General features: G+C 72.7%; 36 protein-coding genes and 1 riboswitch. Of the genes, 15 read left to right on the forward strand and 21 right to left on the reverse strand.

The genetic code is table 11. From position 1 onward, the window contains the following. Window positions 1–37: 37 nt before the first annotated feature. Complete coding sequence (locus tag ACFVHI_RS29120) at window positions 38–730, reverse strand: response regulator (protein ID WP_380344328.1); 693 nt, start codon at window positions 728–730, stop codon at window positions 38–40. Continuing rightward, window positions 727–1968 carry a sensor histidine kinase gene (locus tag ACFVHI_RS29125; protein ID WP_380344331.1) on the reverse strand — a complete coding sequence of 414 codons (1242 nt, stop codon included), beginning with the start codon at window positions 1966–1968 and terminating at the stop codon, window positions 727–729. The genes ACFVHI_RS29120 and ACFVHI_RS29125 overlap by 4 nt, the downstream gene beginning before the upstream one ends. Window positions 1969–2174: 206 nt before the next feature. On the opposite strand from ACFVHI_RS29125, the gene ACFVHI_RS29130 reads away from it, so the two are divergent. Both ACFVHI_RS29130 and ACFVHI_RS29135 read left to right on the forward strand, forming a co-directional pair. Next, window positions 2175–2864: an ABC transporter ATP-binding protein gene (locus ACFVHI_RS29130; protein WP_380344334.1), complete on the forward strand. Its 690-nt coding sequence runs from the start codon at window positions 2175–2177 to the stop codon at window positions 2862–2864. Further along, entirely contained in the window at window positions 2861–5278 is a 2418-nt protein-coding gene (locus tag ACFVHI_RS29135) for an FtsX-like permease family protein (RefSeq protein ID WP_380344337.1), read from the forward strand. The genes ACFVHI_RS29130 and ACFVHI_RS29135 overlap by 4 nt, the downstream gene beginning before the upstream one ends. 40 nt (window positions 5279–5318) lie before the next feature. Here the strand turns inward: ACFVHI_RS29135 and ACFVHI_RS29140 are convergent, their stop codons facing one another. Continuing rightward, window positions 5319–5903 carry a hypothetical protein gene (locus tag ACFVHI_RS29140; protein ID WP_380344340.1) on the reverse strand — a complete coding sequence of 195 codons (585 nt, stop codon included), beginning with the start codon at window positions 5901–5903 and terminating at the stop codon, window positions 5319–5321. Window positions 5904–6271: 368 nt separating this feature from the next. Between ACFVHI_RS29140 and ACFVHI_RS29145 the strand changes: the two genes are divergently transcribed. The 3 genes from ACFVHI_RS29145 (at window position 6272) to ACFVHI_RS29155 (ending at window position 12214) form a co-directional block, all read left to right on the forward strand. Further along, window positions 6272–6451 (forward strand): hypothetical protein, encoded by a 180-nt coding sequence (locus ACFVHI_RS29145; protein WP_063346527.1) that lies wholly within the window; start codon window positions 6272–6274, stop codon window positions 6449–6451. Window positions 6452–6602: 151 nt separating this feature from the next. After that, complete coding sequence (locus tag ACFVHI_RS29150) at window positions 6603–9815, forward strand: type 2 lanthipeptide synthetase LanM family protein (RefSeq protein WP_380344343.1); 3213 nt, start codon at window positions 6603–6605, stop codon at window positions 9813–9815. 386 nt (window positions 9816–10201) lie between these two features. Next, window positions 10202–12214, forward strand: a complete 2013-nt coding sequence (locus ACFVHI_RS29155; RefSeq protein ID WP_380344346.1) for an ATP-binding cassette domain-containing protein — start codon at window positions 10202–10204, stop codon at window positions 12212–12214. Between the two features lie 138 nt (window positions 12215–12352). On the opposite strand, the gene ACFVHI_RS29160 is transcribed toward ACFVHI_RS29155, so the two are convergent. Both ACFVHI_RS29160 and ACFVHI_RS29165 read right to left on the reverse strand, forming a co-directional pair. After that, a complete protein-coding gene (locus ACFVHI_RS29160; RefSeq protein ID WP_380344349.1) occupies window positions 12353–13378 on the reverse strand; it encodes a JmjC domain-containing protein in 1026 nt (341 codons plus the stop codon). A gap of 39 nt (window positions 13379–13417) precedes the next feature. Next, window positions 13418–14464: a cytochrome P450 gene (locus ACFVHI_RS29165; protein ID WP_380344352.1), complete on the reverse strand. Its 1047-nt coding sequence runs from the start codon at window positions 14462–14464 to the stop codon at window positions 13418–13420. Window positions 14465–14971: 507 nt separating this feature from the next. Here ACFVHI_RS29165 and ACFVHI_RS29170 point away from each other — a divergent pair. After that, on the forward strand, window positions 14972–15460 hold the full coding sequence (locus ACFVHI_RS29170) for a DUF5990 family protein (RefSeq protein WP_380344355.1): 489 nt from the start codon (window positions 14972–14974) through the stop codon (window positions 15458–15460). Between the two features lie 107 nt (window positions 15461–15567). Here ACFVHI_RS29170 and ACFVHI_RS29175 read toward each other — a convergent pair whose 3' ends face one another. Then, complete coding sequence (locus ACFVHI_RS29175; protein WP_380344358.1) at window positions 15568–17853, reverse strand: M9 family metallopeptidase; 2286 nt, start codon at window positions 17851–17853, stop codon at window positions 15568–15570. A 211-nt stretch (window positions 17854–18064) separates the two neighbouring features. Then, window positions 18065–19117, reverse strand: coding sequence for a tRNA (adenosine(37)-N6)-threonylcarbamoyltransferase complex transferase subunit TsaD (gene tsaD, locus ACFVHI_RS29180; protein ID WP_380344412.1), 1053 nt, complete (start codon window positions 19115–19117; stop codon window positions 18065–18067). 175 nt (window positions 19118–19292) lie between these two features. Here tsaD and ACFVHI_RS29185 point away from each other — a divergent pair, with 175 nt between their 5' ends. After that, window positions 19293–19895 (forward strand): superoxide dismutase, encoded by a 603-nt coding sequence (locus ACFVHI_RS29185; RefSeq protein ID WP_380344361.1) that lies wholly within the window; start codon window positions 19293–19295, stop codon window positions 19893–19895. A gap of 55 nt (window positions 19896–19950) precedes the next feature. Here ACFVHI_RS29185 and ACFVHI_RS29190 read toward each other — a convergent pair whose 3' ends face one another. The 4 genes from ACFVHI_RS29190 to ACFVHI_RS29205 all read right to left on the reverse strand — a co-directional run bounded on the left by ACFVHI_RS29190 (window position 19951) and on the right by ACFVHI_RS29205 (window position 22892). Continuing rightward, on the reverse strand, window positions 19951–21111 hold the full coding sequence (locus ACFVHI_RS29190; RefSeq protein ID WP_380344364.1) for an XRE family transcriptional regulator: 1161 nt from the start codon (window positions 21109–21111) through the stop codon (window positions 19951–19953). An 8-nt stretch (window positions 21112–21119) separates the two neighbouring features. Next, window positions 21120–21344 (reverse strand): hypothetical protein, encoded by a 225-nt coding sequence (locus ACFVHI_RS29195; protein ID WP_380344367.1) that lies wholly within the window; start codon window positions 21342–21344, stop codon window positions 21120–21122. 187 nt (window positions 21345–21531) lie between these two features. Then, window positions 21532–22719, reverse strand: a complete 1188-nt coding sequence (locus ACFVHI_RS29200) for a methyltransferase domain-containing protein (protein WP_380344369.1) — start codon at window positions 22717–22719, stop codon at window positions 21532–21534. Next, window positions 22716–22892, reverse strand: a complete 177-nt coding sequence (locus tag ACFVHI_RS29205) for a hypothetical protein (protein ID WP_244293278.1) — start codon at window positions 22890–22892, stop codon at window positions 22716–22718. Before ACFVHI_RS29205 ends, ACFVHI_RS29200 begins: the two co-directional genes overlap by 4 nt. Before the next feature lie 266 nt (window positions 22893–23158). Here ACFVHI_RS29205 and ACFVHI_RS29210 point away from each other — a divergent pair, with 266 nt between their 5' ends. From ACFVHI_RS29210 to cyaB, 3 genes are all read left to right on the forward strand, one after another. Continuing rightward, complete coding sequence (locus tag ACFVHI_RS29210) at window positions 23159–24271, forward strand: helix-turn-helix domain-containing protein (protein WP_380344372.1); 1113 nt, start codon at window positions 23159–23161, stop codon at window positions 24269–24271. Between the two features lie 13 nt (window positions 24272–24284). Beyond that, the gene (locus ACFVHI_RS29215) at window positions 24285–24866 is read left to right on the forward strand and encodes an HD family hydrolase (protein WP_063346518.1); all 582 of its coding nucleotides are present in this window, start codon (window positions 24285–24287) and stop codon (window positions 24864–24866) included. A gap of 112 nt (window positions 24867–24978) precedes the next feature. Further along, a complete protein-coding gene (gene cyaB / locus ACFVHI_RS29220) occupies window positions 24979–25548 on the forward strand; it encodes a class IV adenylate cyclase (RefSeq protein WP_380344375.1) in 570 nt (189 codons plus the stop codon). Between the two features lie 21 nt (window positions 25549–25569). Here the strand turns inward: cyaB and ACFVHI_RS29225 are convergent, their stop codons facing one another. From ACFVHI_RS29225 to ACFVHI_RS29235, 3 genes are all read right to left on the reverse strand, one after another. Further along, on the reverse strand, window positions 25570–26043 hold the full coding sequence (locus tag ACFVHI_RS29225) for a hypothetical protein (protein WP_380344378.1): 474 nt from the start codon (window positions 26041–26043) through the stop codon (window positions 25570–25572). Window positions 26044–26055: 12 nt separating this feature from the next. Beyond that, window positions 26056–27300, reverse strand: a complete 1245-nt coding sequence (locus ACFVHI_RS29230; RefSeq protein WP_380344381.1) for a helix-turn-helix domain-containing protein — start codon at window positions 27298–27300, stop codon at window positions 26056–26058. A gap of 306 nt (window positions 27301–27606) precedes the next feature. Then, a complete protein-coding gene (locus tag ACFVHI_RS29235) occupies window positions 27607–27738 on the reverse strand; it encodes a hypothetical protein (RefSeq protein ID WP_363376953.1) in 132 nt (43 codons plus the stop codon). A 633-nt stretch (window positions 27739–28371) separates the two neighbouring features. Between ACFVHI_RS29235 and ACFVHI_RS29240 the strand changes: the two genes are divergently transcribed. Both ACFVHI_RS29240 and ACFVHI_RS29245 read left to right on the forward strand, forming a co-directional pair. Further along, complete coding sequence (locus ACFVHI_RS29240; protein WP_380344384.1) at window positions 28372–29199, forward strand: hypothetical protein; 828 nt, start codon at window positions 28372–28374, stop codon at window positions 29197–29199. Between the two features lie 114 nt (window positions 29200–29313). Continuing rightward, a complete protein-coding gene (locus tag ACFVHI_RS29245; RefSeq protein ID WP_380344386.1) occupies window positions 29314–29787 on the forward strand; it encodes a DIP1984 family protein in 474 nt (157 codons plus the stop codon). 298 nt (window positions 29788–30085) lie between these two features. Here the strand turns inward: ACFVHI_RS29245 and meaB are convergent, their stop codons facing one another. Genes meaB through ACFVHI_RS29260 form a run of 3 tightly spaced genes read right to left on the reverse strand, consistent with a single transcriptional unit; the run spans window position 30086 to window position 35169 of the window. Continuing rightward, window positions 30086–31087 carry a methylmalonyl Co-A mutase-associated GTPase MeaB gene (gene meaB / locus ACFVHI_RS29250; protein WP_380344389.1) on the reverse strand — a complete coding sequence of 334 codons (1002 nt, stop codon included), beginning with the start codon at window positions 31085–31087 and terminating at the stop codon, window positions 30086–30088. Between the two features lie 12 nt (window positions 31088–31099). Next, window positions 31100–33304 (reverse strand): methylmalonyl-CoA mutase, encoded by a 2205-nt coding sequence (gene scpA, locus ACFVHI_RS29255; RefSeq protein WP_380344392.1) that lies wholly within the window; start codon window positions 33302–33304, stop codon window positions 31100–31102. Next, window positions 33301–35169: a methylmalonyl-CoA mutase family protein gene (locus ACFVHI_RS29260; RefSeq protein ID WP_380344395.1), complete on the reverse strand. Its 1869-nt coding sequence runs from the start codon at window positions 35167–35169 to the stop codon at window positions 33301–33303. Before ACFVHI_RS29260 ends, scpA begins: the two co-directional genes overlap by 4 nt. 302 nt (window positions 35170–35471) lie before the next feature. On the opposite strand from ACFVHI_RS29260, the gene ACFVHI_RS29265 reads away from it, so the two are divergent. Together ACFVHI_RS29265 and ACFVHI_RS29270 are read left to right on the forward strand one after the other, a co-directional pair. Continuing rightward, the gene (locus ACFVHI_RS29265; protein WP_380344398.1) at window positions 35472–36542 is read left to right on the forward strand and encodes an NlpC/P60 family protein; all 1071 of its coding nucleotides are present in this window, start codon (window positions 35472–35474) and stop codon (window positions 36540–36542) included. A gap of 241 nt (window positions 36543–36783) precedes the next feature. Further along, window positions 36784–37803: an acetamidase/formamidase family protein gene (locus ACFVHI_RS29270; protein ID WP_380344401.1), complete on the forward strand. Its 1020-nt coding sequence runs from the start codon at window positions 36784–36786 to the stop codon at window positions 37801–37803. Between the two features lie 38 nt (window positions 37804–37841). Here ACFVHI_RS29270 and ACFVHI_RS29275 read toward each other — a convergent pair whose 3' ends face one another. The 4 genes from ACFVHI_RS29275 to ACFVHI_RS29290 form a co-directional block, all read right to left on the reverse strand. Continuing rightward, a complete protein-coding gene (locus tag ACFVHI_RS29275) occupies window positions 37842–38741 on the reverse strand; it encodes a M56 family metallopeptidase (RefSeq protein ID WP_380344404.1) in 900 nt (299 codons plus the stop codon). Then, window positions 38738–39106 (reverse strand): BlaI/MecI/CopY family transcriptional regulator, encoded by a 369-nt coding sequence (locus tag ACFVHI_RS29280; protein WP_380344415.1) that lies wholly within the window; start codon window positions 39104–39106, stop codon window positions 38738–38740. The genes ACFVHI_RS29275 and ACFVHI_RS29280 overlap by 4 nt, the downstream gene beginning before the upstream one ends. Window positions 39107–39252: 146 nt before the next feature. Continuing rightward, window positions 39253–42003 carry an FtsX-like permease family protein gene (locus ACFVHI_RS29285; protein WP_380344406.1) on the reverse strand — a complete coding sequence of 917 codons (2751 nt, stop codon included), beginning with the start codon at window positions 42001–42003 and terminating at the stop codon, window positions 39253–39255. Next, window positions 42000–42896 (reverse strand): ABC transporter ATP-binding protein, encoded by an 897-nt coding sequence (locus tag ACFVHI_RS29290; protein WP_063346503.1) that lies wholly within the window; start codon window positions 42894–42896, stop codon window positions 42000–42002. Before ACFVHI_RS29290 ends, ACFVHI_RS29285 begins: the two co-directional genes overlap by 4 nt. Window positions 42897–43035: 139 nt before the next feature. Then, a riboswitch (M-box (ykoK) riboswitch) is annotated at window positions 43036–43213 on the forward strand. Between the two features lie 356 nt (window positions 43214–43569). Between ACFVHI_RS29290 and ACFVHI_RS29295 the strand changes: the two genes are divergently transcribed. Further along, on the forward strand, window positions 43570–44345 hold a 776-nt coding region (locus ACFVHI_RS29295), incomplete at its 3' end, for an NRAMP family divalent metal transporter (RefSeq protein ID WP_380344409.1).

Below are 44345 nucleotides of genomic sequence, written 5' to 3' on the forward strand. Positions count from 1 at the left end.
GCCCGGAGGTGCACGCCTCCGGGCCGATGGCGGACCGCTACCGGGGTTGCGCCGCAGTGCCGACGCTGACCAGCCCGGTCTCGTAGGCGGCGACCACCGCCTGGGCCCGGTCCCGCAGGTTCAGCTTGCCGAGGATCCGGGCCACGTGCGTCTTGACGGTCGCCTCGGAGAGCTGGAGCCGGGCGGCGAGTTCGGCGTTGCTGAGGCCGCGGGCGAGCAGGCCCATCACCTCCCGCTCGCGCGGGGTGAGCGCGGCCAGTTCGCGGTGCGGGGCGGCGGCGGGGGCGTCCGGGCGGGCGAAGCGTTCGACCAGGCGGCGGGTGATCGCCGGGGCCAGCAGCGCGTCGCCGGTGCGGACCAGCCGGACGGCGGCGGCCAGGTGCTCCGGGGTGACGTCCTTGAGCAGGAAGCCGCTCGCCCCGGCCGCCATCGCGGCGTAGACGTACTGGTCGAGGTCGAAGGTGGTCAGCATGATCACCCGCGGCGGGTGGTCCGCCGGGCCGGTGTCGGCGAGGATCCGGCGGGTGGCCTCCAGCCCGTCCAGGCCGGGCATCCGGATGTCCATCAGGACGACGTCCGGGCGGCTGCGGCGGACGGCGGCGACGGCCTGCTCGCCGCCCTCGGCCTCGGCGACCACCTCGATCCCCTCCGATTCGAGGATCAGCCGGAACCCGGTGCGGACCAGGGCCTGGTCGTCGGCCACCACCACGCGCAGCGCCTGCTCGCTCATGAACTCTCCAGGGGGATCAGGGCCTTGACGCGGTAGCCGCCGCGCGGCCGGGGGCCGGTGTGCAGGGTGCCGCCGTAGACGGCGAGGCGTTCGCGCAGGCCGATCAGGCCGCGTCCGTTGCCGGTCGCGGCGGCGCCGGTGGTCCGGCCGCCGGTGTCGGTGACCTCCACCCGCAGGTGGCCGGGGGCGTACTCGACGGTCACCGCGGCATCCGCGCCGCCCGCGTGCTTGACGGTGTTGGTGAGCGCCTCCTGGACCACGCGGTAGGCGGCGAGTTCGACCCCGGGCGGGACGGCCCGGCGCTCCCCGGTGACGGTCAGCTCGACCGGCAGTCCGGCCCGCCGGACGCCGTCGACCAGCGCGTCCAGTCGGCCCAGGCCCGGCTGCGGGCTGAGATCGGCGGTCGCGGCCGGGTCGTCGCCGGTCTCCGAGTCGATCGTCAACAGGCCCATGACCTGGCGCAGTTCGGTCATCGCGGCGCGACCGCCGGCCTCCACCGCGGCCATCGCCTCGCGGGCCTTGTCCGGGGCGGTGTCCAGGATCTTGCGGGCGGCCCCGGCCTGGATCGTCATCATGCTCACGTTGTGCGTCACCACGTCGTGCAACTCCCGGGCGATCCGCGCCCGTTCGTGCTCCACCGCGTGCTCCAGCGCGGCCAGCCGCCCGCGCTCCAGGGCGGACAGCCGTTCGCGCTCCTCGTCCACCCGGCGGCGCCACATCCGCAGTTCGTAGGCGACCGCGAACACCGGCACCAGGACCAGCAGCGCGATCACCGCGTTGGGGAAGTGCGGCAGCTTGGCGTCGTCGAAGAGCACCACCAGCGTCACGGCGGCCGCCGGCAGGCTCGGCAGCAGCGCCGCCGGGCGGCGCCCGTACGCGGCGGCGCTGTAGGCGGCGACGATGACGGCCACGCCGGCCGCGTACGCGATGTCCTCCGACTGGTGACGCACCAGCAGCGCGGCCGGCAGCACCGCCCACAGCACCGTCAGCGGGAGGCGGCGGCGCAGCACCAGCGGCAGCGGCACGAGCGGCACCAGCAGCATCGGCCCGTACCAGCCGGTGCCGTGACCCCTGCTCGCGGTGGTGGCGTAGCGGGCGCAGGCGAAGGCGAGGAACAGGGCCAGGGCCAGGTCGAAGGCCTGGCCGCGCCGGGTCGGCCGGGGCGGCGGCGCGGCGCCCGGGGGTTCGGCCAGGCGGGCCGCCGCGCGTAGCCGCGCCGCTGTCGGGAGGTTGATCACCGGGACATTGTGGGGGCCGGGAGCCGTCGGGGACAGCCCCTCGGGCGGCGGTGGCCGCTACACCCGGCGACTACCTCGCAAGGATGACGCCGCGCCGGGTCGCCCGGACGGGGTAGCGAAGTTGCCCCGGGCGACGGACGCGGGTGCGCGCCGCCCGTCCGTACCTTCGTGTCGTCCACCAGGCGGGAACGTACGAGGAGCGGGGAATGAGCAGCGATCCGGTGATCGAACTGAGCGGTGTGAGCCGCCACTACGAGGGCGCGCGGGCGGCGCTGGACGAGGTCACGCTGAGCGTGCGGGCGGGGGAGTCGGTGGCGGTGCTCGGCCCGTCCGGCAGCGGGAAGTCCACCCTGCTCAACCTGGTGGCCGGGCTGGACCGGCCGAGCGCCGGGACGGTCACCGTGGCCGGGGTCCGGGTCGACCGGCTGGGCGAGGCGGGCTCGGCCCGCTACCGGCGCGGCACGATCGGCATGGTGTTCCAGTTCTTCAACCTGCTGGACGACCTCACCGTGGCCGACAACGTGGTGCTCGCCGGCGAACTCGCGGGCGTCCCGCGCGCCGAGGCCCGGCGCCGGGCCGCAGAGCTGCTGGAGTCGCTCGGCATCGACCGGCACGCCCGCGCCCACCCGGCCCGGCTCTCCGGTGGTGAGCGCCAACGCGTCGCGGTGGCAAGGGCGTTGATGAACAGGCCGACGCTGCTGCTGGCCGACGAGCCGACCGGCGCGCTGGACTCGGCCTCCGGCGAGGACGTCAAGGAGCTGTTCCGGGAGCTGCACGAGGACGGCCAGACCATCCTGATCGTCACCCACGACCTGGCCCTCGCCGAGGACTGCGCCACCCGCACGGTCCGGATGCGGGACGGCCGGATCGCCTCGGACTCGGCGGTGGCGGCATGACCGCGCTGGGCAGGGTGGTGCGCGCGGGTGTCCGCCGGCGCCGCACGCAGTCCGTCGTGATCGGGCTGGCCGCTCTGGTGGCCACCACCTGCTCCGTCCTCGGCGGCTCGCTGCTGGTCGCCTCGCAGCAGCCCTTCGACCAGGCCTTCGGCGGCCAGCACGGCGCCCACCTCACCGCGCGCTTCGACGGCGCCCGGGCCACCGCCGCCCAACTCGCCGACACCGCGCACGCCCCCGGGGTGACGGCCGCCGCCGGGCCGTTCCGCACCGTCACCGTCGATCCCGAACCGGGCCCAGGCGCGCCCGGCGTGGACGGCGTGACCGGCGCGGGCGGTGCGACCGGCGCGGACGGGGAGGGGATGGAGCCGATGACCGTCGCGGGCCGCGCCGACGCCGCCGGCGGTGTGGACAACATCGAGCTACTGCACGGAAGTTGGCCCAAAAAGCCAGGGGAGGTGGTGCTCGACGCGAGCTACGGCAGCCCCGTCCGGGAGGTCGGCGGCACACTGCGCCTGCCCGGCCTGCCGGGCGCGCCGACCCTCACCGTCGTCGGCTTCGGCCGGTCCGTCAGCCGCACCGCCGACGCCTGGGTGACGCCGGACGGCCTCGCCGCGCTCACCGCGCCCGGCAGCACCCCCGGCTACGAGATGCTCTACCGCTTCACGCAGGCGGCCACCGCCGAGGCGCTCGCCGCCGACCGGGCCGCCGTCGCCGCCGCCGCGCCCGCCGGTGCGCTGACCGGCGCCCAGTCCTGGCTCACCGCCAAGCAGGGCTCCGACCGCAACACCGCGATGTTCCTGCCGTTCATGGTCGCCTTCGGCCTGCTCGGCATGGCGATGTCGGTCCTGGTGGCGGGGAACGTGGTGGCCGGAGCCGTCGGCACCGCCACCCGGCGGATCGGCGTGCTCAAGGCGCTCGGCTGCACGCCCGCCCAGGTGGTCCGCGCGTACGTCGCCCAGGCACTGATCCCGGCCACCGTCGGCACGCTGCTCGGCGTGGTCGCGGGCAACCTGCTGACCCTCCCGGTGCTCGCCACCACCGGGCGGATCTACGGCACCAGCACCTCCGGCATCGCCCCCTGGGTGGACGTCGCGGTGGCCGGCGGCACCCTGGCGGCCGTCGCCCTGGTCGCCTGGGCCGCCGCCGTCCGCGCCGGACGGCTGCGCACGGTGGACGTGCTCGCCGTCGGCCGTACGGCGGGCGGCACCCGGCGGGACCGGGCGGCGGCCCGCGCCGCCGAGCTGGCCGCCCGGCTGCCGCTGCCCCGGCCGCTGAGCCTCGGCCTCGCCCAGCCCTTCGCCCGCCCGGCCCGGGCCGCCGGGATGCTCGCGGCCGTGCTGTTCGGCACGGCGGCCGCGGTCTTCGCGGTGGGCATGGGCGGGACGATGACCTGGGTGCAGGCGGCGAAGGACCACGACACCGCGGATGTCGTCGTGCACCCGCAGCGGCCCGTCGGCCCGCCCGGGGCGACGCCTCCCGCCAGGCCGGCCGCCGCCGACCCGGCCGCCGTCACCGCCGCCCTGGACGCCCAGCCGGGCACGGCCGGCTACTTCGGCGACGGCACCGAGGACGTGACGGTCCCCGGCGTCGCGGGGAGCACCAGGGTGACCGCGTTCGACGGCGACGCGACCGGGGCCGGCTACCGGATGGTCTCCGGGCGCTGGTTCCGGGCCCCGGGCGAGGCCGTCGCCCCGGCCACCTTCCTCACCGAGGCCTCGGTGGCGCTCGGCGACCAGGTCACCTTCACCTCCCACGGCAGGGCGGTCACCGTCCGGATCGTCGGCGAGGTCTTCGACCCGCACATGCAGACCAACGAACTGTTCACCGACGCCGCCGGCTACCCGCCCGGCGCCGCCCCGCACCCGGACTCCTGGTCCGTCGCGCTGAAGCCCGGCACCGACCGCGCCGCCTACGCCACCGCCCTCGGTGCCGCCCTCGCCCCGGTGCGGATGACGGCCGAGGCAGGCGGGTCGCACGGCTCCAGCGGCTCCATCGCCGCCCTGAACTCCCTCACCGCCACGCTCACCGCGCTGCTCGTCGTGGTCGCCGGGCTCGGGGTGTTCAACACCGTCGTCCTGGAGATCCGGGAGCGGAAGCGGGACACGGGCGTCGCCAAGGCGCTCGGCATGACCCCGGCGCAGACCGTGGGCGGGGCGCTCGCCCCGGTCGTCCTGGTCGGCGCGCTCGGCGGCGCGAGCGGCCTCCCGGTCGGGCTGCTGCTGCACCGGCTGACGGTGCCCGCCATGGGGCGCAGCGCCGGGCTCCGCTTCCCCGCCTCGGCCCTCGACGTGTTCGGCACGCCGGTGCTGGCGCTGCTCGGGCTCGGCGGCGTGCTGATCGCGGTGCTCGGGGCGCTGCTGCCCGCCGTCCGGGCGGCCCGGGCGCGGACGGTCGAGGCGCTGCGGGCCGAGTGAGGGTTCGGGTGAGGGGTCGAGTGAGGGGTCGGGCGGCGGGTCAGGCGCCCTTGTCGGGCCGGTGACCCTCCGCCTTGGGCTCCTCCGCCGTGTCCTGCTCTGCTGCGTTCTGCTCCGCCGGGTCCTGTTCCGCCGTGTCCTGCTCCGCCTTGTGCTCGGCGGCCCGGACCTGCTCGGCGAAGGCCTGCGCGTCGATCCGCTCGACCGTGGCCCCGTGCCGGGAGGCCAGGTCGTCGGCCCGGTCGGGAGAGGACTCCCGGAGCTCCAGGACGAGCAGCGCGCCGCCGTCCGGGACGCGGGGCGAGAGCATGATCAGCCCGGCGCCGCCCTCCGTCGCCCGGCCCTCCTCGGCCGCGTTGCCGAGCGCCGCACCCGCCGCGAAGCCGAGCAGGACGCCGATCGGCCCGCCGACCAGTCCCACCAGGCCGCCGAGGACGCCGGAGCTGACGGTGGTCACGCCCGCGCCCCGGGTGAAGGTGTCCTGGATCTCCAACAGGCCGTCGGCGCTGCGCTCCAGGGCCGCCAGCTGCCGCAGGCCCGGCAGGTGCTGCGCCTCGTCGAAGGTCGCCCGCCACGCGGTGGCGTCCGGGAAGGTCAGCAGGACGACGTTGTGCTGCTCGCTCATCGCGCTCCGATCGGGCCGGGGGCGGGGGTCGCCGGATTCCATCGTGACCTTCAGTGCCCGGCCCGGCCACAGGAGCGACGGGCGGCGCGGACTGCCCGGGGCCCGGCCGTTCAAACGTGGGGCCCGGTTCAGTCCCCCGTCGTGGTCTGGATTCCGGACAGGTGTAGGGCGATGCGAGGTCCGACGGGCGAGCCGGGGCACGGGCGCGGCCTGCGGGAGCGGGACGGGCGGGGGAGGCCTCGTCCCTATTTCGACCCTGGCCAAAATTGTGCCCGGTGCAAGGCACACCCCTGGTGCGGCGGGTGGGGCGGTGCCAGGATCCCGACCCGGCACGACCGTGCCAGACCCGAATGTCTGAAGGAGGCACCATGCAGCCCACGGCAGAGCAGGTCCGCGCGCTCAAGGACGAGGACTTCCGGCTCACCCTCGGCCAGGGCCACCAGGTCCACCCGGCCGGCGACCTGTCGGACGAGGTCTACGTGACCGCCGCGGTGCAGGCCAGCACCTGTGGTGGCTGGAGCAGCTGCGCCCACGTCTGCAGCTTCTGAGTCCGCCGTCCGCGGCGCGGACCCCGGCCGCACCGCCGGAGCCCGCGTCGCGGACGCACGACCCGGCCGGGGCGCGTACGTCCGGTGCCGCAACCGTCGGGCACCAAGCACCGCAACCGTCGCGCACGAACCGAGCATGGAGAGACCGCCCGTGGTTGACGCGTCCGAAATCCGGCGGGCCGCCGCCCGAGCCGTCCCGCTCGCCGCCCGCGGTCCGCTGCCCGACCCGGACGCCCAACGCGCCGGACAGGCTGAACGGGCCGACCGTGCGGGGCGGGTCCTCGACCGCTGGCGCGCCCAGCCGCCCTTCGACCGGGACGACTGGTTCGAGCGCCGCCTCGCCGCCGACCGCCTCGACCCGGACGGGCTGCGCGCCCTGCTCGCCGAACACCCGGCCGACCTCGCGGACCGCCTCGGCACCCCCGCCTGGGCCGAACGCCTCGCCGCCGCCTTCGAGGCCGGGCACACCCTCGACCTCCCCGAGGAGCACGCCTTCGCCCGGCTCGTCGCCCCACTGCTCGCCGACGCCCGCGACCGCCTGCGCACCGGCCTCGCCGAACTCGGCCCCGCCACCGCGGACGCCGCCACCCCCGGCCCCGCCACCCTCGGTACCCCCGACCAGCTCACCGCCCTCGTCCTGCCCGCACTCACCGCGACCGCGCACACCACAGCCGTCCGCACCGTCATCACCGAACTCCACGTCGCCCGTCTCTCCGGCGAGTTGACCGGAGACACCCCCGAGCAGCGGTACCGGAACTTCCTCGACCGGCTCACCGAACCCGGCCGCGCCGTCCGACTCCTCGCCGAACACCCGGTGCTGGCGCACCGGCTGGCCACCGCCGCCGAACAGTGGACCGCCACCTGCCTCACCCTGTACCGCCGCCTCGCCGCCGACCTCCCCGCCCTCGCCCGCACCTTCGCCGACGGCCGCCCGCTCGGCCGCCTCACCGAACTCGCCACCGGCCTCGGCGACCCGCACCGGGGCGGCGCCACCGTCAGCGCCCTGCGCTTCGAGCACGGCACCCGGATCGTCTACAAGCCGCGCCCGCTCGGCGCCGAGACGCACTTCCAGCACCTCCTGCGCTGGCTCAACCCCCGACTCCGGCTGCCGCTGCACGACCTCGCCCACCTGGCCCGCGACGGCTACGGCTGGGTCGCCCACGCCACCGCCGAACCAGCCCGCGACGACGCCGAGTTGAGCGACTTCTACCACCGCGCCGGCACTCTTGCCGCGCTGCTCCACACCCTCGACGCGGTCGACTGCCACGCCCAGAACCTGATCGCCGTCCGCGACCAGCCGGTCCTGATCGACCTGGAAGCGCTGTTCCACCCCGACCTGCCCGAACCCGCCAAGGACCTCTCCGAGTCCGAACGGCTCGCCCGTCACGAGGCCCGACACTCGGTGCTGCGCTCCGGCCTGCTGCCCGAGCGCATGTGGGACGAGGGCAACGGCGGCACCGACCTCTCCGCCCTCGGCTGGGATCCGGGCAGCCTCCCGCCGCGCCCCGCCCCCGTCCTGGTCGACCAGGGCACCGACCGGCTCCGCCTGGAGTACCGCCGGATGCCCGTCGCGGCGCCCGGCAGCCGGCCCGTCCCGCCCGGGCGGCCGCTGCGCCTGGCCGACCACGTCGGCGAACTCGAAGCCGGCTTCACCGAGGCCTACCGGCTGCTCGCCGCCCACAAGGGCGAACTCCGGGATCTCATCCGGGCGTTCGCCGCCGACGAGACCCGGATGCTACGCCGCGACACCTTCGAGTACCGCAGCCTGCTCGCCACCGCCTGCCACCCCGACCTGCTCCGCGACGGCCTCGACCAGGACCGCCACTTCGACCGGCTCTGGGCGCTCCCCGCCTGGGAGGAGCACGCGCTCGCCTACGTCGACCACGAGCGCGCCGACCTCTGGCGCGGGGACGTCCCGGTCTTCACCATCCGCCCCGACGGCGTCGACGCCCGCTCCTCCACCGGCGCCCTGATCCCCGGCGTCACCGACCGGCCCGCACTCGACCTCGCCCTCGCCAAGGCGGACGCCCTCGGCGAACCGGACCTGGCCCGCCAACTCCAGCTGCTGCGCCTGTCGGTGACCACCGCGGACGGCGCCCGCGAGCCGCGCCGCCACCCGGCCACGTCCCCTCCCGTGCTATCCGGGAAGCCCGCCGAAGGCCTGGACCTGGCCTCCCGCGCCCTCGCCAAGGCCGTCGACGCCGGCGAACAACTCCTCCGCGAGGCCTACCGGGGAAGCGCGGACCTCGCCTGGGCCGGCCCCAATTGGGCCCCGCCCGGCCGCTGGGCACCCGCCGAACTCGGCCCCGACCTCTACAGCGGGACGGCCGGCGTCGCCCTCTTCCTCCACCAGCTCGCCACCGTCACCGGCGATCGCGAGCACCGAAACACCGCCCAGGCAGCTGAACTGACGCTGCGTCATCAAATCCGGCGACGTGCCGACCGCCTCGGCGGCGGCCTCTCCGGCGTCGGCGGCGTCCTCTACACCCTCGCCCACCTCGCCGCTCACCACCCCGACGCCGAACTCGACGCCCTGGCCGCCCAGGTGGTGCGCCGCAGCGCCGCCACCGCCGCCGACGACGCCCAGCACGACCTGCTCGCCGGCAACGCGGGCACCATCGGCGGACTGCTCGCCTGGGCGGCCGTCCGCCCCGGCCCCGCCGTCACCGACGCCCTCGCCGCCTGCGCCGAACGCCTCGTCCGGGCCGCCGCGCCGCACCCCGAAGGCGGCGCCGGCTGGCTGCCCGCCTCGCTCGCCGGCGCCGTCAAGCGCCCGCTGGCCGGCTTCGCGCACGGCGGCTCCGGCATCGCCTGGGCGCTCGCCCGCGCCGGCCGGCACCTCAGCGACCCCCGGCTGCCCCAACTCGCCCTCGCCGCCGTCGCGTACGAACGCACCCTGTTCGACCCGGCCGCCGCCAACTGGCGTGACGTCCGCGAGGACGACGGCCCCGACGCGCCCCACTACCCCGCCCTCTGGTGCCACGGCGCCTCGGGCATCGCGCTCGCCCGCACCGAACTCGCCGAACTCCTCCCCGAAGCCCGCGAGTTGCTCCTCACCGAACGCGACACCGCCCTGACCACCGTCCTCCGCGAGGGCTTCGGCCACAACTTCTCGCTCTGCCACGGCGACTTCGGCAACCTCGAACCCCTCCTCCTCGCCGGCGACCGCTGGCGCACCGCCGCCCTGCGGCAGGCCCACGCCACCCTCGACGACCTCGACACCCGCGGCTGGATCTGCGGCCTCCCGCACGGTGTCCACAGCCCCTCCCTGATGGTCGGCCTCGCCGGCACCGGCCACGGCCTGCTCCGCCTCGCCGACCCCATCACCCCCTCCCTCCTCGCGCTCCACCCGCCGACCCGCTGAGACGGTCGGCGAGGTCGGCGAGGTCGGCAAGGTCGGCGAGGTCGGGCCGCGCGGGCTCGGCCGGGACGTTCCTGTGATCGTCGGACCGCAGGTCCGGAGTGCACCGCAACCGGCCCCTGAATCGAACATCGCGGACCCTCCCGGTGATCGATTGCCACCAACTCGCCGCCGCCGACACGGAATCGCCCGGATCGAGTGAGACCGGCCGGGACACGCCGGACGGCCCGGCGGACCGCTGCCAGGATCGGGGTCCGCACCGCAGCCAGCCCCTCGCAGAGTGCCCTCCGGCACCGCTGCCGACCCCACACGCCCACACGGCGGTGAGGGCTGCCCGCGCGCGGATCCGCTGCGGCCACCGGCCGCCGTACCAGGGAGCAGGGAGCACTGTGTCCGAACAGATCGTGAAGCCCGAGAAGCCCCACACCCCGCCCGACCAGACCCCGCCCGACCGCACCCCGCCCGACCGCACCCCGCCCGACCACGACCAGGATCAGGACCAGCACGACCAGGATCAGGATCGGCACGACGAGGAACTGCGCCTGCGCTTCCCCGGCGACCGCCGCGCCGAGGCCGGCGCGTCGATGTCGGCGAGCGCGATGCTGCGCCGCCTCCCGCACCTGGTGCGCCGCGCGCTGGCGCTGGCGTGGGCGGCGGACCGGACGTCCACCGTGCTGCTGCTGGTGTGCCAGGCGCTGGCGGGCGTGTTTGGGGCGTTGGCGCTGTACGCGACGACCGGCGCCCTGGGCGCGCTGCTGGTGGCGGGCCCGGTGGGGGAGCACCTGCGGACCGCCGCGCCGTCGCTGCTCCTGCTGACCGTCTCGGCCGCGCTGCGCGCGGTGCTGGGGATCGCGGTGGTGGGGCTGTCCGGCCGGGTGTCGCCGAGGGTCACCCGGGAGGCGGAGCTGGCGCTGATCGCCGCCGGGTGCGCGGCCGAACTGCGGGCGTACGACGAGCCCGCGTACAACGAGCAGTGGGAGGCGGCCGACCGGGGTGCCTCGACCACGCCGGACCTGCTCTCCAACGCCCAGGACGTGATCGCCTCGACGGTCTCGCTGGCGGCTGCGGCGGGTGTCCTGGCGACGCTCCACCCGTGGCTGGTCCCGCTGCTGCTGCTGGGTTCGGTGCCGACCGGGGTGGCGGCCGTCCGGACGGCCCGGATCCACTACCTGGCGGCGGTGGCCACCAACGAGGACCGTGGCGCGCTGCGCGTCTACCGCTGGTTCCTGATCGACAAGACCCGTGCGGACCAGGTCCGTTCGGACCAGGTCACGCCGTTCCTGATGGCCAAGTACCGCCGCGCCGAGGAGAAGATCGTCGAGGCGACGGACCGGGCGACCAGGGAGGCGGCGAAGGTCTCCCTGCTGGCCTCGTTGGGCACGGGGGCGGGCAGCGCGCTGGTCTGGGGCACGCTGCTGTACCTGGTGGCGAGCGGCCGGATCGACCTGGCGGCGGCGGGTACGGCGACGTTCGCGCTGCGGACGGCCTCGTCCGGGTTGCAGGGCCTGGTCGGCAACGGCGCCCGGCTGTACCGGATGGGCCTGTACCTGGACGACTACTTCACCTTCCTGGACGAGGCCGGAGGCCACCGGATCCGGCGCGGCGGGATCGTGCCGGACGCGCCGCAACTGGTGGAGGTCGCGGACCTCGGGCACGCCTACCCCGGCGAGCAGCAGGAGCCGGCGCTGTGCGGGGTCAGCATGACGCTGCGGGCCGGGGAGGTGGTGGCGGTGATCGGGCAGAACGGCAGCGGCAAGTCGACGCTGCTGAAGCTGCTGTCCGGCCTCTACCTGCCGCAGTCCGGCCGGATCTGCTGGGACGGCGTGCCGGTGCAGGAGCTGGACGCGGACGGCATGTGGTCGCGGGTGGCCCGGGTGCCGCAGGAGTTCGCGCGCTGGCCGCTGGGGGCGGCCGAGAACGTCCACCTGGGGCACCTCACCGAGCAGGTGATGGCGGACGTGGAGCGGGCGGCCGCGCGGACGGGTTTCGACGAGATCGTGGCCCGGCTGCGGTCGGGCTGGCGCACGCTGCTGGCCCAGGGCTGGTGGGGCGGCGCCGAGTTGTCGGGCGGCGGCTGGCAGCGGGCGGCGGTGGCCCGGGCGCTGTACCGGACGGTGCGCAGCCCGGGGCTGCTGATCCTGGACGAGCCGACCTCGGACCTGGACCCGCGCGCCGAGCACCGCATCCTGCACGCGCTGCGCGCCCTCGCCCCGGGGCGGATCACGCTGCTGGTGACGCACAACATCGCCAACGCGGCGGTGGCGGACCGGGTGATCGTGATGGACCGGGGCCGGATCGTGCAGACCGGCACCTGGGCGGAGCTGGCGGCGCGCCCGGACGGGCTGTTCCGTGAGCTGCTGGACCTCCAGCGGGACCGGACGGTCCCGGCGCAGCGGGTCTGACGCCTTCGGCCGTCGAGGGCCGGTGCTGACCGTCCTCCGTACCGTCGTCGTCACGGCGGTACGGAGGACGGGCGGCGCCCGCCGGACGCGGTGTGTGTCTTTGACGGCCCTGCGCCGGTGGGCCAGCGCGTCAGTGCGTCAGTGCGTGGTGCGGGCCGCGTCGCGCAGCCTGCGCCAGGTGCGGCTGACGGACGCCAGCCCGGTCCGCCCGGCGCCGGTCCCGCCGCCTTCCCAGGTCCGGGCCGCCTCGGCGAACGTCTCCGCGCGCTCCGCGTTCTCGGCCGCCGCCTCCGCCCGGGCCGCCCGTGCCTGCGCGGCCCGGGCGGCGAGCCGCAGGTCCTCCGGTTCGATCGTGTCGAGCCTCGTCCGGACGTGGTCGAGGAGCGCGGCGCAGGAGCCGTCGATCGCGGCCTCGCCCAGCGGGCGCGCCGGGAGGTCCAGCCTGTCCGTCAACCGCTGTTCCAGGGCGGCCCGCAGGTCCGGCACGGAGATGTCGCGGATCGTGAGGGACAGGTGGGCGGAGAGGCCGGCGGCGCCGACCGCGCGGTGCGCGAAGCCGCGCGGGACGTAGAGCACGCTGCCGGGTTCGAGGACGCTGTGCAGGAGCCGCGGGGAGTGCTCGTCGTCGGGGAGTTCTCCCGGCGTCCAATCCGCTGCGGTCGGCGCGTCGTGGACGTACCAGGTCTTGTGTCCGGCCGCCTGGAGGACGAACACGTCGGCGTCGTCGCGGTGCACCGCGAGGCCCTGGCCGCCGGCGGGCGTGACGAAGAAGAACGCCTCCACGCGCCGGTCGAGTTCTTCGGACAGCCGCGCCACGAGCTCGCCCGTCGGGTGGTGCCACTGGTCGACGCAGCGCAGCAGCAGCGTCGCCCCGACGCCCAGGAGCGCGAGGACCTTCGCGCGGTCGGCGAAGCCGTGGTACGCGGTGCCGTTGACCGTGCGTGACGTGGTGTAGGCCTCGGGCGGGACGGTCACCTTGGTGGAGCGGACCATCTCCAGGTAGGGGGTGCGCAGCAGCCCCGTGTCGAAGGCGGCGTCCAACGCGTCCAGGTCGAACGGCGAGGCGAGTCTCTCCGGCGTGAAGACCGCGGGCTTGCGCTGCCACTGGTGGCCGGTGAAGCTGCGGACGTCGCCGACCCAGTCGGCCAGCGTGGGCGATTCCATGGTGTGTCCCGTGGTGTCAGGGTGTCCGGGGCTCGCGGGTCAGGCCCTGGCCGCGGCGTCGAACCGTACGGAGAGCAGGGAGCGCAGGGGGACGTGCGTCTCCTGCTGCGGGCCGCGAATGGCGAGCCGGTGGTCGAAGGCGACGTTCAGCAGGCGTTCGGCCAGGGGTACGACCAGGTGCTTGGCCCAGCAGCGGGCCCCGTCGAAGCCGAACGGCATGAACCCGGGCGTCTTCTCCGGGTCCGCCACCCCGGCCCACCGTTCGGGCCGGAACTCCAGCGGGTCGGACCAGTGCTCCGGGTGGCGGTGCATCAGGAGCGGGAAGAGCGCGACGCGGTCCTCGGGGCGGATCTCGGGGTGCAGCCCGGTGTAGGCGTGGCCGTCGTTGCGGAACAGCATCCACGCGGGCGGGAGCAGCCGCAGGGTCTCCCACAGGACCTCGGTGAGGTCGGCGCGGGCGTCCTCCCGCTCCCGGTCCGGCCCCATGAGCCACAGGGCGTTGCCGGCCAGTGCGGCCACCCCGTCGCAGAGGGTGGCCGTCGACCGCCGGTACAGCGCGATGGCCTGCCTCCGCTCCCGGGTGTCGGAGGCGTCGCGGATCTGCCCGGCCAGCGCGGTGCTCCTGCCCTCGGCGGCGGATCCCGGCCAGACGGTGACGGCGCGGTCGACGATCCGGGAGAGCCGGTCGGAGCGGGTGACGCCGCGTTTCGACAGGAGGGAGACCGGCAGCGGGTCGGACGCGAAGAGCCATCGGCGCAGGTAGGAGGTGGCCGCGTAGGGCCAGGCGCCGGACAGCCCGCGTGCCGGGGGCGGCGGGGTCCTGATGCCCGCCATGACGTCCTGACCCAGCGCGCGGATCGTCCGGGTCGCGCTGTCGTGGTGGATGTCCGCTCCCGCGGCGGGCTTGTAGACCGAGCGCTCCGCCGACCGCACGGGGCGCGCCGCGACGATTTCGGCCATCAGCTCGCTGTCGGAGACGCCGACCGTGCGGGCGTCGATCCGGAATACCTTTTCTTCCCTGGTCAGCAGGTCCTGGATCTTCGGGGCGTAAACAATGGAATGGCTGCGCCCGGCTGTCGGCGCCATTTCTTCCATGAGAATCCCGCCTCCAATGAAATGGCGATGGAATGGATTCCCCCGGCGGGCGGAGAACTCCGGGCAGGCGGGGGAACTCCGGGCAGGTGAAAGGGTGGGGCGCTCTGCAGCGCCGGCGGGGGCCGCGGCCCGGCCGTGGCTCGGCCACGGCCCCCGTTGGTGACAATGCGTCAGATGACGTGCGCGATCCACGAGTGGTCGGCGAGGTCCTCGTCACGCTTGAACTTCTTCACGATAGCCTTGATCATCTTCATGGGTACTCTCCATTCCCGGGATGGCAGGCACGGTGGAGCAAGGATGCCCGCGGCTTGGCGGAAATTCGGTATTCCGATCGGAACCCCGAACCGACTTTCATCTAACTCCGGACCTTAACCGAAAGCTAGGGCTCCTGACACTCTTTTGACAAAGGATGACCTCCTCGCCGGTCCGGATTGTGCGGCGCATTAGATGGCCGATCGTTATAACTTCCCGAGGCGTGCGGTGGGGGACCATATCGGTATGGAGCTGAGGATTGAGGCCACCGACCTGCCGGGGCGTGAGTGTGCCGCCGCGCCGGGCTTCCCGGGCTACCGGGACCTGTACGTCGCCGTCCAACGCCGGGGCCGCCCGGCCGAGTTGCTCGACCTGTTCCCGGGGGACGCGCCGCGCGCCCGCTGGTCGCTGGAGTGCGAGGCGAGGCCGGCGCCGGGTGGCGCGGACCTCCCCGGCACAGTGGACCTCGCCGGCGGAGTGGACCTCACCGGCCGGTACGTGCAGGGCGGCCCCGGCGCCCGGTTCGTCTACCTGAACTGGGTGACCGGGAACGGTGACGGCTGGGCGCTGTTCCGCCGGGCCAAGCTGCTGCTGGCGGCGGTCGACCGGGAGGTCGTCGAGGCGGCGGTGGAGCGCGGCGTCCTGGTGGCCCGGCTGCGGCTGACGGATGCCAAGGGCCGTCCGCTGTGCGCCGCCGTCCGCCCGCCCGTGGTGACCTGGTCGGCGGAGGGCTGAGTGCGAGGGGGTCCGAACGGGCGAGGAGGGCTGAGTGCGAGGGGCCCGAACGCGCGAGGAGGGCCCCGCCGCACGCGGGGCCCTCCTCGATGTCCGGTGTGCGCAGGTCAGTTGTACGTCGTGGTGACGCTCACGCCGCCGAAGCCCTGCTGGGCGTAGAGGCTGAAGTACACCCAGCCGGACGGCGGGTTGGTGATGGTGAGGGTCTCGCCGTTGCCGGCGTTGGTGGACTTGGCCAGGTTCGACCCGGTGGTGGCCCACGCACCCCCGTTGTAGTAGAGGTCGGCGTTGCCGGTGCCGCCGCTGGTGGTGATGGTCAGCTGCTTCACGCCGGCGGGCAGGTTGAGGAAGTTGTAGCTGTAGTTGCCGGTGGTGGCGGCGACGCCGTCGCGGCGGCAGTTCTTGTCGTACTGCCGGGTGTCGCCGGCGGTGCACAGCGGGGCCTGGCTGGTGGGCAGGCTGCCGCAGTTGTCGGCGCCGCAGGCCTTGAGCCAGGTGGCGAAGTCGGCGTCGTAGCGGGTGCCGATGGTGGTCTTGAGCAGGGTGCGGGCGCCGGCCCAGTCGCCGACGCGGTACTTGGCGAGGAGCGCGTCGACGTCCTGCGGGTGCGACTGGAGCATGTAGCGCACGGCCAGGTAGCCCCAGTTGTAGACCTTGGTGGAGTCGGAGTTGTCGTAGGTGTTGTCGAAGAGGGTGCTCAGCGCGTAGGTGCCCTTGCCGGCCTGGGCGACGGCGGCGTCGTAGTGGACGCCCCGGTAGCTGTACGAGATGTACTCGGCGAGGCCCTCGACCCACCAGACGGTGGGGGTGGTCATGCCGGCGTTGAAGTCGCCGTAGAAGTCGTAGCGGCCGTCGAGGTAGTGGGTGTACTCGTGGTTGAGGTTCCAGATCTGGAAGGCGGGGCGCAGCCAGTCGGCCTCGTGCGCGATGAAGCGGGCCTGGTTGCCGGCCTTGGCCGGGTCGCCCTCCTCGTACATGCCGCCGTTGTCGACGGCGATGTCGTACATCTTCCAGGCGTAGAGGCTGTAGTCGTAGTAGTCGTCGAAGACGACGACCTCAAGGCTGGTGTTGTTGTCGTTGGCGACCGGGCCGTTGTCCTTGACCACCTGGTGGAAGAACTGGTCCTCGTTGATCAGGCTGGTGCAGGTGTCGGCGAGCTGCTGCGCGGTCATGTCCTGGGCGCGGATGCGCAGGTTGGCGTTGCAGGTGTGGTCGACGGTGAGCACGAGCGGGACGAGCCGGGCGGCCAGGTCGCAGGTGCCGTAGTAGGCGCAGTTGCCGGTGTCCTTCTTCTCCGCGAACCAGACCAGGTTCATGGTGAGCGGGGCGGTGGCGCCGACCAGCGGGTACCGGTTGACCAGGTCCTTGACGATCGGCCGGCCCTGGGCCCTGGTGGCGTCGTTGGCGACCAGGTTGCCGATCTGGATGCCGATCGAGGTGACCAGGTCGGAGCCGTTCAGCTGGGAGCTGTTGCGGGTGACGAAGGACGCCATGGTGGTGGCGAAGGAGGGGTCGGCCTGGAGGGCCGCGGTGAAGGCGGGGAGGTCGAAGCCGCGCTCGATGACGGTCTTGGTGTTGGCGACGGCGGTGGCCATCGAGCCGGTCCAGGCGCCGGTGTAGTCGGCGAGCAGGCGCTTGACGACGCCGGTGTAGCGGGCGTTCTCCTGGGCGCTGTCGATCAGGGTGACGGCCTCGGCGAGGGTCGCGCCGTTGGCCTCGGTGACGTCCTTGCTGTGCGGGGCGGCGAAGAGGCCGTCGAGGGCGCCGCGGATGGCGGTCTGCAGGGTGGCGCCGTACGGGCCGACCACATCCGGGTTGTACCACTGCACGTAGTAGCCGGCGCGCAGGAACAGGACCAGCTGGCCGGCGGAGGTGGAGTCGTCGCCGGGGTAGGTGGCGGAGACGTCCCGCAGGGCGTTGGCGACGGTGGCCATCTGGGCCTCGTTGAACGCGGCCTTGGCGTCGTTGCCGGTCAGGGTGAACAGCGTGTTGACGCAGTCGAGGCCGGCGGCCTTGACCCGCTGGACGAGCGCGGCCCCGGTGTTGCCGGTGAAGGCGGAGACGTCGCAGGCGGGGGCGGCCGCGAGCTGCTTGGCGGCCTTGTCGGCCTTGGCGTCGACGCCGGCCCCGGTGGTGCTGGCCGCCGTCGGGGCGGTCGCCTTGGCCTGCTCGTCGGCGGCCAGCGGGCGGGCGTCCTTCGGGGTGTCGGGGGACTTGGGCACGGGCACGGAGTGCGGTGCGGCCGCCTTGCCGGTGGGGGTGGTCGAGGCGTGGGCCGCAGGGGCGTCGGCGGCGTGGGCCTGGGGTGCGAAGAGACCGAGTGCGAGGAAGAAGGCGACGCCGAGCGCAGGGAGTCTGCGCGCGCCGGCCTTCGCTATCCGGGAGGGACGCATCTGTGGGGGCCTCCGGGGCCGTTGAGGGTTGCCGTGTGATTGGGGGCACACGGTTCCTGATGTGTGACATGTAAAATGTCACACCTGTTGCGGCCGGGGGAAGGCTTGGGAACGGATTCGCGTCGGGCGAGATCGAACCGTTGTCAGGTCGGCGCGCCGCGTCAGGCCGGCGCACCCCGTCAGGTCGGCCCGACGGCGGATCAACCCGCCGTCAGACCACGGCAGTCCGCGCCAACGGCGTCAACGCCGCGAACTCCAGCGGCGCCGACGGATCCACCGACAGCTCCGCCGGAGCCGGCTCGGCGCCGGAGCGGACCAGCAGATCGCCGATCGCCGCCACCATCGCCCCGTTGTCCGTACAGAGCCTCAGCGGCGGCACCCGCAGCGCGATCCCGGCCGCCGCGCAGCGCTCCTCGGCCAGCGACCGCACCCGGGAGTTGGCCGCGACCCCGCCGACCACGACCAGGGTGCCGATCCCGTGATCGGTGCAGGCCCGCACCGCCTTGCGGGTCAGCACGTCGGCGATCGCCTCCTGCAACCCGGCCGCCGCGTCCGGGACGTACGGGTCCGAGCCGCCCGAGCGCCGCGCCTCCACCCAGCGGGCGGCGGCCGTCTTGAGCCCGGAGAACGAGAACGCGTACGGGTCGTCCCGCGGTCCGGTCAGCGGCCGCGGCAGGCGGACGGCCGTCGGGTCGCCGTCCCGGGCCGCCCGGTCGATCGCCGGCCCGCCGGGGTAGGGGAGGCCGAGGATCCGGGCGACCTTGTCGAAGCACTCGCCGGCCGCGTCGTCCAGGGTGTCGCCGAGGTGGACGATCGGATCGCGGGCGAGGTCGCGCACCAGCAGCAGCGAGGTGTGCCCGCCCGAGACGATCAGCACCACGCAGGGGTTCGGCAGCGGCCCGCCGTCCAGCGTCGCGGCGGCGACGTGCCCGGCCAGGTGGTGCACCCCGTACAGCGGGACGCCGAGCGAGAACGCGTAGCCCTTGGCCGCGGCCACCCCGACCTGGAGCGCCCCGGCCAGCCCCGGACCGGTCGTCACCGCGACGGCGCCGATGTCGGCGAGCGTCAGCCCGGCCCGCGCCAGCGCCTCGCCGACCACCGGCGCCATCGCGTGGACGTGCGCCCGGGCGGCGATCTCCGGCACCACCCCGCCGAAGCGGGCGTGCTCGTCCATCGACGACGCCACCGCCTGCCCGAGCAGTACGCCGTCCCGGACCAGACCCGCGCCGGTCTCGTCGCAGGAGGACTCGATCCCCAGCACCACCGGTGACCCTGTCACAGTCACTCACCCTCATCACTCATTACATGCACTCGCGACCATTGTGCCCGACGAGACGTGAGGAATAAGCAGGAGCCCATGCTTCGTTCCTGCAACTCATACGCAATAGTGTTGTCCCGGCACGATCATCACTGTTCATCGAAAGGGGCTGTGTCCCAGCATGGGCACCTACTCGCTTCCCGACCTGCCGTACGACTACTCCGCGCTTGAGCGGGCGATGTCCCCCGAGATCCTCGAACTGCACCACTCCAAGCACCACGCCGCCTACGTCAAGGGTGCGAACGACACCCTGGACCAGCTGGCCGAGGCGCGCGACAAGGAGCAGTTCGGCGGCCTGGTCGGCCTGCAGAAGACCTTCGCCTTCCACCTGTCCGGCCACGTGCTGCACTCGCTGTTCTGGCAGAACCTCTCCCCGGAGGGCGGCGACCGCCCCGAGGGCGAGCTGGCCGACGCCATCACCGAGCACTTCGGCAGCTTCGAGGCCTTCCGCAAGCAGCTCACCACCGCCACCACCGGCGTGCAGGGCTCCGGCTGGGGCATCCTCTCCTGGGAGCCCCTCGGCAAGCGCCTGATCGTCGAGCAGGTCTACGACCACCACGGCAACGTCGGCCAGGGCACCACCCCGCTGCTCGCCTTCGACGCCTGGGAGCACGCGTACTACCTGCAGTACCGCAACGTCCGCCCCGACTACGTCGAGAAGCTCTGGGACGTCGTCAACTGGCAGGACGTCTCGTCCCGCTTCGCGGCCGCCAAGACCGTCTGACGCGCACTAGGTGAACGGCCCCGGACCGGTCGGGCGGTCCGGGGCCTTCCTTGTGTCAGGAGAGCTGCAACAACGCCTTCCGGTGCCGCCAGGCGAGCCGCAGGAGCGCCGCGCCGGCGGGCTGCATCGGCTCCGCACCGGTGAGGCGATCCACCTGCTCGGCCGTGAACGGGATGCCGGCCGAGCGTCCGGTGGCGTCCTCCAGGCCAACGCGGTGGCCTTCGTCGTTGGTCGAGACGATGCGCCGGAACGTGTCGTCGAACAGCTCGGCGTCGAACACGGCCACGGTCAGCATGTCGGTGACGAACGTCAGCGGATCCATCCCGAGGCCCAGCCAGAACACCCGCAGGCGGCCGTCCGCGCGCGCCGCGGTGAGCGACTTGTCGAGTGGCCAGGCGGCGTAGTCGATCGGCGCCCTGTCGCTCCCGTAGTCCTCGGTGCTGCCGAGCAACTCCTCGCTCAGCTCCCGCAGGATCGCCCGCCAGAGGTCGAAGTCGTTCCCCTCGTTCCATGGCGCGTCGTGCGAGGCCTGGAACATCCCGACCGGCATCACCTGGAAGAGACCCCCGCCGCTGGCGACCTTCTCGGGATCACGCCAGTGCAGCACGAACTCCGCTTCGCCGGTGCTGCGATCGTGCCGGATGGTCAGCGTGCTGATGGCCGCCATGACCGGCCGGCGCGTGAGATCGGTCGGATCGCCGATGGCGGCCCGGAAGGGCGTGGCGGCCGAGCCCGCCAGGACCGCCGCCGCGTACTCGTGTGCGACGGCCTCACAGATGTTGATCACGTCGAAGTACCGGCCGCGGCCGAACGTCAGCGTCGGATCGCCCGCAGACGTCCCGACATCGAGCAGGCGGTAGCAGCTTCGATCCTCGAACAGCCTGGGCCTGGCGAGCTCCCCAACAGCGTCGGCATAGCGGCGATGGGCGGTTCCATCAACCCGGTACGGGCGGATGCGGTCGAGCTCCGGCTCGCCGCCGTCCAGCTCGGCCTCCGGCGCGTCCGGCACCCACCGCAGCCGGACGCGCTCCAGCGGCACCGGCTGGTCCGGAATCCAGTGCCGGCGAGCCAGCAACGGAGTCCCCGGGACCAGCCGTTCGGGAGGGACTTCAGTCAGGAGCCGGCTGGTCAGCGCGAAGCGGTGATCATTCAAGAACATTCGAACCCGTCGCCACTGCTCCCGACTGTCGGACGGGCCCAGTTGGTCGTCTGCCACGATTCACCCTAACGCCGCAGCCCGTTCGTCGAGCGGACGGCGAGATGGCGGGCATGGCCGCCACCGAGCTCGGCGGCCGCGTCGCCCAGCGACTTCGTCATCCGGCGGATCGCTGCGACCTCGCCCCGGCCGACCTTCACATTCGCATCAGTCTTCAGCCGCGTCCGCCGCAGGATGGCGTCTGGATCAGGCAGGCCCAACGCCGCAAGCGCGTACGCACTGGAGGCGGCCACGAATCCCCGGCGATCCACCACGCCCCTCCGGCTCAGCTCGACACCCGATCCAAGATAACGCCAATTCCGCTCTCCACGTGACCAGTTGTCGGGCTGTTGACCACCTGGAACATCCGATCGAATTCAGGCAAGCAGCCCCGGACTGGCGATCCGGGGCCGTGCCGAATGCGATGGGCGATCCATTCCCCTACGGCAGGGGCCACGCATTCGTCGGGTCGTCCAGCCAGGCCTGATGGCCGCCGGGGCCGATGGTGAGGCCGAGGCGGCTCGGACCGGGGCGGTCATTGTCCAGCCACCAGCGGTGGGCGGCCTCGACTTCGTCCCACAGGCGGCGCGGGCCGTGCTGCCAGACCGTGTACCGCTCGGTGTTCTCGGTGCCGTCCCAGTCGACGGCGGCCCAGGAGCCGCCGTCGGTCGTGGCCACCCAGAGGCGCGTCTCGACGTCGTCGAGATCGGGATCGTGGTGCCAGGCGTACCAGAGGTCGCCGAGGCGGTGCCCGAGGGCGAACTGGGTCTCGAACTCCGAGCCGGCGACGGCCCAGGGGTCGAGCGTGGTCGTGGACTCGTCCGGAACGTGCTCGTCCATGACGACGTCCCGGAAGAGGCGGAGGTCGCGGCGCTGGTTGCGCATCAGCATGAAGGCGCTGTCGGCGGTGTAGCGGCCGGTGGCGGTGCCGTCGCCGCCCACGGTGAGGCGGAGCAGGCCGCCGTGGCTCCAGTCGTCGCACCAGGGGGTGAGGATGACGCCGCCGGGCTTGGTCTGTTCGATCCAGGCGTACGGAACCCGTCTCACCGAACAGGTGGCCACCACGCGGTCGAACGGCGCTTCGCCGCTCCAGCCGAGGCTTCCGTCGCCGCAGACGACGGCGGGTGCGTAGCCGTTGGCCTTGAGGTTGGACCGGGCGAGTTCGGCCACGGTGGGGTCGATGTCGATCGTGGTCACGTTGGTGTCGCCCAGCCGGTGGGAGAGGAGCGCGGCGTTGAACCCGGTGCCCGCGCCGATCTCCAGGACCCGCATTCCCGGTGCGATGCCCAGGAGTTCGAGCATCTGGAAGACGACGGACGGCTCGGAGGCCGAGGACGACGGCCACGCATCGGCTACATCCGTCGGCTCCGCTCCGTCGTTGACCTGTGTCACCACGGGAACGTCCGAACCGGCGGCGGCGAGCCAGCGGTCGGGTTCACGTTCACGGTCGCAGAGCCGGTAGCCGTCACCGTCGGCAAGCCAGATCCGGTCCGGGAGGAAACGATGGCGCGGGGTCGCCTCTGCGGCCCTTCGCCACTCATCGGACACATCGTGGCCGAGGGAGCGGGATACCGCCCGGAGCAGGCCTTTCGTGGCGGCCTGCTCCAGGTCGTTCTGCGGGCTCGTCACTTCCCGTCGCCGTCCTTGCGGTGCTTGGCGGCCGACGACCCGGACGAGGTGTCCGGGGTCGTCTTGTCCTTCCCGAAGTCCTTCCGGTCCTTATTCGCGTGCTTGCCCTGCCCGCCGTCGTTGCCCCCGCTGCCGCCACCGGAGCTTCCGTCCTTGCCGGTTCCCCATCCCATGGGTGCCTCCTACCTGTCCTGTTCGCGATGATTGTCGTGTGGAGCGCTTGCCCAGGTGTACGGACGTGACAGTGACCAACTGACGTACCCCGGGCCGATAGGCTCCTTGATGAGAGCGGGGCCGCCGTCGCAGGGAGCGAGACCCGCTGACGGGTCTCCGACCGCTCTCGGTCGGGGACGCCTACGACGGTAGGGTCCCGGAGTCGGAACCTGAAGTGACGGCGAGTACAGGTACGTTGGCACGAACTCCCGAAGTGGGGGCTCTCATGCAGTCAAGCCCGCATCAGTCCCTGACTGATGGTCAGGGGAGGCCTCGGCGCCCACGCGTGGGCACTATCTCCGGGTACGTCTTTCGGGTGATACGAGAACAGTGTGGGGCCACCCAGGACGATTTCGCCGAGCGGTTGGCCGTGTCGACCGACACGATCGCCGGATGGGAGAGTGGTCGGCGCCCGCTCACGGCCGTACCTGTCGGGCAGATGTTCACCTACCGCCATCGGCTGATGCAGGTGGGCGCAGCGCCCGCACTCCTCCAAACACTGGAGCGATCCTTCGAGGCGGACATCCTGCTCGCCGGCATCGTTGAGGAGAAGTCGCCGGCTGCCGGGAGCCCCCTTGGGGCGGTGGTGATACGGCGCGACCTCGTGGAGATTCTCATGTGGCCGCTCAGCGGTGCAGCGCCGCAGACTGTTCGCGACCTCCCGGCCCCGCCGCGTCCACGCAAGGGCCCAGCGCCGGCCGGACCGGAACTTCTCGCCCCCGACCGCACCCGGTTCTACACGCACCTGCGGCGCGCGGCCGAGGAAGCGCGTGGAGCGGACCAGTTCCTCGCCCGCCGCCAAGCGCTGTACCTGGCCGGATACGACGAACAGGGTGACACGCGGGAGTGGCTCGCCCACCAGCAGCGTTCCGAGCGGCCGAACGACTGGCTGAGTCACTGGCTCAACTCCCGTTCCGTCGCCATGGTCTCCGCCCGCCACGGTGACCGGGATCGGATGAGCCACTTCATCGAAACGGCCCTCGCCGATGAGGCGGGCGCGATGGCGAACCTCAACTACTGGGCGTACTGGGTCGGCGAGGTCCCGTACCTCGAACTCTCCGACGACTTCATCGCTGCCCGGTCGCCGGGTCCGTGGTCCGGAGACAAGCTCCTCGCGCACCTCGTTCAGGGGCTCGGCCCGCAGTGCGGGTACGCCGAGTTGAACATCCACAGTGTGTGGTCACTGCTCCAGGTCCGGCCGGATCTGCTGCGCTCCGGAACTGCGGCCCGCGCCCTGCGAGAACGGCTCCCGGTGCTGTTGGATGGTCGGGAGCTGTCGCGGCGTGGGCGACGCGAACTCGACAGCATCCGCTACGCGATCCGCCTTGTCGAGGCGTGAGAGGGGCCAGACAGTGACAGACGACCTGACGCCGGTGGCGAGGTTCCTGTTCGAAGCCGGGACGCTCAAGCAGACCAAGCGCACGGGCTGGTGGATGGCCGGCGTCCGCGATCCCGAGTCGGTCGCCGAACACTCCTGGCGAACCGCGCTGATCGCTTCGATCATTGCCAAGCTCGAAGGCGCGGACCCGGCGCAGGCCGCCTTCCTCGCGGTCTGGCACGACTCCCAGGAGACGCGCACCGGGGACGTCAACCATCTGGGGAAGAAGTACGCGCCCGGCGCCGACCCGGCGGCGGTGACGGCCGACCAGGTCGGCGGCATGCCGGAGATCCTTGCCTCGACCATCCGGGATCTCGTCGCGGAGTACGAAGCGAAGGACTCTCCGGAGGCGGTCTGCGCGAGGGACGCCGACAAGCTGGAGTGCCTGATCCAGGGAGTCGAGTACAAGGCGCAGGGCTACGCGAACGCTCAGCGCTGGATCGACAACAGCCGTGGCCGTCTCATCACGAAGACCGCCAACGCACTTGCCGACGCCGTCCTGGCAACCGACTCCCTCGACTGGCTCCGTGCTGCCCTCGGCGAGAAGTCGAGCTGACACGGGTCGCGGATCGTGCCTTGAAGGCGGCACCTTGCGGTATCGGTCTTGCGGCGGCAGTTCGATGTGATGGTGGACGGCGCCGAGCGCGTGATCTGACGGAGGGGCGAGGATGGCGATCGAAGCGGAGCTCAAGGCGGTCGTGCGCGACCCGGAAGGCGTGCGCAGGCAACTGGAGGCCCGGCACGGTGCCGGCCGCGCCGAGGTCTACCGCGACACGTACTACGACGCCCCGGACGGCAGCCTGATGGGCGCCGATCGCGAGTTGCGGATCCGTACCGTGCACAGCCCGGACGACACGCGCACGGTGCTCACGTACAAGGGGGCACGGGTGGACGAGGCGTCCGGGTCGAAGCCGGAGTCCGAGACGAAGGTCGAGGACGCCGATGCCGCGCACGAGATCATCCGGGGCCTGGGCTTCACCCCTCGCATCACGTTCGAGAAGCGGTGCCGCAACTACGGCTTCCAGCGCGACGGGAGGCACCTGCTCGCCACGCTCGTTCGCGTTCCCGAGTTGGACGACGCCACGTTCATCGAGGTCGAGACGACGGCCGCCACGGAGGCCGACCTCGCGCCGGCCCTCGCCCTGGTCCGTGCGGTGCTGTCCGAACTCGGCATCAAAGACGCCGACTTGACCACCGAGCTCTACACCGACGCGGTAGCGGCGGCGCGACCGGCCTGACTGATAGACCTCATTCCGCATTCACCGGCGTGCCCCCTGGGGCCACAGCACCTCAACCGGCACGCCGCGCTGGCGGGCGTAGGCGACCATGTCCGCCGTCCCGCCGTGGCCGCGGGCCGGCAGGCCGTCCCAGACGGCGAGGAGCTTGTCGACCTGGGCTACCAGGACCTCGCTCCCCGCCATGTGGGCGGCTTCGTCGGACTCCACCCGGCCTGTTCGGTGAACGGCGTCGGCACTGCTCAACAGCCGGTCGTAGACGGGGTGATGCCAGCCCGGCAGCCCATCCCGGTACTGATCCGCCGGAATGACGACCTCCAGCCGCGCCCCCCGTTCGAGCGCGATCTCCGCGATCCACGCGTCCGGCCCGTCCGCGATGCAGGACACGACCGTGAGCCCAGTCAGGTCCTCGCCCGCGAGAGCGTCTTCGAGCAGCCGTCGAACCTGCTCCTCCACCCCGGCCGCCAGCCCCCGGTGCCCCGTGATTCCGATTCGCACTGCGATCCCTTCCTAGAGATAGACACCGTGCAGGCGCTCGTCGAACTCCCTCACGACCTTGGACGGCGAGGAAGTGCTGAACGACCGTCGAAGTGCGCGGCCTCTCTCGACGATTCGACCTGAACGGTACTGGAGTCCGATCTCCAGAGCTTGCGTGGCGAGGGCGAATGCCGTCTCGATCCGTCCTGCGGCCAGATGGCCTGCTGCAATGTCCAGCAACAGCAGCGCGCGTTGCTTCGCATGACTGGTCGCCGGGACCGGGATCGCCGTTTCTGATGCCCACCTGGAGAGTCCGAGTTTCGCGCCGCAGGCCACTCTGGCAGCGGCCACTTTGGACTCGTCGAAGGTGAACACCCAGGGCCATGGGGGTGGTTCTTCCCGGATGTCTGCCTGAAGTATGGCTCGGCTACGTGTCAAGGCGCGGTCGGCGCTGCGCTGGTCGCCTGCGGCTGCATGTCCGAGGGCCTCAACCGATGAAAGCCACGCGTCGGCGACTGCGGGAAGCGCAGGCTCCAGGAAGCTGCGGGCTCGCTGGGTGAGACTGAGCGCCTGGACCGCGTTGCCGGTGTGAGCTTCGAACTGCGCGAGGCTTCCGGACTGGTACGCGGCAAGCAGTGGGTGTGCTCCTGACCGCGCGGCTTTGATCGCAGCTCCGTAGAACGACCGCGCGGACCCGTGGTCTCCCATGTCCCACGCCAGCCAAGCGGCCAGGCTCGCCGCCTCGCTCGCGATGGCGGCGAGCCTGATCCGATGAGCATCGCTCCGTGCCGCGCCAATCAGCCCCTGGATCAACCGCAGATGGGAGTGGACGACATCGGCAAGCTCCCGTGAGGGCGTCGACCCGTCAAGTCGACGGTAGGAGGTGGTGGCAACTCGGAGTGCGACAGCTTGCTGCTCGGCCTCGTCCGTGGATCCCGCGGCGGCAGTGAATACGGGGGATGCCGCGATTGCTGCGGCTGCTCCCAGGAATTGACGTCTTTCCACGTTCTCAGTTCCGATTCGCGTCTGAACCGTATTTTCGGCGAGGCCGAGCAGAGCTGCTGGAATTCCCAGGTGCTGTGACAGTCGCAGTAGCACGTCCATGGCGTAGGGGGCGATGCCTCGCTTCTCCAGTCGTGAGATCGCTGATTGTGAGAGTCCACATGCCTCGCCCAACTGCACCTGCGTCATGCGCTGGTACGTTCGAGCCAGCTCGATGATCTTGCCGTAGTTCCTCGTCCGGGAGGCATCCCGGATCGCTGCCGAGTTCCAGTTCAACAGCCCATCCCAACGCTACGAGGCCTGCCAGGTCACATGGTGCAATCCGATGCGTTCCTCGCATATCCGTATGCGGGCACCGCATGATCAATGGTCTCACGACTGTGACGGATTGTTGACTGACAGTAAGGAATTGGCTTGTGCGTCGGTGTCTCGGCTGCTGCCGAGACTGAGCCAGGACACGTTAGCTGGAACTTGGTCACGGTTGTTGGAAGCGGAGTGCCCCAGCGCCGGAATCGCTCTTGGGGCTACTACTCCAGCTGTAGTTCGTGAGGCGTGTGTGACTGAAGGCATGAAATGGGTTGATCATTCCCAGCCGTGCTCGGCGTAGGTCCGGTTGTCCCACTCCGGGTGCTCTGTGGTGTAGGTGCCCCAGCCCATGCGCTGGTAGTACAACGTCATCGCGTCGAAGTAGCTCGCGGCCTCAACGGTCCACACGAGCCGGGCACCTTCGGACAAGAGCGCACGAGCCCCGTCTCCGCGCGGTCCGGCCAGGCAGAACATCTTTCCCTCCTCGCCTTCGTCCCACAGCTCGTGAAGCATTGGCTCAGGATAGGTCCCAAGCGGCGCGGTGTGACTACAACGGCTGAACCGCTGTCGTCCCCGCCGCTCCAGTTGTCCTGCGTACGCGCTCGCTCGGTTCCAAACCCCTCAGCGGAGCGGCCACGGACGCCGCGAGCCCGGGTAGTTCGGAACTGGTTCCAACATGAATGGCAATCCACCGCAGGTGGCAAGAAGAATGGCCAGATGGTTCCAACAAACGTGTCCCACCGGGTCGAAACGGCCAGGTCACCACACCGCGTCAGTTCCACCTATCGTGTCCCGGCTCAGAGACACCGACGTCAGGCCCTGTGCTGGCAGTTGTGCCCGACTGGCTCAGAGGGTGTCGGTGGTGGTCAGTCCACTGAGTAATGCGTCGGGGTGGGGTGAGCCGCCCGAGCATCCTCGGCAAGTGATTTTGATCGGTTGTCAGGTGATGCCGGTGGATCGAGTGGCGGCCCTGGGGTCGTGCCCACGTGGGTGCGTCAAATGTGGTGGCGGCCCGGTGCTGGGGGTGGTCATTCTGGGCGGATGGGTGATCGTGCGAATTTTGTCGTTGTCCGCGAGAGCGGTGAGTTCGAGCTGTACCTGTCGCGGTTCGGGGCGGTAGGAATCGACCTCGACCTCCTGGCCGGGCCGGCGGAGGCGCTCTCGATGGTCCGGCGCCTGAGAGCGGTCGACTGGTGGCTGGACGATGTGCACTGCCAGGGTGCGGCGCTGATCGACCTCGGCCGGAAGGTGCTGATGCTGTTCGCCTGGGAAGGGCCGAGCGCCGAGTTGCGCCACAGGGCGGCCACTCTGGAACTGTTGCAGGAAGCATGGGTGGGGTGGGACGTCCGGTGGATGTACGACGGCCCTGCCGAGCTGCGGACGTACCTGGGGCTGGACCCCGAACACGTCCGTGCTCGTGGGCGCGGGCATGCGGTGGGGCCGCTGCTCGAACCGGGCGACGAGGAGCTGGCTGACCCCGAGCCGATGGTTGCGGTGGTGACGGTCGGGGCGGTCGGGGCGGAGCACTGCTACGTGCTGGCGAACGTCAACGACCATCCGGTCCGGGAGGGGGCTGCGCTGCTCGACCGACTGGCGGGCGGCCCCGAGCACGAGGTCTGCCAGGCGTCGGCCGATGCCGGCATCCACGTCGATCCGCTGCGCCGGCGGGTGGGCTGGTGGGTGCTCGGGGCGTCGGCAGAGGCGTACGAGATGCCGCAGCGATGGCCTGGTTGGACGGTGGAGTTCTGGCAGGACCGCTGGGAGGAGCACGTACTGGCGGCGCCCGGACGCTTCTCGCCCCCGCCGGTCGACCGCGCGAGAGCGCTGGCGGACGTACGGGCAGCGGCCGAACGCCGTCGAGAGGCATGAACCCGCCCGGCGCCCGCCGGGTCGGCCCGGCCGACCCCACCCCTCGAACCGTGCCGTCAGGCACCGACGTGCATACTTGCCGGACGATCAGCAGGACGTAGAGGTGATGACGCGGTGAAACTGGCTGAAGCGCTCGCGCAGCGCGCGGCTGCGGTGCGGCGGGTGGAGCAGTTGCGGGCGCGCGTCGTCGGCAGTGCCCGCTACCAGGAGGGCGAGGAGCCGGCCGAGCCCGCGGCGGAGGTCCTGGCCCAGGCCGGAGAGGTGCTGGACGAGTTGGAGCGGCTGATCCGTCAGATCAACCGGACCAACTCCACCGCGCTCATCGAGGGCGGCGGCACGCTGACCGACGCCCTCGCCCGCCGGGACGTCCTGCGGCTGCGCCACTCGGTGATCACCGCGGCCGCCGATGCCGCCGCCGGGCGCGACCAGCGCGGAGCTGTACGGCAGTTGCGGTCCGAACTCAGGATCCTCTCCGCCCTGCCGGTTGCCGAGCTCCGCGCCGAGGCGGACGCCCTGGCGAAGGAGATCCGCGAGGTGGACACCCTGATCCAGCGCACCAACTGGGAGATCGACCTGATCGAGGACTGACCCCACCAGCTGGGTGTGGGAAGCAGGTAGTCGCCACGGAGGCGTGCACACACCGCGGGCCGGCGGTTTATCCGGCCCTTGGCGCGTGAAGAGCAACGCAGGGGGTTCGATTCCTCATCAAACAATGCAGCTCAGCATCGCGTACAGGTGACAGAGCACACCGAACAGCTCACCACCACGTGCAGATCCGGGCGACGAGGGCGGGAACGGGGCGCCCCACACCCGGTGCGAGGGCCGTGCACATCGGCACGGCCCTCGCACCTTTTCCTCCCCAGGGCCACCCGAGAAGCGTCTCCCGTCAGGGCGCGCCGAAGAAGCCGAAGAAGGCGTCCAGGATCTGCTGCGCGGCCAGCCCCGCCGGCATGGTGCCGGCGCGGACCTGGGCCTCCAACTCGACCGCGAGCCGCCGCACTTCGGGGTGCTCGTGCAGCCGCGCGTAGAGCTGGTCGTGGACCATCGTCCAGGTCCATTCGACCTGCTGTTCCCGCCGCTTCGCGGCCAGCGCGCCGGTGGCGTCGAGGACCTTGCGGTGTTGCTGGAGCCGCTCCCACAGCACGTCGAGTCCGGCGCCGTCGCGGCCGCTGCAGGTCAGCACCGGGGGCGTCCACGCCGCGTCGGGGGCCTGCAACAGCCGTAGGGCGCCGGCGAGTTCGCGGGCGGCGGCGCGGGCGTCGGGTTCGTGCGGGCCGTCGGCCTTGTTGACGGCGATGACGTCGGCCAGCTCCAGGACGCCCTTCTTGATGCCCTGCAACTGGTCGCCGGTGCGGGCGAGGCTGAGCAGCAGGAAGGTGTCGACCATCCCGGCGACGGCGGTCTCGGACTGGCCGACTCCCACCGTCTCGATCAGGACCACGTCGTAGCCGGCGGCCTCCATCACCACCATGGACTCCCGGGTGGCCTTGGCGACGCCGCCCAGTGTCCCGGAGGTGGGCGAGGGGCGGACGAAGGCGTGCGGGTCGACGGCGAGGCGTTCCATCCGGGTCTTGTCGCCGAGGATGGAGCCGCCGGTGCGGCTGGACGTGGGGTCGACGGCGAGTACGGCGACCCGGTGGCCGAGCCCCGTGAGCATGGTGCCGAAGGAGTCGATGAAGGTCGACTTGCCGACACCGGGCACGCCGGTGATGCCCACCCGGACCGCGCCGCCCGCGTGCGGCAGCAGCCGTTGGAGCAACTGCTGCGCGAGCGCGCGGTGGTCGGGCCGGGTGGACTCGACGAGGGTGACGGCGCGCGCGATCCAGGCGCGCGAGCCGTCGAGGACACCCGTCACATAGCTGTCGAGGTCGATCGTCCGCGGAGGCATACGATCAAAATCTCACAGCTCGTGGCCGAGGTCGGCCGCCAGCGAGGTGAGCAGGTCGTAGGCGGCGTCCGGGATGACGGTGCCCGGCGGGAAGACCGCCGCCGCTCCCGCCTCGTACAGCGCGTCGAAGTCCTGCGGGGGGATCACCCCGCCGACCACGATGGTGATGTCCTCCCGGCCGGCCTCGGCGAGTGCGGTGCGCAGCGCGGGGACCAGGGTGAGGTGCCCGGCGGCGAGCGAGGAGACGCCGACGATGTGCACGTCCGCCTCGACGGCCTGGCGGGCGACCTCGTCGGGGGTCTGGAAGAGCGGGCCGACGTCCACGGTGAAGCCGAGGTCGGCGAAGGCGGTGGCGATCACCTTCTGGCCGCGGTCGTGGCCGTCCTGGCCCATCTTGGCGACCAGGATGCGCGGGCGCCGGCCTTCGGCCCGCTCGAACCGCTCGACCAGGTCGCGGGTGCGCTGGAGGGAGGCCGAGGGGCCCGCTTCGTCTCGGTACACACCGGAGATGGTACGGATCTGGCCGCTGTGCCGGCCGTACACCTTCTCCAGGGCGTCCGAGATCTCGCCGACGGTGGCCTTCGCCCGGGCCGCGTCGACGGCCAGGTGCAGCAGGTTGCCGTCGAGCGAGCCGCCGCGCTGCGGGCCGGCCTCGGCGGCCCGGGTGAGCGCGTTCAGCGCGTCCTGGCAGGCCGCCTCGTCGCGCTCCTCCCGGAGCCGGCGCAGCTTTTCGAGCTGGCGGGCGCGCACCGAGGAGTTGTCGACCTTGAGCACGTCGATCTGCTCGTCGCTGTCCACCCGGTACTTGTTGACGCCGATGACCGGCTGGCGGCCGGAGTCGATCCGGGCCTGGGTGCGGGCGGCGGCCTCCTCGACGCGCATCTTCGGGATGCCCGCGTCGATGGCCTTGGCCATGCCGCCGGCCGCCTCGACCTCCTGGATGTGCTGCCAGGCGCGGCGCGCCAGGTCGTGGGTGAGCTTCTCGACGTAGGCGGAGCCGCCCCACGGGTCGATGACCCGGCAGGTGCCGGACTCCTGCTGGAGCAGCAGCTGGGTGTTGCGGGCGATCCGGGCGGAGAAGTCGGTGGGCAGGGCCAGCGCCTCGTCGAGCGCGTTGGTGTGCAGCGACTGGGTGTGGCCCTGGGTGGCGGCCATCGCCTCCACACAGGTACGGGTCACGTTGTTGAACACGTCCTGGGCGGTGAGCGACCAGCCGGAGGTCTGCGAATGGGTGCGCAGCGACAGCGACTTGGCGTTCTTCGGGTCGAACTGCTTGACCAGCTTCGCCCACAGCAGCCGGGCCGCGCGCAGCTTGGCGACCTCCATGAAGAAGTTCATGCCGATCGCCCAGAAGAACGACAGCCGCGGCGCGAAGGCGTCCACGTCCAGGCCCACGTCCAGGCCCGCGCGCAGGTACTCCACCCCGTCGGCCAGGGTGTAGGCCAGCTCCAGGTCGGCGGTGGCCCCGGCCTCCTGGATGTGGTAGCCGGAGATGGAGATGGAGTTGTACCGGGGCATCTTCTGCGAGGTGTACGCGAAGATGTCCGAGATGATCCGCATCGACGGCTGCGGCGGGTAGATGTAGGTGTTGCGGACCATGAACTCCTTGAGGATGTCGTTCTGGATGGTCCCCGCCAGCTTCTCGGGTGCCACCCCCTGCTCCTCGGCGGCCACGATGTACAGGGCCAGGACGGGCAGGACGGCGCCGTTCATGGTCATCGACACCGACATCTTGTCCAGCGGGATGCCGTCGAAGAGTTGGCGCATGTCGTAGATCGAGTCGATCGCCACGCCCGCCATGCCGACGTCGCCGGTGACGCGCGGGTGGTCGCTGTCGTAGCCGCGGTGGGTCGGCAGGTCGAAGGCGACCGAGAGGCCCTTCTGGCCGGCCGCCAGGTTGCGGCGGTAGAAGGCGTTGGACTCCTCGGCGGTGGAGAAGCCCGCGTACTGGCGGACGGTCCACGGCTGGTTGACGTACATGGTCGGGTACGGCCCGCGCAGGTACGGGGCGATGCCCGGGTAGGTCTCCAGGAAGTCCAGGCCGGCCAGGTCCGCCGTGGTGTACAGCGGCTTGACGCCGATGCCCTCGGGGGTGTCCCAGACCAGTTCGTCGACGTCCTTGCCGGTGGACTGCCGCCAGGCGGCCCGCCACTGGCCGTCGGTGACGTCCCCGGAGGGATCCCCGTTCAGCCCGATTCCGGTGAAGTCGGGGATCATCGTGCCACTCCGATCTGGTCGAGCAGGGAGGTGAGGACGGCGATGGCGTCCCCGCCCGCGTGGATGAACTCGTCTACTCCTGCCGGGACTTCGCCGAGTCGACCGGCCAGCAGCACCCGTCGGGCTCCGGCCGCCTTCAGCGCGCCGGCGACGGTCTCGGCGTGCTCGCCGTACTGCGCGTCGCTGGAGCACAGGCAGGCGGCGGTGGCGCCGGAGGCGGTGAAGGCCTCGGCGAAGGCGGCCGGGTCGACGGACTCCAGCGAGGTCGTCGCGATGCCGCCGGCCTGGAACAGGTTGGCGGCGAAGGTGGTGCGCGCGGTGTGCGCGGAGGCGGTGCCGATTGAGGCCAGGAACAGCTTCGGCCGCTCGCCGGTGGCCGCGAGCTGCGCGTCCGAGCGGTCGCGCAGCGCCTCGTACGCCTCGGCGCGGCGCACCTGCGGCAGCCCGCCGCCCGGTGCGGCCGGGGCCGGTTCGCGGACCAGTGGCCGCTCCTCCAGGTGCGGGAACTCGCTGACGCCGGTGACGGGTTCGCGCCGCTTGGCGAGCTTGACGGAGCGCTCCGCCCAGGTCGCGGCGATCCGCTCGCGGACCGTCCCGTCGGTGAGCGCCGCCTGCTGGCCGCCGGCCCGCTCGATCTCCTGGAACCAGGCCCAGGCGGCCGCCGCCAGCTCCTCGCCCAGCTGCTCGACGTACCAGGAGCCGCCGGCCGGGTCGATCACCCGGGCGAGGTGGGACTCCTCCTGCAGGATCGACTGGGTGTTGCGGGCGATCCGGCGGGCGAAGGCGTCCGGCAGGCCGAGGGCGCTGTCGAAGGGCAGCACGGTGACGGCGTCGGCGCCGCCCACGCCGGCGGCGAGGCAGGCGACGGTGGTGCGCAGCATGTTCACCCACGGGTCGCGGGCGGTCATCATCACCCGGGAGGTGACGGCGTGCTGGCGCTGCGCCGAGGCCGCCGCAGAGGCCCCCGACACCTCGGCGACGCGGGACCAGAGGCGGCGCGCGGCACGGAACTTGGCGATGGTGAGGAACTGGTCGGCGTCGGCCGCGTAGCGGAATTCCAGCTGGCCGAGCGCGGCGTCCACGGACAGCCCGGCGGCGGTGAGTGCCCGCAGGTAGGCGACGCCGGTGGCGAGCGAGCAGCCCAGCTCCTGGGCGGGCGAGGCGCCGGCCTCGTGGTAGGGCAGGGCGTCCACGGTCAGCGCCCGGACGCCGGGGTACTCGGCGGCGCAGCGGGCGGCCAGTGCGGTGGCCTCGGCGAGCAGCGCGGTGGTGCGTCCGGTCTCGCCGGTGCGGGCCTGGAGGCCCAGCGGGTCGGCGCCGAGGTTGCCGGCGGCGGCGCCGGGGGAGACCTCGCGCTCCTCGTACAGGGCGAACAACTGCTCGGCGGCGGCGGTGAATTCGGGCCCGGCGTCGAGTGCCACGGCGGCCAGGTCGAGGTACACGCCGGTCAGCGTCTCGGGCAGGGCCGTGACGGGCAGGCCCGCGCCGCCGAGCTCCAGCCAGAGCGAGCCGACGCCGTTCTCCAGGTCGGCCAGGACCGCCTCGTTGGTGCGCCGGCGGTCCGGGTCGGCGTGCCGCTGGCGGACGTCCCAGCCGGCGACGGCCGCGCCCTGCGGCCGGCCGCCGCGGACGAACGGGGGGAAGCCGGGGTAGCCGGCTTCGGCCGGGGCGTCCTCGGCGGTGTACAGCGGGCGGGCACGCAGCCCGTCCGGGAGTTCGGTGGTGAGCGCCCGCTCGGCGGCGGCGCCGTCCGCGGGCTGCGCGCCGGACTTGCGCAGCACGCCCTCGACGAGCTGCTGCCACTGCTCGCGGTGTGCGGCCGGGAATTCGGCGGCGAGGGGGAGCCCTTCGGGCAGGACGTTCATGACCGCAGGTTAGCGCTCGTTCGCAGGCCCGCAGGAGGGGCGGCCCGTGTGACCTTTCCCTCGATTTGGCACGTTCTCAGCACTCCGGGCGGCGAGGAGTGCCGCGGACGGTGGCACCCGAGGTCAACGCCGGTGCCGGGGGCCACGATCGATCGCCCGGAACGGCCCGGAACAGGGGGATTGCGGAACCCCTCCACTCATCTATTAAGTTACTTCGAAGAAGGTGGGCGGGGACCGAACCCCCGTAGGTCCTCGCCCGCCTTCGCCGTCCCCTGCCGTCCCCCGAAGGAGAGCCCCCCGCCATGGGAAAGCGTCGCAAGCCCAGCCCCCCGAGCCGGGCCCGCATGGCGGTCCTCACCACGGCCATGGCCGGCGGCGCCGTCCTCGCCTCCGGCACCGCCCACGCCGAGCCCGCTCCCAACCTGGCCTCCGTCAAGGAGCAGGTGGACAAGCTCAACGAGGAGGCCGAGCAGGCCGTCGAGCAGTTCAACGGCTTCCAGGAGAAGCAGCAGAAGCTCCAGGGCGACGCCAGCAAGATCCAGGAGAAGGTCGCCCGCGGGCAGGAGGCGATGAACGAACTGCGCTCCCAGCTCGGCGCGGTGGCCGCCGACCAGTACCGCACCAACGGCATCGACCCGTCCTTCCAGCTGATGCTCGACTCCGACCCGGCCGCCTACCTGGAGCGCGCCTCGGTCCAGAACCACCTCGCCGACTCCCAGATATCCCTGCTCAAGCAGGCCCAGAACGAGCAGCGCAAGCTCGACCAGGACCGCGCCGAGGCCACCGCCACCCTGGCCCAGCTCGACTCCGTCGGCACCGAGCTGGGGGAGAAGAAGAAGCAGATCCAGGTCAAGCTCGCCCAGGCGCAGGGCATGCTCAACAAGCTGAGCGCCGAGGACCGCGCCAAGATCAACGCCCAGCAGAACGCCGAGAAGGCCAAGGCCGAGGCCCAGGCGGCGGCCGCCGCCGACCGGGCCTCCCGCTCCTCGGAGCGCCCGAACATGAACACCCCGGCGCCGCCCGCCAGCGGTCGCGCCGCCGCCGTCCTCCAGTTCGCCTACGCCCAGCTCGGCAAGCCCTACGGCTGGGGCGCGACCGGCCCCAACAGCTTCGACTGCTCCGGCCTCACCGGCGGCGCCTACCGCGCGGGCAACGTCAAGCTGCCCCGGATGTCCCAGGACCAGTGGAACAGCGGCTCCCGCGTCCAGCGTGCCGACCTCCAGCCCGGCGACCTGGTCTTCTTCTACCCCGACATCCACCACGTGGGCATCTACATCGGCGACGGCAAGATGATCCACGCCCCGCGCACCGGCAAGAACGTCGAGGTCCTCCCGATCAGCGCCATGCCGTACGTGGGCGCCGTCCGGCCGTAGCCGTAGTCCGTGGCTGCAGCTGTGTGCTGTGGCCGGCAGCCCGGCAGCCCGGCAGCCCGGCAGCCCGGCAGCCCGGCAGCCCGGCAGCCCGCTCCCGCCTCGGCGGGGGCGGGCCTTCGCGTTCTCCGGGGCCGCCATCTGGACATACTTGCCTCCGCAGTCTCCCCACACCCCCAGGGTCGTCACGGAGAGAGAGCACCATGGTTGACACGCCCGCGCCCACCACCCGCGAGGAGAACCCGTGAGCCTGCCCGAGACCGTCCAGCTGGCCCCCGCCCCGGTCGACTACGCCTACACCTTCGGCGGGCGCGCACCGCTCGTCACCGTGCAGCCCGGCACCATCGTCGAACTGACCACCGAGGACTGCTTCGGCGGCAAGGTGCGCGGCACCGGCGACCTGCCCAGCCAGGTGTGCGTCTTCCCCTACCTCAACCCGGTCACCGGGCCGATCGCGGTGGCGGGCGCGGAGCCCGGCGACGTCCTCGCGGTGCACTTCGTGGAGATCACCCCGGCCCGCGACTACGGCGTCTCCAGCACCTTCCCGCACTTCGGCGCGCTGACCGCGACCCACAGCACGGCGATGCTGCACCCGCCGCTGGAGGAGCGGGTCTGGGTCTACGACCTGGACCTCAAGGCGGGCGTCTGCCGATTCCGGGCCCGCAACAGCGACTTCACGGTGGACCTCCCGCTCGACCCGATGCACGGCACCGTCGGGGTCGCCCCGGCGGCCGGCGAGGTGCTGGCCTCGATCACGCCGGGCGCGCACGGCGGCAACCTGGACACCCCCGAGATGAGGGCCGGCACCACCGCCTACTTCGGGGTGAACGTCCCGGGCGGGCTGCTCGCCATCGGCGACGGCCACGCGCGCCAGGGGGAGGGGGAGGTGTGCGGGACGGCGGTGGAGGCGGCCATGCGCACCACCGTGATCGTCGACCTGGTCAAGGGCGGCGGACCGGCCTGGCCCCGGCTGGAGGACGACCGCTTCCTGATCAGCACCGGCTCCGCCCGCCCCCTGGAGGACGCGTTCCGGATCAGCCAGCACGACCTGGTCGGCTGGACCGGGCACCTGCTCGGCCTGGACCAGCTCGACGCCTACCAACTGGTCAGCCAGGCCGGGCTGGCGCCGGCCGCCAACGTCTGCGACACCAACTACACGATGGTCGCCAAGCTGCCGAAGAGCCTGCTCGGGCGGGTCCGCGCCTACGACGGCCTGCACGACCGCTTGCGCGAGACCGCCGAGGCGTACCTGCGGCACCGGTAGGGTCGGTCCGGGATCGTGACCGGGGGGCGGCGGACGCCCTACGGGTGCGGCGCGCAGGCCAGCAGGTACGGCAGCAGCGGGAGTGCCAGCACCACCATCCAGAAGGCCAGTTGGCGCCCGCGCCGACCGTGCCCCGGGCGGGCCAGCCGGCGGACCCGGGCCAGCACCCCGCTGGCGGCCGCCGCCAGCGCCCCGCCCGACGCGGCGCCCGTCGGGGCCCCGGACGTCGCCAGGGCGCAGAGCGCGGAGGCCAGTTCGCTGCGCGACACCCGCGCCAGCGCGGCGTCGTCGGCCGCCATCTCCAGCAGCAGCCCCACCTCCGCCCGCCCGTGTCGGGCCAGCGGCAGCGGGCCGAACAGCAGGGCGAAGGTGTCCGCCGGGAGCCGGAACAGGTGGTGGCGGCCGCGGATGTGCCCGTGCTCGTGCGCCACCGCCGCGGCCAACTGCCGTTCGTCCAGCAGCCGCAGCGCTCCGCGCGACAGGACCACCCGGGAGCTGCGGCCGGGCAGGCAGTAGACGGTCGGGTGGGCGTGCTCCAGGATCAGGGCGCCCCAGCGACCGTCCCGGACGGCGACCAGGTCCAGCATCGCCCGGTGCCGCCGGCGCGCCCGTCCGGCCCGGACGCCGACGGCCGTCACCACCGTGGCGATCGCGGCCCCGGCGGCGGCCAGCAGCCACCAGTCGTGGGTGTGCGGGGCGACGGGCCCGACCGGCTCGGGGTGCGGGAACAGTCCGACCAGCCCAGCCGGCTCGTGGGCGAACGGTTCCACCGCGTGGTGCGCCGCCAGCAGCAGTGCGACCAGGAAGGAGGCCATCAGGGCCAGCCAGAGCGCGGCGCCCGCCGCCGGGCGCGCCTGCAACCGGGCCGAGCCGGCCAGCCGGCGCGGCAGCAGGACCCCGGTCACGGCCAGGTGGAGGCCGAGCAGCGCGAGGGTCACTCGGCGTCCCGGGCCTTCACCTGTTTCAGCGCCGCCAGCAGCGCGGACGCCTCGTCGCTGCTCATCCCGTCGACGAAGTGCAGCAGCGCACCCGCCCGGTCCGGCGTGGTCTCCAGCGCCTGGCGCATCAGCTGTGCGGTGTACGCCTCCCGGGTGCAGGTCGGCTCGTACGCCCAGGCCCGGCCCACCTTGTCCCGGCGCAGCCAGCCCTTGGTGTGCAGGATGTCGGCCACCGTGGTGACGGTGGTGTACGCGACCGGCCGCTGACGCTGGAGGTCGTCCACCACCTCGCGTACGGTGGCGGGCCGGCCCCAGGACCACAGCCGGTCCATGATCTCGGCCTCCAGGTCGCCGAACCCGCGCAGCACCGCCGTTCTCTCCCTCGCCGACCCGCCGGCGCCCTTCGCCCGCTAGAACCCGCCCATGGTACGGCCCTCTCGCGTGTGGGTCGCCCGCGCACGCCGAAGCCCGCCCCCCATTTCGGAGGGCGGGCTTCGGTGTGCGCCGGGGGTCAGGACAGCCGCCGCCCCATCGGGATGCGGGAGCGGGTCAGCAGGGCGGCGAGCAGCCCCGCCAGCACCGGGAGCACCAGGACGACCAGCAGCAGCTGGCCCCAGGGGGCGGTGATCAGGGCCGGGTGGCCGCCGAACCCGCTCGCCCGGGACTTCAGCAGGCCCACCGCGGGGACGAAGCCGTTGACCGCCCCGAGCAGCGCCCCGAGCAGGGCGATCATCGCGCACTGCAGCCCCGCCATGGTGCGGCGGATCCGCGGCGGTGCGCCGACGGCGGCCAGGGTGGCCTGGTCCTGGCGGGAGTCGGCGGCGGCCAGGCCGGTGGCGATGCCGGCGGCGCCGAGGACGACCAGTCCGGCGAAGCCGCTGAGCGCCAGGGTGAGGGCGTCGCCGCGGGGCTGGAAGCCGCGCTCGACCTCCAGCTGGGCGGCCCGGTCGAGCCGGACCACGGAGGCCTCGGCACGCTGCTGGGCCTTGCGGTCGGGCGGGGTGGCGGGCACCCAGATCGCGCCGGTGGGCCTCGCGGCGAGCCCGGGCAGGAGCTTGGGCAGCGCCGAGGGCAGGATCAGGCCCTGGGCGAAGCGGGCGGCGTTCGGGTTCTCGACCAGGACGGCGTCGGCCGGGATTTCCTGGAGGTCGGGCTTGGGGACCTCGCCGGGCTGGAGCGGCGCTCCGGAGCTGCCGCGCAGTTGGAGCACCGCCCGGCCGTCGCCGGCGAGGAAGGCGCGGTCGAAGACCAGGATCTTCCCGGCGGCCAGGGCCTGTTCGGCGGCCGGGTCGTGGATGCCGAACTGGGTGCGGAGCATGGCGGCGTCCCCGGCGGCCAGGTGCGGCGGGCCGGACGCGGTGCGCCAGTTCACGGTGCCCTTGAGCTGGACGGTGCTGGAGCAGTTGGCACAGAACTGGTACACCGCTTCGCCGAGGTCGGCGCGCGGCCCCAGGTCGGTCAGCTGCTTGCCCACCTCGGCGCGCAGGCCGTCGAGTTGCGGTCCGTCGGCGGTGGAGAGGAGTTGCACGGCGCCGTACGGGGCCTGCGGCCGGTAGTCGCGGCGGTTCTCGGCGTCGGTGCTGGTGCTGTAGACGCCGATGGCGACGGCCCCGGCCACGGCGGCCATCACGGCGGCGACGGCCGGCGCGGTGCGCGAGCGGTGCCGGGCGGAGTCGCGCAGGGCGAGTCGGGGGCCGAGCGGCAGCCGCTTGGCGAGCCGGCCGAGCAGGGCGACGAGTGCGGGGGTGCAGGCGAGCAGGCCGAGTTCGGCGATGACGGAGCCGCCGAGCACGGTGAGCGTGCGGGTGTCGTAGGTGCTGACGACGGGTACGCCGCCGTGTTGCACCGCGCTCGCGCCGTACAGGGCCAGGGCGGCGCCGGCGGCGAGCAGCAGCACACCGAGCACGGTGACCCAGCGGTTCGGGGCCTGGACGGTGTCCCGGCCGGTGAGTCCGGCGGTGACGCTGCTGCGGGCGGCCTGCCGGGCGGGCAGTGCGGCCGCGAGGAGCGCCGTGAGCAGGCCGATCCCGCCGATCGCGAGCAGGTCCAGTGGCGGCAGGGCGAAGTGCCCGAAGCGGGCGCCGCCGGCCCGTTCGATCCACGGGCGCAGCCCGGCGACGAGGCCGCCGCCGAGGACCACGCCGACCACGGCCCCGGCCGTGCCGAGGACGAGGGCGCCGCCGAGCACCACCGCGCCGACGTGCGTCCGCCGGCCGCCGGCGGCGCCGAGCAGTGCGAGCTGGCGGCGGGAGCGGCGGGCGCCGACCGCGAAGGCGGGGCCGGCGAGCAGGGCGACCTCCAGCAGGCCCATGCCGGTGACGGTGGCCACCACGACCTTGGTGTTGTCGTCGGCGGAGGGGCCGAAGGAGCGGTAGGCGTCCCGGTAGTAGGGGACGGCGGCGCGCGGCGGCGGGGCGAGCGCGACCGAGCGGGCGGTGAGGGTGTAGCCGTGGGCGTTGAACTCCTGGACCTTGGCCCAGTCGAGGGTGGCCCCGGCGGGGAGCCGGACCAGCCAGGCGCCGCGTTCGGGCTCCGGCGCTGCCGCGGCCGGGCTGCCGGGAGGCGTGGCGGCGGCGAGCTGGCTCAGCAACGCGCCCGGCTGGGCGACGAGTTCGACCCGGCGGAGGTCGTCCGGGTGCTCGACGACGCCGGTGATGGTGAAGGTGGTCCGCTCCAGGCCGGGAAAGGTGGTGGTGCCGCCGACGGCCAGCCCGGAGTTGTCGAGGAAGGCCCGGGTGGCGGCCAGTTCGCGCGGGCCGCCCGGGGCGTGGCCGTCGACCAGGTCGAGCCGGCCGTGCCAGAGCGGGTCGGCGAGGTCGGCCTCGGTGGTGAGGGCGCGGACCAGGCCTTCGGGGGAGGTCGCGCCGGTCTCCGGGCCCTGCCGGGCGGAGGTGAGCACGCTGCCCGGCGGCAGCAGCCCGGTGACCAGGGCGACGGGGTCGGTGCCGGCGCCCTTCTGCTGCTCGGCCGTGGGCGGCTGCCCGGGGCGGGGCTGGACCGCGAAGGCGCCGTCCTCGGCGACCGGGGCCTGCTCGACGGTCCGGCCGGGGGCGAGCGACGTGACCAGGGCGTCCGCCCCGCCCAGCACCCGTTCGACCCGTTCGGCCGGGGTGAGCTGCCCGCTGCGGTGGACGACGTCTGCGCCGGTGACGCCGAGGACGGGCAGCGCGATCATGGCGACGATCAGGGCGCTGCGGCCCTTGGCGCGCAGCGCGTCGCGGCGGGCGATGCGCAGGGCGACCTTCCAGGCGCCGAGTCTCATCGGGTCACCTCGCCGAAGCCGCCGGCCGCGTGGCCGAAGTCGCCGGACGTGTGGCCGGTGCCGGTGGTCGAGTGCCCGGCCCCGTCGGCCGCGTGGCCGTAGCCGTCGGCCGGGGCGCTGAGCGGCTCGCCGGTCAGTCGGCGCTTGCCGGTGCGCCGCCCGTGGCTCTCGGAGTCGACCGCGCCGTCCTTCAGGTGGACCACCCGGTCCGCCCAACTGGCGTGCGCGGCCTCGTGGGTGACCATCATCGCGGCGGCCCCGGCGTCGCAGCGGGCGCGCAGCACGGCGAGCACGGCCTCGCCGGTGGCGGAGTCGAGGGCGCCGGTCGGTTCGTCGGCGAGGACGAGCCGGCGCTCGCCGATCAGCGCGCGGGCGATGGCGACGCGCTGCTGCTGGCCGCCGGACATGTCGTCGGGGAAGCGGTCGGCGAGTTCCCCGATGCCGAGTTCCTCCAGGGCGGCGAGTGCCTCGCGGCGGGCGGTGCGTCCGGAGACTCCGTCGAGTTCGCGGGGGAGCGAGATGTTCTCGGCGGCGGTGAGGGCGGGGATCAGGTTGTAGTCCTGGAAGACGTACCCGATGGAGCGCCGCCGAAGGTCGGCGAGCCGGCCGCGGCTGAGGCCGCCGAGGGCCACGCCCTCGACCAGGATCTCGCCCTCGCTGGGCGCGTCGAGTCCGCCGGCCAGGGTCAGCAGGGTGGACTTCCCGGAGCCGGACGGGCCCATGACGGCGACGAACTCGCCGGGGTGGACGGCCAGTTCGACGCCGCGCAGGGCGTGTACCTCGGCGGCGCCCCGCCCGTGCACCCGGGTGACGTTGGCCAGGTGCAGGACGGGTGCGGATCGGGTCGGATCGCTGTGGGACACACTTCCCCCTCGTGAGCTGTTGAGCTGCATATGTCGGTGAACTATATATGCCGGATGGGGGTGCACGTCGAGGGGTGGGTTTGGTCAAGCTTCTACAAAGCTGTCGAAGTTCGGTCGGGACGCCGCTATCCGGGTGAAAGGGAGGGTCTATGCTTGACGAGGTTTGAAGAAGGCACCTCGTTCGGTGAGGCTTCTTCACGGACACAGGCCACTGATCCGACGACGTCGAGAGACGCCCAGGGTTAGGACAGATCTTCCCGACCTAAGGGTTGATCCGAAGTGGCTTCCGGCCCGACCGGGCTGGACACGCCGTGGAGTGCCAAAGCTCTGACGAGTTGGGGTGTGCCGGTCCCGTAGGGCTGGTCCGCTCCTTGCCGTGTCGCGATGCGGTGCACAGACGGTGCACCCCCGACCGGGAGGAGGCGAGAGACATGGACTGCGATAGTCCGGGCCATAGTCGCCCCTACCCCCGCATGCTCTCGATCACCTCTGGCACGCGGTAACAACCTTCCCTGCGCGTTCACCTGACGCTGCGTCATGCGCTCAACCGCGCCCCGACGCACGACGTCTGACGCTCCGTCATGCCCTCACGGCCGCCGCCGCTCAGCGCCGCCGTGCGGTCCGACGCCGTGCGCTCGCAGGGAGGATCGCTGCTGCGTGCCCCCTGTCGCCCCCTCAAGGAAGGGGGCAGGGAGGCCCTGCCATGACCAACGTGATGCTGGACCCGAAGGTCCCCACCACCACCACCCGCACCGCCGTGCTCGACGACGCCCACGTCGGCGACATCAGGGGTGCGCTCGGCACCATCCGGCTCGACGACACCACGCCGCGCCACGGCCTGTCCGCAAGACTCAAGACCCTGCTGGCGATCGTCGGCCCCGGCCTGATCGTGATGGTCGGCGACAACGACGCGGGCGCCTTCTCGACGTACGGGCAGGCGGGGCAGAACTACGGCACGCAGCTGCTGTGGACGCTGCTGATGCTGGTCCCGGTGCTGTACGTGAACCAGGAGATGGTGCTGCGCCTGGGAGCCGTCACCGGTGTCGGGCACGCCCGGCTGATCCTGGAGCGCTTCGGGAAGTTCTGGGGTGCGTTCAGCGTCATCGACCTGTTCCTGCTGAACGCGCTGACGCTGGTCACGGAGTTCATCGGCGTCACCCTGGCGGCCGGGTACCTCGGGCTGCCGAAGGTGGCCGCGGTGGTGCTGGCGGCGGTGGTGATCATCGCCTCGGCGTTCACCGGCTCGTTCCGGCGTTTCGAGCGCGTCGCCGTCACGCTGTGCGTGGGTTCGCTGCTGCTGGTGCCGATCTACTTCATGGTCCACCCGAAGACCTCGCAGATGGCGCACGACTTCGTGGTGCCGAGCATGCCGGGCGGCTCCGGCCAGCTGGCGGCCGTGATGCTGGTGATCGTCTCCATCGTGGGCACCACCGTCGCCCCGTGGCAGCTGTTCTTCCAGCAGTCGTACGTCATCGACAA

The organism is Kitasatospora sp. NPDC127121 (genome assembly GCF_042677305.1).
GTDB lineage: Bacteria > Actinomycetota > Actinomycetes > Streptomycetales > Streptomycetaceae > Kitasatospora.

Coding starts and splice junctions, on each gene's coding strand:
- ACFVHI_RS29175 (WP_380344358.1), bottom strand. CDS start 17,853: ATGCGTCCCTCCCGGATAGCGAAGGCCGGCGCGCGCAGACTCCCTGCG.
- ACFVHI_RS29210 (WP_380344372.1), top strand. CDS start 23,159: ATGCAGTCAAGCCCGCATCAGTCCCTGACTGATGGTCAGGGGAGGCCT.
- ACFVHI_RS29185 (WP_380344361.1), top strand. CDS start 19,293: ATGGGCACCTACTCGCTTCCCGACCTGCCGTACGACTACTCCGCGCTT.
- ACFVHI_RS29265 (WP_380344398.1), top strand. CDS start 35,472: ATGGGAAAGCGTCGCAAGCCCAGCCCCCCGAGCCGGGCCCGCATGGCG.
- ACFVHI_RS29260 (WP_380344395.1), bottom strand. CDS start 35,169: ATGAACGTCCTGCCCGAAGGGCTCCCCCTCGCCGCCGAATTCCCGGCC.
- ACFVHI_RS29135 (WP_380344337.1), top strand. CDS start 2,861: ATGACCGCGCTGGGCAGGGTGGTGCGCGCGGGTGTCCGCCGGCGCCGC.
- scpA (WP_380344392.1), bottom strand. CDS start 33,304: ATGATCCCCGACTTCACCGGAATCGGGCTGAACGGGGATCCCTCCGGG.
- ACFVHI_RS29120 (WP_380344328.1), bottom strand. CDS start 730: ATGAGCGAGCAGGCGCTGCGCGTGGTGGTGGCCGACGACCAGGCCCTG.
- ACFVHI_RS29165 (WP_380344352.1), bottom strand. CDS start 14,464: ATGGCGCCGACAGCCGGGCGCAGCCATTCCATTGTTTACGCCCCGAAG.
- ACFVHI_RS29285 (WP_380344406.1), bottom strand. CDS start 42,003: ATGAGACTCGGCGCCTGGAAGGTCGCCCTGCGCATCGCCCGCCGCGAC.
- ACFVHI_RS29140 (WP_380344340.1), bottom strand. CDS start 5,903: ATGAGCGAGCAGCACAACGTCGTCCTGCTGACCTTCCCGGACGCCACC.
- ACFVHI_RS29240 (WP_380344384.1), top strand. CDS start 28,372: ATGGGTGATCGTGCGAATTTTGTCGTTGTCCGCGAGAGCGGTGAGTTC.
- ACFVHI_RS29145 (WP_063346527.1), top strand. CDS start 6,272: ATGCAGCCCACGGCAGAGCAGGTCCGCGCGCTCAAGGACGAGGACTTC.
- ACFVHI_RS29160 (WP_380344349.1), bottom strand. CDS start 13,378: ATGGAATCGCCCACGCTGGCCGACTGGGTCGGCGACGTCCGCAGCTTC.
- ACFVHI_RS29130 (WP_380344334.1), top strand. CDS start 2,175: ATGAGCAGCGATCCGGTGATCGAACTGAGCGGTGTGAGCCGCCACTAC.
- ACFVHI_RS29290 (WP_063346503.1), bottom strand. CDS start 42,896: ATGCAGCTCAACAGCTCACGAGGGGGAAGTGTGTCCCACAGCGATCCG.
- ACFVHI_RS29205 (WP_244293278.1), bottom strand. CDS start 22,892: ATGGGATGGGGAACCGGCAAGGACGGAAGCTCCGGTGGCGGCAGCGGG.
- cyaB (WP_380344375.1), top strand. CDS start 24,979: ATGGCGATCGAAGCGGAGCTCAAGGCGGTCGTGCGCGACCCGGAAGGC.
- meaB (WP_380344389.1), bottom strand. CDS start 31,087: ATGCCTCCGCGGACGATCGACCTCGACAGCTATGTGACGGGTGTCCTC.
- ACFVHI_RS29170 (WP_380344355.1), top strand. CDS start 14,972: ATGGAGCTGAGGATTGAGGCCACCGACCTGCCGGGGCGTGAGTGTGCC.